At 33.5% G+C, this 57,671-nt stretch carries 45 protein-coding genes (1 of these 45 running past the window's edge); 26 read left to right on the top strand and 19 right to left on the bottom strand.

Translation table 11 applies throughout. The annotated features are described in order from the left end of the window. A protein-coding gene (topA, locus tag F0000_RS08780; RefSeq protein WP_149624344.1) for a type I DNA topoisomerase crosses the window boundary here: on the bottom strand, window positions 1-712 show its 5' end (the start). It extends 1,793 nt beyond the left edge of the window; only the first 712 of its 2,505 coding nucleotides appear in the window; its start codon is at window positions 710-712; its stop codon lies off the left edge, out of view. Between the two features lie 107 nt (window positions 713-819). Beyond that, window positions 820-1,584 (bottom strand): hypothetical protein, encoded by a 765-nt coding sequence (locus F0000_RS08775; RefSeq protein WP_255452680.1) that lies wholly within the window; start codon window positions 1,582-1,584, stop codon window positions 820-822. Window positions 1,585-1,735: 151 nt separating this feature from the next. Here F0000_RS08775 and miaB point away from each other — a divergent pair, with 151 nt between their 5' ends. The 8 genes from miaB to groL all read left to right on the top strand — a co-directional run bounded on the left by miaB (window position 1,736) and on the right by groL (window position 9,309). Beyond that, the gene (gene miaB / locus F0000_RS08770; protein ID WP_149624342.1) at window positions 1,736-3,181 is read left to right on the top strand and encodes a tRNA (N6-isopentenyl adenosine(37)-C2)-methylthiotransferase MiaB; all 1,446 of its coding nucleotides are present in this window, start codon (window positions 1,736-1,738) and stop codon (window positions 3,179-3,181) included. 15 nt (window positions 3,182-3,196) lie between these two features. Further along, window positions 3,197-4,021: a hypothetical protein gene (locus F0000_RS08765; protein WP_149624341.1), complete on the top strand. Its 825-nt coding sequence runs from the start codon at window positions 3,197-3,199 to the stop codon at window positions 4,019-4,021. Between the two features lie 5 nt (window positions 4,022-4,026). Then, entirely contained in the window at window positions 4,027-5,295 is a 1,269-nt protein-coding gene (locus tag F0000_RS08760) for a sigma 54-interacting transcriptional regulator (protein ID WP_149624340.1), read from the top strand. Further along, window positions 5,285-5,893, top strand: coding sequence for an LptE family protein (locus F0000_RS08755; protein WP_368668080.1), 609 nt, complete (start codon window positions 5,285-5,287; stop codon window positions 5,891-5,893). The genes F0000_RS08760 and F0000_RS08755 overlap by 11 nt, the downstream gene beginning before the upstream one ends. Window positions 5,894-5,909: 16 nt before the next feature. After that, window positions 5,910-6,869 carry a hypothetical protein gene (locus tag F0000_RS08750; RefSeq protein ID WP_149624339.1) on the top strand — a complete coding sequence of 320 codons (960 nt, stop codon included), beginning with the start codon at window positions 5,910-5,912 and terminating at the stop codon, window positions 6,867-6,869. An 8-nt stretch (window positions 6,870-6,877) separates the two neighbouring features. After that, complete coding sequence (gene secG, locus F0000_RS08745) at window positions 6,878-7,207, top strand: preprotein translocase subunit SecG (protein ID WP_149624338.1); 330 nt, start codon at window positions 6,878-6,880, stop codon at window positions 7,205-7,207. A gap of 150 nt (window positions 7,208-7,357) precedes the next feature. Further along, on the top strand, window positions 7,358-7,633 hold the full coding sequence (groES, locus tag F0000_RS08740; RefSeq protein ID WP_149624337.1) for a co-chaperone GroES: 276 nt from the start codon (window positions 7,358-7,360) through the stop codon (window positions 7,631-7,633). Window positions 7,634-7,668: 35 nt separating this feature from the next. Continuing rightward, entirely contained in the window at window positions 7,669-9,309 is a 1,641-nt protein-coding gene (groL, locus tag F0000_RS08735) for a chaperonin GroEL (RefSeq protein WP_149624336.1), read from the top strand. Window positions 9,310-9,571: 262 nt separating this feature from the next. Here the strand turns inward: groL and F0000_RS08730 are convergent, their stop codons facing one another. The 7 genes from F0000_RS08730 to F0000_RS08700 all read right to left on the bottom strand — a co-directional run bounded on the left by F0000_RS08730 (window position 9,572) and on the right by F0000_RS08700 (window position 21,648). Further along, the gene (locus tag F0000_RS08730) at window positions 9,572-12,109 is read right to left on the bottom strand and encodes a discoidin domain-containing protein (protein WP_149624335.1); all 2,538 of its coding nucleotides are present in this window, start codon (window positions 12,107-12,109) and stop codon (window positions 9,572-9,574) included. Window positions 12,110-13,287: 1,178 nt separating this feature from the next. Then, window positions 13,288-15,825 (bottom strand): discoidin domain-containing protein, encoded by a 2,538-nt coding sequence (locus F0000_RS08725; RefSeq protein WP_149624334.1) that lies wholly within the window; start codon window positions 15,823-15,825, stop codon window positions 13,288-13,290. Window positions 15,826-17,055: 1,230 nt separating this feature from the next. Then, window positions 17,056-17,988 (bottom strand): hypothetical protein, encoded by a 933-nt coding sequence (locus F0000_RS08720; RefSeq protein ID WP_149624333.1) that lies wholly within the window; start codon window positions 17,986-17,988, stop codon window positions 17,056-17,058. Window positions 17,989-18,191: 203 nt separating this feature from the next. Continuing rightward, a complete protein-coding gene (locus F0000_RS08715; RefSeq protein ID WP_149624332.1) occupies window positions 18,192-19,319 on the bottom strand; it encodes an AraC family transcriptional regulator in 1,128 nt (375 codons plus the stop codon). Window positions 19,320-19,442: 123 nt separating this feature from the next. Then, window positions 19,443-20,339 carry an aldo/keto reductase gene (locus F0000_RS08710; protein ID WP_149624331.1) on the bottom strand — a complete coding sequence of 299 codons (897 nt, stop codon included), beginning with the start codon at window positions 20,337-20,339 and terminating at the stop codon, window positions 19,443-19,445. A gap of 51 nt (window positions 20,340-20,390) precedes the next feature. After that, on the bottom strand, window positions 20,391-20,750 hold the full coding sequence (locus F0000_RS08705) for a YraN family protein (RefSeq protein WP_149624330.1): 360 nt from the start codon (window positions 20,748-20,750) through the stop codon (window positions 20,391-20,393). Window position 20,751: 1 nt separating this feature from the next. Beyond that, window positions 20,752-21,648: an LD-carboxypeptidase gene (locus F0000_RS08700; protein WP_149624367.1), complete on the bottom strand. Its 897-nt coding sequence runs from the start codon at window positions 21,646-21,648 to the stop codon at window positions 20,752-20,754. Between the two features lie 281 nt (window positions 21,649-21,929). Between F0000_RS08700 and F0000_RS08695 the strand changes: the two genes are divergently transcribed. From F0000_RS08695 to F0000_RS08650, 10 genes are all read left to right on the top strand, one after another. Beyond that, window positions 21,930-23,462, top strand: a complete 1,533-nt coding sequence (locus F0000_RS08695) for a DUF1800 family protein (RefSeq protein ID WP_149624329.1) — start codon at window positions 21,930-21,932, stop codon at window positions 23,460-23,462. A gap of 12 nt (window positions 23,463-23,474) precedes the next feature. Then, window positions 23,475-25,103: a DUF1501 domain-containing protein gene (locus tag F0000_RS08690; protein WP_149624328.1), complete on the top strand. Its 1,629-nt coding sequence runs from the start codon at window positions 23,475-23,477 to the stop codon at window positions 25,101-25,103. A 626-nt stretch (window positions 25,104-25,729) separates the two neighbouring features. Then, window positions 25,730-25,915, top strand: a complete 186-nt coding sequence (locus F0000_RS08685; RefSeq protein ID WP_149624327.1) for a hypothetical protein — start codon at window positions 25,730-25,732, stop codon at window positions 25,913-25,915. 658 nt (window positions 25,916-26,573) lie between these two features. After that, window positions 26,574-28,034, top strand: a complete 1,461-nt coding sequence (locus tag F0000_RS08680) for a DUF1800 family protein (RefSeq protein ID WP_149624326.1) — start codon at window positions 26,574-26,576, stop codon at window positions 28,032-28,034. A gap of 7 nt (window positions 28,035-28,041) precedes the next feature. Beyond that, window positions 28,042-29,655, top strand: a complete 1,614-nt coding sequence (locus tag F0000_RS08675; RefSeq protein WP_149624325.1) for a DUF1501 domain-containing protein — start codon at window positions 28,042-28,044, stop codon at window positions 29,653-29,655. 189 nt (window positions 29,656-29,844) lie between these two features. Next, on the top strand, window positions 29,845-31,908 hold the full coding sequence (gene metG / locus F0000_RS08670) for a methionine--tRNA ligase (protein WP_255452681.1): 2,064 nt from the start codon (window positions 29,845-29,847) through the stop codon (window positions 31,906-31,908). Window positions 31,909-32,000: 92 nt separating this feature from the next. Further along, the gene (locus F0000_RS08665; protein WP_149624323.1) at window positions 32,001-33,452 is read left to right on the top strand and encodes a hypothetical protein; all 1,452 of its coding nucleotides are present in this window, start codon (window positions 32,001-32,003) and stop codon (window positions 33,450-33,452) included. A gap of 5 nt (window positions 33,453-33,457) precedes the next feature. After that, a complete protein-coding gene (locus tag F0000_RS08660; protein ID WP_149624322.1) occupies window positions 33,458-34,360 on the top strand; it encodes a histone deacetylase in 903 nt (300 codons plus the stop codon). Window positions 34,361-34,592: 232 nt separating this feature from the next. Further along, window positions 34,593-36,089: a glycoside hydrolase family 5 protein gene (locus F0000_RS08655; protein WP_149624321.1), complete on the top strand. Its 1,497-nt coding sequence runs from the start codon at window positions 34,593-34,595 to the stop codon at window positions 36,087-36,089. Between the two features lie 108 nt (window positions 36,090-36,197). After that, complete coding sequence (locus F0000_RS08650) at window positions 36,198-36,548, top strand: DUF2116 family Zn-ribbon domain-containing protein (RefSeq protein WP_149624320.1); 351 nt, start codon at window positions 36,198-36,200, stop codon at window positions 36,546-36,548. A 570-nt stretch (window positions 36,549-37,118) separates the two neighbouring features. Here the strand turns inward: F0000_RS08650 and F0000_RS08645 are convergent. Further along, window positions 37,119-37,589, bottom strand: a complete 471-nt coding sequence (locus F0000_RS08645) for a CBS domain-containing protein (protein ID WP_149624319.1) — start codon at window positions 37,587-37,589, stop codon at window positions 37,119-37,121. Window positions 37,590-37,885: 296 nt separating this feature from the next. Here F0000_RS08645 and F0000_RS08640 point away from each other — a divergent pair, with 296 nt between their 5' ends. Then, entirely contained in the window at window positions 37,886-40,258 is a 2,373-nt protein-coding gene (locus F0000_RS08640) for a M28 family peptidase (protein WP_149624318.1), read from the top strand. 255 nt (window positions 40,259-40,513) lie between these two features. Here F0000_RS08640 and F0000_RS28250 read toward each other — a convergent pair whose 3' ends face one another. The 5 genes from F0000_RS28250 to F0000_RS08620 form a co-directional block, all read right to left on the bottom strand. After that, a complete protein-coding gene (locus tag F0000_RS28250; protein WP_255452679.1) occupies window positions 40,514-40,852 on the bottom strand; it encodes a M28 family peptidase in 339 nt (112 codons plus the stop codon). A gap of 35 nt (window positions 40,853-40,887) precedes the next feature. Beyond that, complete coding sequence (locus tag F0000_RS28245) at window positions 40,888-41,391, bottom strand: M28 family peptidase (RefSeq protein ID WP_255452678.1); 504 nt, start codon at window positions 41,389-41,391, stop codon at window positions 40,888-40,890. Between the two features lie 138 nt (window positions 41,392-41,529). Beyond that, entirely contained in the window at window positions 41,530-42,276 is a 747-nt protein-coding gene (locus tag F0000_RS08630; protein WP_149624317.1) for a succinate dehydrogenase/fumarate reductase iron-sulfur subunit, read from the bottom strand. A gap of 79 nt (window positions 42,277-42,355) precedes the next feature. Then, window positions 42,356-44,371 carry a fumarate reductase/succinate dehydrogenase flavoprotein subunit gene (locus tag F0000_RS08625; protein ID WP_149624316.1) on the bottom strand — a complete coding sequence of 672 codons (2,016 nt, stop codon included), beginning with the start codon at window positions 44,369-44,371 and terminating at the stop codon, window positions 42,356-42,358. A gap of 11 nt (window positions 44,372-44,382) precedes the next feature. Then, entirely contained in the window at window positions 44,383-45,048 is a 666-nt protein-coding gene (locus F0000_RS08620; RefSeq protein ID WP_149624315.1) for a succinate dehydrogenase cytochrome b subunit, read from the bottom strand. Between the two features lie 206 nt (window positions 45,049-45,254). On the opposite strand from F0000_RS08620, the gene F0000_RS08615 reads away from it, so the two are divergent. After that, a complete protein-coding gene (locus F0000_RS08615; RefSeq protein ID WP_149624314.1) occupies window positions 45,255-46,400 on the top strand; it encodes a methionine aminotransferase in 1,146 nt (381 codons plus the stop codon). 235 nt (window positions 46,401-46,635) lie between these two features. On the opposite strand, the gene F0000_RS27665 is transcribed toward F0000_RS08615, so the two are convergent. Continuing rightward, on the bottom strand, window positions 46,636-46,776 hold the full coding sequence (locus F0000_RS27665; RefSeq protein ID WP_188112060.1) for a hypothetical protein: 141 nt from the start codon (window positions 46,774-46,776) through the stop codon (window positions 46,636-46,638). 216 nt (window positions 46,777-46,992) lie between these two features. Beyond that, window positions 46,993-48,099: a DNA polymerase IV gene (gene dinB / locus F0000_RS08610; protein WP_149624313.1), complete on the bottom strand. Its 1,107-nt coding sequence runs from the start codon at window positions 48,097-48,099 to the stop codon at window positions 46,993-46,995. Window positions 48,100-48,191: 92 nt separating this feature from the next. Between dinB and F0000_RS08605 the strand changes: the two genes are divergently transcribed. The 4 genes from F0000_RS08605 (at window position 48,192) to F0000_RS08590 (ending at window position 50,923) form a co-directional block, all read left to right on the top strand. Beyond that, window positions 48,192-48,857, top strand: a complete 666-nt coding sequence (locus tag F0000_RS08605; RefSeq protein ID WP_149624312.1) for an NAD-dependent epimerase/dehydratase family protein — start codon at window positions 48,192-48,194, stop codon at window positions 48,855-48,857. A gap of 4 nt (window positions 48,858-48,861) precedes the next feature. Then, a complete protein-coding gene (locus F0000_RS08600) occupies window positions 48,862-49,386 on the top strand; it encodes a hypothetical protein (RefSeq protein ID WP_149624311.1) in 525 nt (174 codons plus the stop codon). A gap of 48 nt (window positions 49,387-49,434) precedes the next feature. Beyond that, entirely contained in the window at window positions 49,435-49,890 is a 456-nt protein-coding gene (locus F0000_RS08595; protein ID WP_149624310.1) for a CYTH domain-containing protein, read from the top strand. 127 nt (window positions 49,891-50,017) lie between these two features. Beyond that, window positions 50,018-50,923, top strand: coding sequence for a transporter (locus F0000_RS08590; RefSeq protein ID WP_188112059.1), 906 nt, complete (start codon window positions 50,018-50,020; stop codon window positions 50,921-50,923). 114 nt (window positions 50,924-51,037) lie between these two features. Here F0000_RS08590 and pbpC read toward each other — a convergent pair whose 3' ends face one another. Further along, window positions 51,038-53,332, bottom strand: coding sequence for a penicillin-binding protein 1C (gene pbpC / locus F0000_RS08585; RefSeq protein ID WP_149624308.1), 2,295 nt, complete (start codon window positions 53,330-53,332; stop codon window positions 51,038-51,040). 420 nt (window positions 53,333-53,752) lie between these two features. Between pbpC and F0000_RS08580 the strand changes: the two genes are divergently transcribed. Then, the gene (locus F0000_RS08580; RefSeq protein ID WP_149624307.1) at window positions 53,753-55,630 is read left to right on the top strand and encodes a zinc-dependent metalloprotease; all 1,878 of its coding nucleotides are present in this window, start codon (window positions 53,753-53,755) and stop codon (window positions 55,628-55,630) included. Window positions 55,631-55,858: 228 nt separating this feature from the next. Here F0000_RS08580 and F0000_RS08575 read toward each other — a convergent pair whose 3' ends face one another. After that, a complete protein-coding gene (locus F0000_RS08575) occupies window positions 55,859-56,809 on the bottom strand; it encodes a ribosome-inactivating family protein (RefSeq protein ID WP_149624306.1) in 951 nt (316 codons plus the stop codon). 585 nt (window positions 56,810-57,394) lie between these two features. Between F0000_RS08575 and F0000_RS08570 the strand changes: the two genes are divergently transcribed. Beyond that, a partial coding sequence (locus F0000_RS08570; RefSeq protein WP_149624305.1) for a FecR domain-containing protein occupies window positions 57,395-57,671 on the top strand: 277 nt, incomplete at its 3' end.

The raw sequence follows: 57,671 nt of genomic DNA, 5'->3' as shown, positions 1-57,671 counted from the left end.
TAGTAAGGTCGGCAACCCGAAATGCTGCGCCAATATTATTCTTTAAAAAATCTTCTGCAGCAGCTTTAGTAGGGAAATTCTTAGGAAGTTTTGCTTTGAAAGATTTTCCTTTTTCATTTGCAAACTCTGCATCAATTCTATAAGACGCAACAGGCTTAAATCCTACTATTTTACGCTCTCTTTCTACAATCAAACGTACTGACACAGACTGTACTCTACCCGCAGACAGACCTCCTTTTACCTTTCTCCATAAAACAGGAGACAATTCGTATCCCACCAATCTATCCAGAACACGCCTGGCTTGCTGTGCATTAACCAGATTGTAATCAATTGCCCTTGGATTCTCAATTGCTTTAAGAATCGCTTTTTTTGTAATCTCATGAAAAACAATTCTTCTGGTTCTCTTTTCATCTAATTTTAATGCTTCTGCCAAGTGCCAGGCAATCGCTTCTCCTTCTCGATCCTCATCACTAGCCAGCCAAACCATTTCTGCTTTTTTAGAAAGATCCTTCAACTTCTTTACAACATCTTTCTTATCTTTTGAGACTATATATTTAGGTTTAAAACCTTCTTCAACATCAACTCCAAGCTCTTTTGCAGGTAAATCTGCAATATGTCCAAAACTAGAGGCAACGATGTATTCTTTTCCAAGAAACTTTTCTATTGTCTTTGCCTTAGCTGGTGACTCTACAATCACTAAATTCTTAGCCATAATCCTTAATTTTCAGAGAACAAAAGTATATGAATTTTTTGACACCAAAATTTTTTCGTGAAAATTTATAGTAAAAATATTATATCCTAATAAAGTTGCCTTCTTTATTACATACTTACATTATCCCGAGTATCCATCTCATTAGTATTTTGGAAACCAATCGTGTCCTTATACATAAAATACACTGGTAAATAGACAAAAGAAACTGTAAAAAATATACCTACTCCACACATAATCAGCCCCACAAATTCGGCTAAAACAGAAGATATAATAATCAACAAAAATGCTATTAACCAAATTTTATTTCCTAATTTAAAACTTGATTTAATTAAATCTGAAGTATTTATATCAGGATTAAAAGCAAATAAAACACCTAACAACTGTAAAGGAACAATTACATAAAACAGAGGAATAAAACACAATAAGGTAGCCAATAATGATATCCCAAAGGTAGCTATCGCTAACCCAAGAATCTTTCCCAAATATTTTCCTTTGAAAAACATGAAGTATCCGGAGCTTTCGTTTTCACCCAAATCCACTTGTTTACAAACGCGATAAAAATGAGCGGTAATTCCGAATTGAAATGCTGAAGCAATCATAGAAACTACAATTACTAACACTATAAATAAAATAGCCAACCCTATAGACAATTCTTCAAATTGACTGGGATACTCTCCATAAGACTCTTCAAAACCAGTTAATCCAACTAGTGCAATTACAGGAATATACATTACAAAAATTAAGGGTAGCACAATGACCATAGAAAGGAGCAAATGAACAAACCCTTGTAGCCATACTTTTTTAAATAATTCAATGCTTTTATTGAAAATGTTACCAAAATCTATTGGGTTGCTATTTTCAATTTTCTCCATGAGTTGATTAGAATTCATACGCGATTTAATTAATTAATTTTATTAAAGATATATATTTAAGGAAATATAACCCTGTCACTTTGTCATATATTGTTTTAAAGAGTATCTTTGCACACTATTTGAATTAAATCTGCAAGGATATCAGTATACAATGGAGAAGATTATTGATGAAAATGTTCAGGGGCAAGCGCTGTCCTTAGAAAAAAAAGAAGGAAATAGCCGCAAACTTTTTATCGAAAGTTATGGTTGCCAGATGAATTTTAGTGATAGTGAAATTGTAGCTTCGATTTTAGCTAAAGAGGGTTTTAACACCACTCAAAATCTAGAAGATGCAGATCTGGTTCTGGTTAACACTTGCTCTATCCGTGAAAAAGCAGAATTAACGGTTAGGAAACGTCTGGAAAAATACAATGCTGTAAAAAGAACAAACCCAAAGATGAAAGTAGGTGTTTTGGGATGTATGGCAGAACGCTTGAAAAGTAAATTTCTGGAAGAAGAAAAAATTGTAGATCTGGTTGTAGGTCCTGATGCTTATAAAGATTTACCAAATTTGATTGAAGAAGTAGATGCAGGTAGAAATGCAGTAAATGTTGTACTGTCAAAAGAAGAAACTTATGGAGATATTTCTCCAGTAAGATTACAAAGCAATGGTGTATCCGCTTTTGTATCTATTACCAGAGGCTGTGATAATATGTGTACCTTTTGCGTAGTACCCTTTACCAGAGGTAGAGAACGAAGTCGGGATCCCCAAAGTATCTTAAAAGAAATAGATGATCTGGTACTTTCAAATTTTAAAGAGATTACGTTACTCGGGCAGAATGTGGATAGTTATTTATGGTATGGCGGTGGTCTGAAAAAAGATTTTGATAAAGCTAGTGACTTTCAGAAAGCTACCTCAACAAACTTTGCAAAGTTATTAGATATGGTTGCTGAGAAATATCCAAAACTACGTATACGCTTCTCGACTTCTAATCCTCAAGATATGACATTAGCTGTTATCAAGGTAATGGCAAAACATAAAAACATTTGCAAACATATTCATCTCCCTATACAAAGCGGTAGTGACCGAATCTTGAAAGAAATGAATCGTTTACACACCAGACAAGAATACATTGATCTAGTTGACAATATCAAAAAAATAATTCCTGATTGCTCAATCACACAAGATATGATCATCGGTTTCCCAACAGAAACCGAAGAAGATCATCAGGATACATTATTGCTATTAGAACAAATAAAATATGAGCACGGATATATGTATGCTTATTCTGAAAGACCTGGCACACTTGCAGAACGAAAATTAGAGGATGATGTGCCCGAAGAAGTTAAGAAAAGAAGACTTGCAGAAGTAATCGCCCTACAACGTAAACATTGTGCCTATAGACACGAATCATATATAGGACAAACTTTTGAAGTATTAATAGAAAAAGAGTCCAAAAAATCAGCGCTGCATTGGAGCGGAAGAACTACAAAAAATATAGTTGCAATTTTTCCTAAAGAAACATATAACATTGGTGATTTTGTAATGGTACGGATTGATCAGTGCACCAGTGCAACTTTACTCGGAGAAGCAGTTGGGTATTCTAAAAACAACTAATAATTATCCTTAAGAATGAAGATACACATAAAGACATTAATAACTTTTTTCATTATTACTTTACTATTGTCTTGTGATAGTAATGATGGATCATTTAATGATGACCCGTTGATACTTAAAAAAATTGAATCCGAAACATCCCATTCTAAATATAATGAGAAAGGACAATTTGTAAATAATCAATCTATTAATAACGAAGATAGTTTAGTGACTTTCGATATAACTTATAATGAAAAAAATAGAAGATCCACCTATTTTTCTTTATTAGGGCAAACCGAAAGAATTAGAGAATATGTTTATGACGAATCAGGTAAAATAATAAAAATTAAACCGTCTTCTAATAACCAATATGAAGAACCCGTGTTAATTTATTCATATGATTCAAATATAATAACTACCGAAAACCAAGAACATAAATTCGTTTTCACATTTGAAGATGATACTTATGAAGTTTTAAAAAGATTTCAAACTATAAATTTAAGCTCTGAGGAAATTGTTTTTGAAGAAAGCTATATATATATTAATGGAAATCTGCACAAAAATATCATATCTATTGGAGAAGATTTTCTTAATAAATCAGGCACTTATAAATATGATAACAGAAGAAACCCTAGAGCAGAAGGTGACAAAATTAATTTTATTAATAAAATCTTAGAACGCACTTACTCTGGTTCTTTAACAACTATGTTATCTGACTTAGGGTCTAATAACCGAATAAATGTCCCTCAATCAAACAATAAAATTGTCCTAGAATACAATAACAGAAATTATCCAATCAAAGAGACTGTTTTTAATCAAAATGGGGATCAATTAAGTCAACTAATTTTTAAATATTATTAAAACAAATGGAATCAGTTCAAGCTACAAAACAAAGATTTGGGATTATAGGTAATGACCCTAAACTAAACCGTTCTGTAGAAAAAGCAATTCAGGTTGCTCCTACAGATATTTCGGTTCTGGTAACAGGAGAAAGTGGTGTAGGTAAAGAAAGTATTCCTAAAATTATACACTCACTATCCCATCGCAAACACGGCAAATACATTGCTGTCAATTGTGGAGCTATCCCGGAAGGAACGATTGACAGTGAACTATTTGGTCACGAAAAAGGAGCTTTTACAGGAGCAACATCAACCAGAAATGGGTACTTTGAGGTAGCTGATGGTGGAACAATATTTCTCGATGAAGTAGGAGAACTACCATTAACCACTCAGGTACGGCTATTAAGAGTACTGGAAAATGGTGAATTTATTAAAGTAGGTTCTTCTAAGGTGCAAAAAACTGATGTCAGAATTGTAGCAGCTACTAATGTTAATATGTTTGAAGCTATTAAGAAAGAGAGATTTCGTGAAGACTTATACTATCGTTTAAGTACCATAGAGATTCTATTACCTCCCCTGCGAGATCGAGAAGAAGATATCCATCTGTTATTTAGGAAATTTGCTTCTGATTTTGCAACAAAATATAAAATGCCTACTATTCGTTTAGAAGAAGAAGCCATATTATTATTAGAGAAATATCATTGGAGTGGTAATATCAGACAATTGCGCAACATTGCAGAGCAAGTTTCAGTCCTTGAACAAAACAGAACTATTACTGCTAATACCTTGAGAGGATACCTCCCTAATATAGGAAGCAATTTACCAGCAGTAATCTCTTCTGATAAAAAGGATAGTGATTTCAGCAACGAGAGAGAGATATTATACAAAGTACTTTTTGATATGAAAAACGATCTTAATGATCTCAAAAAGTTAACTATGGAATTAATGCAAAGCGATAATTCTAAAGAAGTTCAAAAAGAAAATGAAGGGTTAATTAGAAAAATTTACAGAGATGAAGATGAAGATGACCAGCCGATACGTTTTGATAAGCAACCTGTCAAACCTACAACAGAAGTATTACAAATAACTTCTCCTGTTATTCCTCAAAAAGAAGATGACAAATATCATTTTGCAGAAGAAATCGAAGAAGAAGAAACATTATCATTGCATGATAAAGAATTAGAATTGATCAGAAAATCACTGGAGCGTCATCGTGGTAAACGCAAAGCAGCTGCAGAAGAATTGGGTATCAGTGAGCGAACTTTATATAGGAAAATTAAACAATATGATTTATAAAGTTTCAGTAAATAATTTTGGCTATTCAAAAAACAATAAAAAAAACACATCATTTTTTCCATACAGAATTAAAATAATTAAGAAATTACAAACACCAATGATTAGATTAAAACATGCGATTGTATTACTAATAAGTATTTCTTTACTACAAGGATGTGGCGCATACTCATTTAGTGGTATCAATACAACTGCAACCTCATTTCAGGTTGGCTTTTTTCAGAATCAGGCACCTATTATTATTCCGGGAATTGATCAGACGTTTACCAATCAATTACAGGACTTAATTCTTAATCAAACAAATCTAAATCTGGTTACCTCTAATGGAGACCTTTTATATGAAGGAGAGATTGTACAATACTATATAGCTCCTACAAATGCTACATCAGAAAACACTGCTGCTCAGAACCGACTTACCATTGCAATAAATGTGCGCTTTTATGACTCAAAAGACCCTAAAGAAGACTTAGAACAACGTTTTTCTTTCTTTTTTGATTATCCAGCAGCTCAATCAGAAACAGCAGTACGAGAAGAAGCTATACAAATAATATATGACAGAATCACACAAGATATCCTAAACGCTACCTTAGCAAAATGGTAATTAGATAAATTATTTTTTGAACACTAAAGAACTTACATATCTGTTACAAAACCCTACGTTACTTACCGTAGAGCATACGCATAGTTTAGAAAAACTCAGTAAAGAGTTTCCCTATTTTCAATCCATACGATCATTAGTACTAAAAGGGTTAAAAGATCAAGAAAGTTTTAGATACAATCAAGAATTAAAAACCACAGCTGCATATACAACAGACAGAAGTGTTTTGTTTGATTTTATCACTTCTTCTCTTTTTGATAGTAAAACACCATCTCTTCTTTCAGAAAAAAAGAACAATATCGATATTGATGTAATAGATCCCGAAGAAGTAAAGATGTTACAACGGATTTCTATTGATGATGCCGTTACTATGAAAATAGAAGAGGCAGAAGAAGTATTAGACCCCTCTTTGTTTTCATCTAAAGAGGAAAATACCAGTATCGATCATCATACTACTGTTGCAGAAGCATTAATAAATCAGTTTGAAAAAAACAAGTCCCTCTCAGCTCCTGAACCTGAAGAAAGCCCTGAGCAAACATTAGAGATTGACAAACCATTGGAGTTTGACAAAAAAGAAACACATTCTTTTTCTGAATGGCTAAAAATAAGCTCTTTACAACCTATAATAAGAAATGCTGATGAAAAAAGTATAGACAAGAATGAAGAGCCGGAAATTGTAGAAGGAGATGGAAAGCTATCTGAACAAAAGCATAAATTCAACTTAATCGATGAATTTATAACCAACAATCCCAAAATCAAACCTGCAGATAAAAGTGCTCCCACCCGCAATCTTGCAAAAGAACATTCTCCTCCAGCAGATGAGATGATGACAGAAACTTTGGCAAAAGTATATCTGGCTCAAAAAAAATACAAAAATGCAATTCAGGCATATCAAATATTAATTTTGAAAAATCCCGAAAAAAGTGGTTTCTTTGCAGACCAAATTCGAGCAATAAAAAAAATACAAGAAAATAAATAAAAAATATAATGACAACGTTTTCAATCTTTTTAATACTAATAGTAATTGTATCATTTTTACTCATTGTAGTAATTATGGTTCAAAACCCTAAAGGTGGTGGACTATCATCTTCTTTTGGTGGTGGAGGTACTCAACAGCTAGGTGGCGTAAAAAAAACTACTGATTTTTTAGATAAAAGTACCTGGGCACTTGCTACTTTATTACTAGTGCTTATTTTATTATCTAATATTGACCTTATGAGTGGAAATGCAAATCAGGATTCTAGCATTGATACTAATGATGTAGAAGTAATTGACACACCTGCTCCAGCAGCAGCAGATGACACTCCAGAAGAATAATTCTCACAAAAACCCAATACAAAATGCCGACTTGTCATATAGTCGGCATTTTTTGTTTCAATTTGTCAGTATAACTTCACTGGCACAATTTCTGAAATAGAAGCTTTATTAAATATTTTTTTTAATCTTTAAAACATAAAACTAATCATAATGGGAGTAAATATTAAACCTCTTTCAGATCGCGTGGTTGTAGAGCCTCTTCCTGCGGAAACGCAAACGGCATCAGGATTATATATCCCTGATTCAGCACAAGAAAAACAGCAAAAAGGTAAGGTTGCCGCTGTAGGTAATGGCAAAAAAGACCATGAAATGACCGTTAAAGTAGGAGACACCGTACTATACGGGAAGTACTCTGGTACCGAGCTAAAATTAGATGGTAACGATTATCTAATTATGCGTGAGGACGACATCCTGGCAATTGTTTAAAAACTGAATCAAAAAAAAACAAATTAAAAAATATTATGGCTAAAGACATAAAATTTGACATAGAAGCACGTGACGGAATCAAACGTGGTGTAGATGCATTGGCAAATGCAGTAAAAGTAACGTTAGGACCTAAAGGTCGTAATGTAATTATTAGTAAATCTTTTGGAGCTCCACAGGTGACTAAAGATGGAGTTTCTGTAGCAAAAGAAGTAGAATTAGAAGATGCTCTGGAGAATATGGGAGCGCAAATGGTAAAAGAAGTTGCTTCTAAAACAAATGATCTTGCAGGAGACGGTACTACAACTGCAACTGTATTAGCTCAAGCTATTGTTAAAGAAGGTCTTAAAAACGTTGCCGCAGGTGCTAACCCAATGGATCTTAAACGAGGCATTGATAAAGCAGTAGAAGCGATCACAGCGGATCTGGAAAAACAAACCAAAGAAGTAGGAAGCTCTACTGATAAAATAAAGCAGGTAGCTGCAATCTCTGCTAATAATGACGGAACTATAGGAGATCTTATTGCTCAGGCTTTTGAAAAAGTGGGTAAAGAAGGTGTGATTACCGTAGAAGAGGCAAAAGGAACAGATACTACTGTAGATATCGTAGAAGGAATGCAGTTTGACAGAGGGTATCTCTCTCCGTATTTCGTTACTGATAGCGAAAAAATGACATCAGATCTTGAGAATCCATATATCTTATTATATGATAAGAAAATTTCTGCAATGAAAGATTTATTGCCTGTTCTAGAGCCTGTAGCTCAGACTGGGAAACCTCTTTTAATCATTGCAGAAGATGTAGATGGAGAAGCATTGGCAACTCTAGTGGTAAATAAACTACGGGGTGCGCTAAAAATTGCTGCTGTAAAAGCTCCAGGATTTGGAGATAGACGTAAAGCAATGTTAGAAGACCTTGCTATCCTCACAGGAGGTACTGTCATCTCTGAAGAAAGAGGATTCACCTTAGAAAATACAACTATAGAACACCTTGGAACTGCAGAAAAAGTAGCGATTGACAAAGACAATACTACTGTTGTAAATGGAGCTGGTGAAGAAGAATTAATCAAAAACAGAGTAAATCAGATCAAGGCTCAAATCGAAACTACTACCTCTGATTATGATAAAGAAAAGTTACAAGAACGTTTAGCTAAACTAGCTGGAGGTGTAGCTGTATTATACGTAGGTGCTGCTTCTGAAGTAGAAATGAAAGAAAAGAAAGATCGTGTAGATGATGCACTTCATGCTACCAGAGCAGCTGTAGAAGAAGGCATTGTTGCCGGTGGTGGTGTCGCCTTAGTAAGAGCAAAAGCAGTATTAGATAAAGTTAAAACTGAAAATGCTGATGAGGCAACTGGTGTACAAATTGTAAACCGTGCTATTGAATCTCCGCTAAGAACTATTGTAGAAAATGCTGGTGGAGAAGGTTCTGTAGTAATTGCTAAAGTAATTGAAGGTAAAAAAGATTTTGGGTACGATGCTAAAACTGATCAATATGTAGATATGTTAAAGGCTGGAATCATCGATCCTAAAAAAGTAACGCGTATCGCCTTAGAAAATGCAGCTTCTGTATCAGGAATGATCCTTACAACAGAATGTGCATTAACTGACATTAAAGAAGATGCCCCTGCTGGTGGAGGCGGAATGCCGCCAATGGGTGGAGGTATGCCTGGAATGATGTAAACGTCAGGCAAGCCAGTACAGGTTATTTATATAGCTTGTTTTGGATTCATAAAATTATAAACCCCATCTCAATTTTTAGAGATGGGGTTTATTTATAACTCACTTTTTAAATACTTGATTTACAAATACATTTAACAGATCAGATCTACGTATATCTGTTTGTATATAACTTCATCCTCTTGAATATATACTATATCTTGTTTTTAATCAGTGTGGCTAAATGGCTAATTCAATATATTGATTAAAATTCATCTACGTTTAACTAGTTTACCATTAATCTTGTAATATTTTTGTCTACCACGACAAAATAAACACCACTAGATAAATCAGAAGTATCAATTGTAGTCTGCCCTTTTTGAGTTATTTTTTTAACTAATGTTCTTCCTGCAAAATCAACTAAAGAAATCGCTTTTCCTTCTTTGGTATTTTGAACGGCTACTAAATCTCCTTTTAAAATAGGGTTAGGATATATAGATATAATTTTTTCCTGTGTATCTATTCCTGCGTATCTACGAGAGTCCAGAGGTGTCCCCATCACTTCTATTTCTGATGGATGTAAAAAATTGGTTCCAATCAATTGAATTCTTACATAACGCGCTATTCTACCTGCATCCATACCAGCACTTGTAGGTCTTGCCGCAGTAGCCTCCTGAAAGAAAACTCCTACCCCTGGTTGATTCGCAGTAGTAACAATATCCTTAGAATCAAATGGCACATCCGAAGTAAATATCTGATATTTACTCAACCGGTCTGCACAGCAATCTGGTCTATTCCATACTTTAATCTCTTTAATATTAAATTGCGCACCTAAATCAATCTCTATCCAGGCATTTGCATCATTATCAGTATGAGCAAAACTATCTCTGTCACCATCCACAGCAAAAGAAGCTGTTAATCCATAAAGTCCACTGGACTGCGTTGCTCGTTTATTAAGTGCTAAATTGGTGATTCCTGGGTTTGGGTTAGGATCAGGATCAGGATTACCACTAACAGGTCTGATTTCCCATTTTTCGGAATCTGTCCGAGGTAATTTTATTCTTCTAAAATATCTATCAAACTCGTAAGTAAACACAAAACGCGTACTAGAATCATCATTTGCAGAATATGCTGCCTGACGCTCATTCCCTCCAGGGAAAATCTCAAAATAATCACTTCCTTCCAAGCTTACGATACTCCAAAAAGGCAATGTATCGCCACTAGGAACATTATTTAAAAAAGGCTGTAGTGCTTGAGGTTGATCAGTAAATACATCAAACTCAGTATATCCTACGTGAGTCTCCAGATATTTATCATTTCCTACGTTCTGGATATAATAAGAATACGGTGGATTGAAAGTTATTTTCCATTGAGAGTTCGTATTTGCTCTATTAGTGGTCATTAAGGTCGAACCATTATTTGAAACAGATAACCTTTGCCCATTAGCTTTATTCACAATTTCATATATTCCATCTTCAACTGCAGGTGCAGGTGAATTCATTTTAATAATACTTTGCTGAACATCTGTATATCCTTCTACAGACATATTACTATTATTCTTTGGGATTTGTACTTTAAAATTTTTATTCTGAGAATACCCTAATCCCGGATTCCTCTTAATGACAATATTATCAGATAATATTTCTGCTGGGATTGGCTCTCTCTCACGAGATTCATAATAGGTGAAATCGATAGAATTTTCGTTTCTTGCGTTTCCTGATCTAAAATCATTTCCTATAACCTTAATATCTTTGGATGCATATCCGGAGATAAAAAAGTTATACGCACCAACAATTTTATTATTTCTAAACTGAATATTATAAGAAGGTTGTAACTCTCTATCCAATTGACAGATTCTGGTACGTTTCAGAGGATCATCTACAGAACAATTAAAAATATTATTCTGGACTCTTATATCATTCGAAAATTCCTCGATATGTATCAAATCTACGGCTCCAGTACTATCATTAAATGTAGAGTTCTTAATAGTGAAATTTCTACATCTGGATACAGCGACACCTGTTTCGTTTATCTTGCAATCATCAATTATGGTATTATTTGTATCCCAAACTACCGGATACTCAGAATTTCCAGCATCAAAGGATATGGCTCTATCATCAAAACCGATAATATCCATTTTGGGCGCTATAATACAGGATTTAAACACTCCCTTAGGAGTTCTATCAGATCTACCAAATCTATTAGCCCAATATCCTATTCTACGCCAATTAATCAGCGAAGTATTAATCATCTTCATACCAATACCATTACCAGAATGCACCCCATATGCTCCTCCATTTAAAACTACATTTTCGAACCTTATTCCTTTGTAATGCTTCTGCTTAATAGTTTCAGGACTTGGCTCTAAATAGGTAGTATGACGTGCATCAATAAGAATGTCATAAACATCTTCTCCATCATCCTTGCGAACAATAGAAATATTTTTGAAAATAATATTATCAGAGCGAAAAGCAAATGTTACGGTGTTTCCCAACGTAGTTCGTATACCAGAGGCTCCTAAAAAAGAAGAATTAAAACCTGCTGGTTCAGCACCCCGTATGGTAAGAGGTTTGTCTATGGTAATAACTTCTAAACCTCCTCCCAAATTATAATGAAGACTTTTAAAAATGAGTACATCACCGCTGGAAGCATTATCAATGGCTCTCTGTATTTTTTTAATCAGATCACCACTATGACCATATTCTCTGTTAAAATCTATATCCTTGGCCTGAAGAAATAGACAGTTAAATGTTAATAGAAATACAAAAATAGAAAATTGAGACGAAATATTCGTCTGCATAAAATTGATAGCTAATTTAAGCATAATATTAAAGTTTTTAAGAGGTTATGTTTTGGTTTTAAGCTGGTCATGTATAATTAAAACAAGGCGAATAGCTCTTACCCTACCTTAATGAAATGTTAATTTTATGTATTAAATGTTAAAGTTTTTTTTGCTTTTTGGATTATTTTTAAAACACTCACCTACAGATAAAATCTAGTTTTTGTATAAAAATTCCTACACTTTTTTAGCATTAAATGCTCCACTTTTAGGTGTTTTTTTGATATTTTCTCTTGAAAAAATAAAGTGCTTTGTACTACAATTCCTAAAATGATATTTTATCGCAATAATTCTTACAAAAAAGAGCGGGATATTAGCATTAAAAAATTAATATTTTTCCCCATATTTTCTGTTGACAAAGGTTCTAAACATTTTTTTTTGAAGGTATTTTTTCTCTCGATTACTTAGTGCGGGACTATTTCTAACTTACTTCTGTAGACATCATAAAAGGAATGTAGTTTGACAAAGGGCATTTTTCTCCTTATTTCGTTACAAATAACGAAAAAATGACATCAGATCTTGAGAAATTATATATCTTATTATTGAACTCATCTCGAGTAATGCTTTGACCAACAAAATTGGAGTACAAAAACCAAAACTTTAGATGGAGAAGCGTTGGCAACTCTGAATGCTGATGAGGCAACTGGTTTACAAATTGTAAACCGTGCTATTGAATCTCCGCTAAGAACTATTGTATAAAATACTGGAAGAGAAGATTCTGTAGTAACTGCTAAAATAATTGAAGACAAACTACCTCGAGACAAGCCCAAAAGGCATTTATTGAAAAAAGATTTTGATTTCAAGGCAAGCCTTGGAGTATTTAAATCTCGATTATCGAGTAAAAAAGATCCTCCTAATGGCGGATCAATGGTTACAGGAAGTATATCTGAAATGATATAAACATCATGCAAGCCAGTACAGTTTATTTATATAGCTTGTTTTGGGTTCATAAAATTATAAACCCCATCTCAATATTTAGAGATGGGGTTTATTTATAACTCATTTTTTAGATACTTGATTTACAAATACATTTGAACAGATCAGATCTACGTAAACCTGTTTGTATATAACTTCATATTCTTGAATATATACTATATCTTGTTTTTAATCAGTGTGGCTAAATGGCTAATTCAATATATTGATTAAAATTCATCTACGTTTAACTAGTTTACCATTAATCTTGTAATATTTTTGTCTACTACGACAAAATAAACACCACTAGATAAATCAGAAGTATCAATCGTAGTCTGTCCTTTTTGAGTTATTTTTTTAACCAATGTTCTTCCTGCAAAATCAACTAAAGAAATTGCTTTTCCTTCTTTGGTATTCTGAACAGTTACCAGGTCTCCTTTTAGAATAGGGTTAGGATATATGGATACAGCATTTTCCTGTGTATCTATTCCAGAATCTCTACCAGAGTCCAGAGGTGTACCCATCACTTCTATTTCTGATGGATGTAAAAAATTGGTTCCAATCAATTGAATTCTTACATAACGCGCTATTCTACCTGCATCCATACCAACACTTGTAGGTCTTGCTGCAGTAGCTTCCTGAAAGAAAATTCCAACACCCGATTGATTCGCAGTAGCAACAATATCCTCTGAATCAAATGGCACATCCGAAGTAAATACCTGATACTCACCCAAACGATCTGTACAACAATCCGGTCTATTCCAGACTTTAATCTCATTAATATTAAATTGGTCACCTAAATCAATCTCAATCCAGGCATTTGCATCGTTATCTGTATGAGAAAAACTATCTCTGTCACCATCCACAGCAAAAGAAGCTGTTAATCCATAAAGTTCACTGGATTGTGTTGCTGGTTTATTAAGTGCTAAATTGGTGATACCTGGATTTGGATCAGGATTCGGATCAGGACTAGCAATGACAGGTCTGATTTCCCATTTTTCGGCATCTGTAAGTGGTAATTTTATTCTTCTAAAATACATATCAAACTCAAAGGTGAATACAAAGTTTGTACTAGAATCATCATTTGCAGAATACGCAGCCTGTCGCTCATTCCCTCCTGGGAAAATCTCAAAATATTCACTTCCTTCCAGACCTGCGATACTCCAAAAAGGTAATGCATCTCCACTAGGAACATCATTTAAAAAAGGCTGTAGTGTCTGAGGTTGATCAGTAAATACATCAAATTCAGTATATCCTACGTGAGTCTCCAGATATTTATCATTCCCAACATTCTGGATATGATAAGAATATGGTGGATTGAAAGTTATTCTCCATTGAGAGTTTTCATCTGCCGTATCTGTCGTCATTAATGTTGAACCATCACTGGCTGCAGATAACCTTTGCCCAGTCGCCTTATTTACAATTTCATACATCCCGTCTTCGACAACAGGAGGTGCTGGATCAAGCTCAATAATATTTTGCTGAACATCTGTATATCCTTCAACATATATATTGTTGTTTTCATTAGGTATTTGTACTTTAAAATTTTTATTCTGAGAATATCCTAATCCTGGATTACCCATAATAATAATATTATCAGACAATATTTCTACTGGAATTGGCTCTCTCTCTCTAGATTCGTAATATGTGAAATCAATAGAATTTTCGTTCCCTGCATCTCCAGATCTAAAATCATTTCCTATCACTGTAATATCTCTAGATGCATACGCTGAGATAAAAAAGTCATACGTACCAATGATCCTATTATTTGTAAACTGAATATTATAAGAAGGTTGTAACTCTCTATCCAATTGACAGATTCTTGTAAGTTTTGTGAAATCTTCTACAGAACAATTAAAGATATTGTTCTGAACTCTTATATCATTCGAAAATTCCTCGATATGTACCAAATCTACTGCGCCGGTACTATCATTAAAAGTAGTGTTTTTAATAGTAAAGTTTTTACATCTGGATACTGCTATACCAGTCTCATTAATCTGACAGTTATCAAATGTGGTATCATTGGTATCCCAAACCTCTGGATACTCAGAATTCCCTGCATCATAGGATACAGCTCTATCATCAAAACCAATAACATCTTTTTTAGGTGTTATAACACATGATGTAAATACTCCTCTTGGCGTACTTTTTGATCGACCAAATCTATTAGCCCAATATCCAATTCTACGCCAGTTGACTAATGATGTATTTGTCATCTCTACACCAATACCATTACCAGAATGCACTCCAAATGCGCCTCCATTTAAAACTACATTTTCGAATTTTATTCCTGTGTAGTGCTCCTGCTCAATAGTTTCAGGATTTGGCTCTAAATAAGTAGTGTGACGCGCATCAATAAGAATATCAAAAACAGCTTCTCCATCATCCTTGCGGACAATAGAAATATTCTTGAAAACAATATCATCCGAACGGAAAGCAAATGTTACCGTATCCCCCAAAGTGGTTTGTATCCCTGAGGCTCCAAAAAAAGAAGGATCAAAACCTTCTGGTTCAGCTCCCTGTATCGTAAGTGGTTTATCAATTGTAATAACTTCTAGACCTCCACCCAAATTATAATGAAGACTTTTAAAAATAATAACATCACCACTGGAAGCATTATCAATGGCTCTCTGTATTTTTTCAATCAGATTACCACTATGACCATATTCTGCATTAAAATCTATATCCTTGGCCTGAAGAAATAGACAATTACATGTTAAAAGAAATATAAAAATAGATAATCGAGACGAAATATTCGTCCTTATAAAATTAATAGCTAGTTTAAACATAATATTAAAGTTTTTTAAGAGGTTACTTTTGCTTTATTGTAAATGATTATATACAATATAAACAAGATGGACAGCTCTCACCCTACCCTAACGACGTGTTAATTATTCACATATAAGTGTTAAAGTATTTTCTGGTTTTTGGATTATTTCCAAATACTCACTTACACCTAAAATCTAGTTTAAAGACAACAACTCCTACAACTTTGAAAGTACTTTTTTTGACACCAAACATACCATAGCAGGTTTTTTTTTAACTTTTCCTTTTGAAAAAAAAGAGCTTTGTACTACAATTATAAAAATGATATTTTATTGCAATAATTCTTACAAAAAATAGAAGAATATGAGCATTAAAAACCTAATAATTTTCCTCTATTTTTTCTGTTGACAAGGATTCCTGCCTTTTGTTGTTTTTTGAAAGTATTTTTATCGATTACTTAGTCTGGGGCTATTTTTAGCGTACTACTGAAGCTTACATAGACTTGGCATTCTTTTCCTTGCAGAATCTTCATTATAAAAGCCTTAGATAAAATCATCGAAAACTGAATCATACCATTTTTTAATTGAGACGAGAACGAAAATTCACAGATAGCAGCCTATCCATGCTTTTTATTTTGTAGTGTAAAACAGAAAGAAATGATTTTAGTAAGCAATTTCATTTGAGGACGGGTATCATACGCAATATTAAAGTCTCATGTAAGATCGACTTTAATAAACCCTTTCTAATTCCTGGATGTATTATTTCTACATCTTCTGATAAGCTTGATATACAAAAACTAAGCCTATTCATTATTTTTCAGATGACTTTTTATACCATTTACTGTAATAAAGGATTTCAAATACTCAAATAGAAAACGGCAATTTCTTGTTTAGACAAAAAAGAAAAATAAGCATAGCTGTACTATCTTTTATTTTGAAATATAACTGAAGAAGAGTGAGTTTTAATGGGTAATTTTAAATTAGAAATAGTCTGATACGATTTACGGGTGAGAATTTCGTAAAAATAATGGCAAGGATTTTTCGCTAGATTGATGAATCAAATTAAAGAATAGCCATAGCTATTGTTTCATTTTATGAAGAAAATATAGTAGAAAAAGAATATCATTAGATGCGAAATTTTTATTCGTAAATCGTATGATATTAAGATTGGGATGTGATCACCTCCCAATCTTAATATCCCAACATAAACTTTACAATTTTTTGATCATGGCATCTCCCTAATCCACTGTGGTTTTACCTTAAACTGATTTTACGTACTGCACCTGTTCCTCCAAATTCTGAAACATAAATTATTCTTCCATAAACATCTGCTCGTATTCCGTTAGGACCATTAAAAGATGCTTCTAATACTGATCCATCTATAGTGCTTGCTTCTCCCGTTCCTGCAAATTCTTCTATTTTTCCATCTCTAAGAGATACTCTAAATATTTTATTTATTGCAATCCCTGTAGCAAATACTGAATTACCCGCAACGGTTATGTATCCCAGTCCTCCTCCCACTGCGATATCCGGAATTGTAGTTACCAAAGACACACTCCCTTCTGGATCAACAGATAAAATATCTGCTGTCAAAAAATTTCCAATAATAAGATTTCCTTTTCGATCAAATTCAATACCCACTCCACCTGCTAATCTTGGATCTGATGCAAAGACAGTAATTTCTCCATCTGTCGTAATTTTATGTACAGTGGGTGTGCCAAAATTAGATATATATATATTTCGATCTTTGTCTAATGCTAATCCCGCAGGAAACCCTTCTATAGAAGCCAGAACTATTCTGACTCCATCCGGCGTTATTTTTAAAATATCTCCTACTCCATCTCCGCTACCGTTCACCACATAAAAATTTCCTTGCGAATCAATTGCATTTCCTAAAGGTCCCACTAAATCCGAGATAAACTCTGTAATTTCTCCATTCTTTGATATTTTGAATACACTGGTTCCATTTCCTGAAGAACCCACAAACTGACCAAATTCAGATACATACACATTCCCAAATCTATCTACACTAACTGCATCATTTCCCAAAAAATCACTAACAACTGTTTCTACTTCCGGATCAATCACTACAGGATCTCCATAACAAGAAGTAAGTATAAAAGAGGCCATTACCAGCATAAAAATCATTACAATTTTTGTTTCATTTTTTTTAATAAGAGTTTTCATTTTTTTAAATTTTAAGTTTCTTCAAAAATATCTCCTGTAGTTCTTAAAATCGACCGTCTGGATACAATAGGACGAATTTCTGACCTTATATCCAATCAGTATCCTAATAGCAAACTATCTCGGAGTAGGCCAGATATGTCGTTAAAAAAAAGAGGCTTTGATTTCTTCCGGATAATTGGATAAATGCAACCTTCGGTTAGTGATTAAACAGCAGTGGTTAGCTTTTTAATATAGTTTGTGGGTGTATCATTCATTTCTGATTTGAATGCCTTATTAAAAGTAGACTTAGAATTAAATCCAGAATCCAAAGAAAGGGCTAGTAACGTATGATTGTGATGCTCTCCATTCTGAATTTTCTGTATGAAAGCTTTCACACGATAGTGATTGATATAATCATAAAAACTGCATTGATGGATATTATTTAATAACCAGGAAATGTTATTAGAAGAAGTACTCAGCTTTTCAGAAAGATCTCTTAATGTAAGATTGTTATTTAAATATATATTTTCTGTCACCATTAGATATTCTAAGTCTTTTTTTAATCTATCTAAAATTTCTCCTTCTAACCTTTCTTTCTGGACGGTATCTTTCTTTTTCTTATCTGTTATTCTAAAAATTTCGGGTTGCCGCAAGCTATAAAAACCAACTACATAAATATAAACTGGAATACACATCCAAATGAGGTTATAACTAATAAAATATAATGAAGGAATTCTTAGATAATATGAGTTCATATAACTAATAAGCCATACTACCGAAAACAAAAATATAACAAGCAAAAAGACATATAAATAAGACATCACACTTTGTACATAGGACAAGTTATCTTTTTCTTTTTGTTGATAGGTTTTAATCAATATATAGGACAAAAAACAATAGTAAAAAACAGATACTACACCAGAACCTTCGATGATTGCATATATTTCAAAAAAGCTTCCATTCATAAGTAAAGTTCCAAACTCTTCAAGAGAATATAACAACGTCAACAAAAAGAAAATCACATGAAGAAACGCTGGTATAAAATGATAAAAAGACAATCTAAATTCCGGAAATTCCTGAAAAGTTAATCTTCTTACATAAATATAAACCAGAGGACCAAATAAAAAAATCACTGTATCTGCAAAACTAGCAATCCGAAATAACATAAGATTGGGAGACTGGACAGAAATGATTCTACCTGCAAGCATAAGAGCCGCAATAAGTAAAGTAAGCGACAAAACTTTGTTTGCAGACCTATTTCTATTACTAACTAACTGAAGTGTAATAGCCAGAAAAATCCCTTGACTAATTCCTAAAAACAATATTAAATCAACACTTGTAAAAAAATCCATGCACAGCTAAAGGTTAGTTCTCAAAATTAAGGAAATTATTAATTTCATCAATCTAATAGGGGTACCCACACTATAAAAAAGATATGTTATGAACAGAGTTATTGCAACCATTGTTTTTACGAATCACCTATGCTTAAGATACTTATAAACTTTATTACTCTCCTTAAGCAATTTTAACTCTGTATCAGATAGTGGCGGCACTGTGGAGATTCCTAAACATTCTATTAATTGTTTTTTTCTACTTGCCCCAACTACTACCGAGGTGGTTGCCCTATTTTTAAGCACAAAACTCACAGCAGTTTGGGATAGTGACCTTTGCTTTCCAGAAACTTTCTTCAGTATTTTTATAGTTTCTGATACTTCAGTTATAGTATAATCTAAATAATCTGCTGCTGGCTTACCTGCCAATAAACCTTTTGCTAGTGTACCCCTGGTCAATACTCCAATGTTATTATCGTACAATAGATCCAGACAAGATTCCTCAGCTCTGCGATCCAATAGACTATATTGTATCATTACACTTATGATGTTAGAGCGTTTTATATACTCTCTAATCACATTTGGTCTTATAGAAGAAATTCCATAATATCGTATCTTCCCTTGTTTTTGTAAACTTTCAAAGGCATCAATAGTTTCGTCAATAGTATCATCAATAGTCCCTCCGTGTAATTGATAGAGATCAATATAATCTGTTTGCAACCGTTTTAAGCTTTTCTCAATAGCACTAATAATATACGATTTCTTTGGATTCCAATCCCAACCAGTACCATCTTTTCGGTATTCATTCCCAACTTTTGTAGCAATTACAATGTCTTTCCTAAAATCTCTAATTAGCTTTCCGAGCATTTCTTCATTCTCCCCATTTTGATATATATCAGCAGTATCAAAATAGTTTATACCATTATCTATGGCAGTATAAATAATATCTTTTGAAATTAACAAATCCTTTTCTAAAGACATACATCCAAAAGAAAGTTCGCTAATTCTCAAATCTGATACCCCAAGTTGTCTGTAGTTCATGTATCTGGATTAATTTTGTTCAATATTAAAAATATCACAATTCATCTTGAATTAAAAATGATAAAAAGCATCCTCTAGGTGCTCAATTCTGGTTCCTAATTTGTTTTTTATGATAGCCACAATATCAAAACGAATTTCGACATCCAAGTTATTTGAAATAACATAATAATCAATCGCTTTTACTAATAATTGTATCTGTTTAGGTTTTACAAAATCTTGTGGGTTACCAAACTCTGGTGTACTTCTGGTTTTTACCTCCACAACGACAATAGTATTATCTTTTCTGGCAATGATATCAATTTCTGACTTTAGATATCGATAATTTTTCTCCAAAATATCATATCCATTTTTCATCAAAAAACCTATAGCTAGTTTTTCTCCTTCTTTTCCTAATTCCAGATGCTTTGCCATATTAAATATATCTTAGTTTACAGGTAGTCCCACCTACTTCTAATGAGGTTTTTGCTCCAAGCATCAAAGCTCGATTATCTTCAATATGCCCCATTGGAAAATTAAATAGTACCGGAAAATCATACTCTTTTACAATATCCAGAATAATATCCTCTGCATCCATACCAAATGGAATATTATTATCGTGCATTTTGGTCATTCCTCCTATAATCAAACCTGCCAATTGATCAAAATATTTATTCCTTTTTAGATTCTGAAGCATTCTGTCTATATGATATAAATATTCATCCAAATCCTCAATACATAAAATTTTCCCCCTTGCATCTATCGATGATGCTGATCCACAAAGAGAATATAAAATCGACAAGTTACCACCGACAAGTTCTCCTTCACAATAACCTATTTTATTTTTTGGAGAAAATGGAATTTTGTAATCTACCTGATTACCAAATAAAATATCTTTTAATGATTGCTTTGCTTCTTCCTTACATTTATAGACATCAATAGGCATTACTCCGTGGATAGTTGAGATATCAAAATTATGAATATGCGCATGCAAAACAGTGATATCAGAATATCCAACAACCCATTTTGGATGTTTTTGGAAATTAGAAAAATCAATCAAATCAATAATTCTTACCGTTCCATATCCTCCACGTGCGCACCAAATTGCTTTGATTTCGGGATCATCCAGCATTCGTTGAAAATCGGCTCTTCTATCTTCATCTGATCCAGCGAACTGATTGTTCTCTATACCAATTGTAGCACCTATTACAGGTTTCAGATTCCAACTTTCTAACGTATAAATTGCTTCGTTAATTTCTTTTTTATTAATTTTTCTAGCAGTAGAAACGATTGCTATTTTATCTCCTTTTCTTACAAAATCAGGTGTTACCATGTAATCTGTATCTTTTATTTTTCGCAACATAGTATTTATCCCGTTATTCTTTGAATTTATCGGAATAAAATGTTCTTACTCTCTCTACAGTAAATTCAAACAGCAAATGATATCAGAAATAATTTCCCCAAAAAACTCTTTTCTTTTTAACTAAAATAATAGTTTTTTTTGGTAATCATATGTAAAATTTTGATATTTAAGACACTAATTAACAAATGTTTTCGTTCTAATATACTATATTACACCCGAATTTGTCCCTTAACTTATTAATAAATTAACCTATGATCTCTGATACATCATGTAACTTAGCATCTCTAGACCCGTATATTCCTACACCAGAAAATCCCTGGAATGTAAGTAAAATCCATCATTTATATAGAAGATTGGCTTTTGGAGCAACTAAAAGTGAGGTTCTAGCCGCATTGAATCAAAATAACCCTTCTGCATTAGTAGATTCTCTTATTGATGAGGCAATTGCTCTGGTTCCTTCACCAGAACCATTATGGGGGTTTTGGAACCGTGATCAATTTGAAGCTGCAGAAATGGCTAATGAAGATAATGATCTGAATTTTTATCGTAACGAAGGAAAAAGACGAATGATCTCAGACTTCTTACAAAATGGCGTAAGAGATCGCCTGACCTTATTCTGGAGTAATCATTTTGTAACTGAGGACGACACCTATAGAAGTCCTGCATATCAATATCAATATTACAACCTTTTACAATTTCATGCCTTGGGTAATTTTAGACAATTTGTTTATGATATTGGTATTTCATCACCTATGCTTGTTTATTTAAACGGTGATGAAAACACCAGAGACAGGCCTAATGAAAACTACGCGAGAGAATTGTATGAATTATTTACGTTGGGCGTAGATAATGGATATAATGAGGATGATATTGTTGAAACTGCCAAAGCAATTACTGGCTGGGTAGAAACCAATGATATTCCCTGGGGGCCTATCACATTTGATCCCGGAGCGTTTAGTAATGATACAAAAACAATTTTTGGTGTAAGTGGTAATTTTGGATATGATGACGTAATTAATACTGTTTTATTTCCGCAAAGGTCACAACAGATAGCCACTTTTATCTGTACCAAGCTATATGCTTATTTTGTAAGCCCTACCTGCAACGAAGCTATTGTAGCTCAGATGGCTCAGACATTTATTGACAATAATTTCGAAATTGCACCTGTATTAAGGCAATTATTCAAAAGCGAGCATTTTTTTAATCAAGAAGCGATTGGTGCTATTATAAAAAGTCCGATTGATATCTTAATCAGTTTTTTTAAAGAAACACAATTTAGCCTGCCTGCCTCTAATGATATTATCAATTTTTTCAGAGAATCTGTTAGAATTCTAGGTCAGGATGTATTAAACCCAACAGATGTTGAAGGCTGGCAGGGAGATGAAGATTGGATTAGTCCTGATCTGTTGTTGGGTAGATGGGAGAGTATTAGATATATAGTAAATATGGCATGGAACGAAAATGAAGCTCAATTCAGAGATTTCATAGTAGGGTTGCCGATAGGAACACTTGCAGATGGTGTTATTGATACTAGTTTACAAGCAGAGGAAGTAGAGATTGTAGTAAAAGCGATTCTTGATTATTTTTTACCAAGAGGTCTTCAGGATGAAACACTGTTTAATGAAGCTTTGGGTATTTTCAAAGGAGATATCTACCCGGATAATTATTATGAGCCTGATGCTGTAGCCCCAAACATTTGGACATTGAATCTGGCGGGAGTACCTAATCAATTTTTTGCGCTGCTATTTCATATAGCAGAAGTACCTGAGTTTCATCTTAAATAAAAACCCCATACCATGAACAATAATCATTCTAAAAATATAAAAATAAATAAAAAATCTTCTAAAGAAGGTGTTTGTAATCCAGACGAGCATAAAAAATGGAACAGACGGTCATTTTTACAAGCACTTGGCTTGGTAGGTGGCGGATCCATGATGCTTGGCAATACAAATCTCACTGTTTCACGTCCTTCACCTTTATCTGTAGCATTGACGCAGGCAGAAAACGACAATATTCTCATTATTTGCAGGCTTGGTGGGGGTAACGATGGTTTTAATACGATCATTCCTGTATATGATTATGATACCTATGCCAATGCTAGACCATTAATAAGGATTCCTCCCAGCGAATTTATTAATCTGGAGCAGAATGAATTTGCCATGCCCAAACCAATGAATAAGCTTGAAAATCTATGGGGAGATGGGCAAATGAAAGTTGCCCACGGAGTAGGATATGAAGATCAGACTTTATCTCATTTTAAAGGAACTGATATTTGGGCGAATACTAATTTGCTAGAGGAAGATCGAAGTGGGTGGATGGGTAGATACTTTCAGGATCTATATCCTGATTATATTTTTAATCCTCCTGCCAGTCCACCATCTATCCAGATAGGTAGCTTGGGAAATTTAATTTTTAAAGGACCAGAAAATGATTTTTCTTTTGCAATATCCGATCCTGCCAGGTTGGAACAAATCATAGAAAATCAGACTTTTTATGACTTGGATATGTTACCCGATTGTACTTATGGTGATAGACTACGATTCTTAAGGGAATCTACTAATGTTACCTACAATTATGCTGAGGCAATATCCGAAGCATTCAACAGGTCTACTGATTTTGGAGGATATCTGGAAGATGATAATTTTGCAAGACAACTACGTATCGTAGCTCGATTAATAAAAGGAAACTTAGGCACTAAGGTTTATATGGTCACTTTGGGTGGTTTTGATACGCATAACAATCAAATACAAAGGCATCAAAATTTATTAAACTCCTTATCAGAAGGTATCAGTAGTTTTTATGCTGATCTCCAGGCATCAGGATGGGATGATAAAGTATTAACTATGACTATTTCAGAGTTCGGAAGAAGATTTGCAGAAAATGGATCTTTGGGAACCGATCATGGTACTGCCGCTCCTATGTTATTTTTTGGTACAGCACTTAATGGTAATGGTTTTATTGGAGAACATCCAGATCTTTCGGATCTTACCCGTGGTGGAAATGTATCTAATACTAATGATTTTAGACAACTTTATTCTACCGTCATGAAAGAATGGCTGTGTATTGATGCTGAAACCGTTAACAGAGCCTTATTAGGTGAAGAATTTGAATCCCTGGATCTTGGATTTAATTGTGATGGTTCTACCAATCCTACAGTAGATTCGGATTCGCTTACTCACATAGTTACCTATAATGAAAATCAGACATTTATTAATATCACAAACCCAGAAACTACCCACGTAGATATTTCTCTGTATAATATTATTGGACAAAGGGTTGCTACCTTAAGAAATGAGATGCTTATGGAAGGGCAGCATGTAATAAATGTAAATGAAGCCGCTAATGTGAGACTAAGTACAGGGCAATATGTTTATAGAATAGAAACAGCAACAGAAGAATTTAGCAAAGCACTTCTGATTTCTTAAATTTTAATTCTGTATCAAAATCAAGTTGCCTCCTTTTGATGTTAATTTTTTTGAGTTGCTAATACTAAGTCTGTCAAAGAGTAAGACAACAAAGTACTAATTTTATAAGGAATTAGCATACAGTAGTAATAACTTTTCAAAAAGTGAGGTTGGTCTATTATTATAATTTAACTTTCCATACAGGGTTTTTCAGCGGTTTTGAGAAGCTTTTTTTATTGAGCTAGTCTATTTGTATCTGTATTTTTTTTATTTTTAATTAGTCTAAATATTCCAGGAACACTATAAAATAAGAATTCAACATTCATCTAATACGATTTGTGATTAAAAAATTCGTATAAATTCATTGAATTATTTTTTCTTTATGCAAGGCAAAAAAATCAAGCATAGCTATAGCTACGGTTTATTTTTTAAACGAAGTAGAAAGGAAAAAGAAACGATGAATATGCGAAATTTTTAGTTATAAATCGTATAAGAAAGACCTAAGTAATGTTATAAATAGACCTTTCTATTATAATCTAGGAATAAAAAGTATGAAATTTTTATTTATAATTAATATAAATAATATTTAATAGGAAATATTTTCTGTATTATAATATATATTTGTAAAAATTCATAATAGTCAAATAATGAGTGATAAAGAAGAAATAGTACAGGCAATTTCGGATTTAAGATCTGATATCAACTTAGGTTTTACTGATATCAACTTAGGTTTTAAAAGTATCAATAAAAGATTAGATGGAATTGAAAATGAATTAAGAAAGATAGATACTGTTTTAGGATACTCCAATCAATATGATAATATTCCCTCTTAGTTCTTTTTTAATCTTCTTCTTTTAACCACTTAATTCATTAAAAGATTTATTGAATAATATAAAGATATTGTATTGTCAGTATCAGCCACACTCACCTTAGAGTATGTTTAAAAAGAATACAAATTGAAAATCAATAGTTTAAGGTTCTGAGGACACTTGAAATGATGAGAATATTGAGATATTTTAATTATTTGAAGTAAGCTCACGGTTCTTAAAATATTTGTTTTCAGGAAGTAAGGTTTTTAAACAAGTTCTTACCATTGATTTCCCAAAAAAATTATTATCACCAATTTTTATCAAAAATAGATCAGAATTACTCTTTTGATCACTAATCATCTCACAACTGCTTGTTTTTGGCACATTAAAAGTACTCTATTTCTTCTTACCATAAAACTTTAGTTATCAAACGATAATCAAAACGGATTCTAGTCTATGATTAACGAATTCTATAACAGATCTTAGTCTTTAAATTTTTAAATATATAATTAATATCTTGATAAGTTTTGTTTATATCATCATCATCTTGGGTAGAAGTAAACAAAATTAAAAGTTTTCATAAAACACATTAAACCTTTCCTAATAAGAAACTAGTTTTCAAATATTTACGTTTTAAAATAATAAAAATTTACAAACTCGACTAACGTAAAATTAAACACCTATGACAACAATCGACACTTCGTGTAATGTTGCTTCATTAGCGGTCTATTCTCCTTCTAATCAAAATCCCTGGAATAGACAAAAAGTCAATCATTTGTACAGAAGACTTGGATTTGGAGCATCTCCAGAAATGGTAACCAATGCACTTAATCAAAATCCTTCTGATCTCATTGATTCACTGATAGATGAAGCTGTAAACCTAAACCCTACCCCCGCACCTGTATGGGGATATTGGATACGAGAAGATTTTGAGGCAACCCCAGAAAACCCATTTGAATACAGAAGGGATTGGAAAAACCAAATGATTGAAGATCTTACCAAGAATAATCTTAGAGACAGGTTAACACTGTTTTGGAGCAACCATTTTGTCACAGAAAGTCAAGCATATGGGAGTCCGGCTTATATGTTCCAATACTATAATCTATTGCAGCTTCATGCGATAGGAAACTTCAAAGATTTTACCACAGACGTAGGGCTCACCGGAGCGATGCTGATCTATCTCAATGGGTATGAAAACACGAAAAATAAACCTAATGAAAACTACGGGAGAGAACTCTACGAACTTTTTACATTAGGTGTTGATAATGGATATACGCAAAACGATATAGTAGAAACATCCAGAGCGCTTACAGGATGGAATAAGCGAGAAAGATTTTGGTCTCCAATAACCTTTAATCCGAATAAATTTGATAATGAAAACAAAACCATTTTTGGAAAAACCGGCAATTGGGGTTATAATGATGTTATAAACATCCTTTTTGATGAAAGACCTGATCAAATAGCTGAATTTATATGTGGCAAATTATATCGATATTTTGTAAGCCCGAGTCCTAACGAAGATATCATCAATCAGATAGCTCAGACGTTCAAGGACAATGATTTTGAAATTTCCCCAGTGCTCCGACAATTGTTTAAAAGCGAACATTTTTTTGATAAAAAGAGTCAAGGTGTTCTTATTAAAAGCCCTAGCGATGTACAGATAGCTTTCTTCAAGGATTTAAACCTTGAACTACCTGCAGATTTTGAATTCACTAATAAAATTAGAGGTGGATGCCAGGAACTAGGTCAAGAATTATTAAGTCCGATTGATGTAGCTGGCTGGCAAGGAGATAAAGATTGGATTGATTCTAGTACGCTTACGACAAGGTGGGATAGACTCAGCTGGTACTTATGGAGATCCTGGAGACATAATGAAGAACAATTCAGAGCAGTTGCTACGAATATAATGGGTGGTAACTCAAATAATGTAGAATTGGTTTCACGATCTATCATGAACAACTTTCTTGCAAAGGAATTGACTAACGCCACAGAATATAGCCAGGCTTTAGAAATTTTTAAAGATCAGGTTCCAGATAATTATTTTGAAGACGGCACCTGGGATCTAAACTGGAGTTTAGTTCCGAAACAGGTATATAGATTACTTCAATTTATTATTACCATTCCAGAATTCCAACTTAAATAAAAACATCATGTGTGATACTCATCATAAAAAAATAATTAACAAGCCTGGTAGTTGCAATCACCAGGAACATAAAAAATGGAACAGACGTTCATTTTTACAAGCACTAGGGATTGCAGGAGGAGGAACTGTAGCTTTTGCTAATACTGCTTTATCAGTCTCTAAACCCTCACCACTATCAGTTGCTATTAACGAAGCAGAAACAGATCGCGTTCTTGTTATTATAAGATTAAAAGGAGGAAATGATGGATTAAACACCATTATACCTGTTAATCAATATGATACTTATGCAAATGCCCGTCCTACCATCAGAATAAAAGAAAATGATATATATAATTTGAATAGTGATTATGGGATACCCAAGTACGCGAATAAATTCCAAGAATTATGGGGTGATGGGCAGATGAAAGTAGTGCACGGAGTAGGGTATGAAGATAGTGCGCTGTCTCATTTTTCTGGTTCTGATATATGGGCTACAACCGATGTTACTGATCAAGAAACTACGGGATGGATGGGGAGATATTTTGAAACACTATATCCCGATTATTTATTTAACCCGCCAGAAAAACCTGCCGCCATACAGATAGGAAGTAGCGGTAATCTCATATTCAATGGAGACGATGCTAACTTTGCATTTTCTGTGGCAGATCCCAAAAAATTATTCGAGATTGCGCAAAATGGATCTTTATATGATCTAAGCAATCTGCCTGATTGTACCCATGGTGAAAAAGTAGGGTATTTAAAAGGTGTTGCGAATACTACATTCGCTTATGCAGGCGTAATCAATGAAGCCTATGAAAGTACTTCAGACTTCGGGAATTATCCTGATAATAAATTATCCCAGCAATTAAGTGTCGTATCGAGATTAATTAAAGGGAATCTGGGAACCAAAGTGTATTTGGTCACTCTTGGTAGTTTTGACACGCATAATAATCAACTCAATAGACAAGAGGAACTGATCACTCAATTATCAGAAACAGTTGCACACTTTTATGATGACCTCAAAGCAGCTGGATGGGATGATAAAGTAGTATCCATGACCATATCAGAATTTGGACGTAGAGTAAAAGAAAATGGGTCAAACGGAACAGATCACGGAACAGCAGCACCTATGATGCTTTTTGGAACTGGTCTAGAAGGAAATGGGTTTATTGGTGAACATCCGGATCTGTCCAACCTCAATAATACTGGAAATCTTTATAATACTACCGATTTTAGACAGATATATGCCACCTTAATGAAAGAATGGTTATGTATTGATAAAAATCTTGTCGATGAGGTTTTATTGGGTAAAGAGTATGATACTCTCGATATAGGGTTTAGCTGTAATACGCTTGGCATTGATGAAGAAACTTTGAATACTCAGGGATTTGAACATGTCGTGACATATTCAGAAAATCAATCATTTCTACATATCACCAATACGCAATCCGGTCATACCAATATCGATCTTTATAATATGGCCGGGCAAAAAGTAGCTACACTTAAGAATGAAGTACTTCTGGAAGGCACCCATGTCATTAATGTAAAAGAAGCTTCAAAAACTCAATTATCAGAAGGCTTTTATGCCTATAAAATCACAAAAGGCAATCAAAGTTACAGCAAGTCTATAATGATTCTCTAATCATATATCCTTTTGCATATTACCTCAGCGTATATACATCTATATATGCTGGAGTATTTAATTTCAAAGGAAATGGGTTTTCTAGAAATCGGATAAGTATAAATAAACTATAATTTGCCTATTTTTAATTAAATAAAGCCTGCTCTTTTTATCGTGCTGTTTATTACCTTTGCCCTTATTTTTAAAAGCATTATGAGCACACCAAAGAGATACACAATCACATCAGCTTTACCTTATACTAATGGACCAATTCATATAGGACATCTTGCAGGAGTCTATGTTCCTGCAGATATTTATTCCAGATACCTTAGAATTACCGGAAATGATGTTGCCTTTATTTGTGGTAGTGATGAGCATGGTGCTGCAATCCCGATGCGTGCAAAAAAAGAAGGCGTTTCTCCACAGGTAATTATAGATAAATATCATTCTATCATAAAAAGGTCTTTTAAAGATTTTGGTATTTCATTTGATAATTATTCCAGAACCTCTGCCCCTATTCATCATGAAACAGCTTCAGAATTCTTTAAAAAATTATATGAAGACGGAAAATTTATAGAAGAAACATCCGAACAATTATATGATCCGGAAGCGGATCAGTTTCTTGCAGATCGATTTGTGATTGGTACTTGCCCAAAATGTGGTAATGAAGAAGCTTATGGAGATCAATGTGAAAACTGTGGTAGCTCCCTAAATGCTACAGATTTAATCAGTCCAAAATCCACAATTTCTGGAGCAAAACCAACCTTAAAACAGACGAAACACTGGTTTTTACCATTAGATCAATATGAAGATTTCTTAAAAGAATGGGTTCTGGTAGGTCATAAGAAGGATTGGAAAACCAATGTTTATGGGCAAATCAAATCATGGATTGATGATGGTTTACGACCAAGAGCCGTTACCCGTGATCTGGATTGGGGAATCCCCGTGCCTGTTGACGGAGCAGAAGGAAAAGTATTATATGTTTGGTTTGATGCCCCAATAGGATATATTTCTTCTACAAAAGAATGGGCAGTCAGAGAAGGAAAAGATTGGGAACCTTATTGGAAGGATAAAGACACTAAATTAGTCCATTTTATTGGCAAAGATAATATCGTTTTTCATTGTATTATATTCCCTAGCATGTTAAAGGCTGAAGGTAATTACATTTTACCAGAAAACGTACCTGCCAATGAATTCTTAAACCTGGAAGGTAATAAGTTGTCTACTTCTAAAAACTGGGCAGTTTGGTTACACGAATATCTAGAGGATTTTCCTGACAAACAAGATGTATTGCGGTATGTATTAACCGCTAATGCTCCAGAGACAAAGGATAATGATTTTACCTGGAAAGATTTTCAGGATAGAAATAATAATGAACTGGTCGGTAATTTTGGGAATTTCATAAATAGAATCATTGTGTTAACCAATAAGTATTATGATGGTATAATTTCCGCTCCCAATGAGTTTACTGAAACAGACAAACAAACACTAACAGAATTAAGAGCATACCCGAATGTAATCAGTAGCTCCATAGAAAGATATCGATTTAGAGAAGCGAGTCAGGAATTGTTAAATGTTTCCCGATTAGGTAACAAATATCTGGCAGATGAAGAACCCTGGAAACTAATGAAGACAGATCCAGAGCGCGTAAAAACAATCATGTATGTTGGTCTGCAAATAGCAGCTGCATTAGCAACGTTATCAGAACCCTTTTTACCATTCACTGCTCAGAAATTAAAGAATATGCTATCTCTGGACACCATAGCAACTACCTGGAATGAAATTGCTACCAAAGAAGTACTGCTCCCTGCCGGGCACACAATTAAAAAAGCAACATTATTATTCTCTAAGATAGAAGATACAGATATCCAGCGACAATTGGATAAGCTAGCGGCTACAAAAAAGGCCAATGAAATCGAAAATAAAACAGTAACACCACAAAAAGATACTGCTACTTTTGAGGATTTTACAAAATTGGATATGAGAATTGGTACGATTGTCGAAGCGGAAAAAATGCCAAAGACGAAGAAATTATTGGTGCTAAAAGTAGATACTGGTATAAACACGAGAACAATCGTTTCTGGTATTGCAGAACATTTCAAACCAGAAGATCTTATCGGTAAAAAAGTAACTGTTTTAGTAAATCTTGCTCCAAGAAAACTAAGAGGTGTAGAGAGCGAAGGGATGATCTTGATGACAGAAAACCCCGCAGGAAAAATAGTATTTCTTAATCCTGATGAAGATGGCGTGCATCCCGGAGCGGTAATTAGTTAATTATAGCTCAACATAAAAGTTCATTAACAAAAACTAAGAATAAGGGTAACATTTTTCATAGTTGTAACACTAACTAATAAATGCTAAAAGCAATGACAAAAAAGATTGCCCTACTGATTAGTATACTTTGTACGTATTTTTCTGTCCAAGCACAGGAAAAAGTTTTAGAATTACCTGATAGTTTTTCCAGTACTCCTAGCTTATCAAAGGAATCATACGCCTTACCCAACCAGCTACTTGATGGATTGATGCTTTTATTAGAAGAGAGAAAAAAGTTTAAAAGCTATCTCTTTGATGCAAACTATGCGCTAAAAGCAAAAATAACTACCGAAGTACTACCCCATAAATATAAAAACCTATTGGGGTATAACATACATGAAAACAACTATTCTTTATTTTTTACAAATAATAGAAATACTAAATTTGGAGTTCAAATATTTGATTTTAAAAATGAAGTATCCTCTATAAAGTTATTAGACTTTAAACTAAAAAAAGAAATGTTTATAGATGCAGTTAATTATAAAAACAAAATTCATATTTTGACTGTAAGTAAAGGTACTTCTGATCTAAACATCTATACTTTTGATAAAAACTTAACAGCTCATAAAAATGTAGTTTCCTTAAAGCATTTAGAATATAAGAACCCCATTAATGGTTTTACTTTTTTTGCGCACAATATATTTTCACATAATGATATTGCAAAAATCGAATCTAACAGTCCAAATGTAATTGAAACCACCTCTAAGGAAATCAAAATTTATCAGCAAAACCAGCAACTTATTCTTAGTTTTGATCATCGTATTAAAAATACTCATTTATACTATATAGACCTAAACACATATCAAACAACGCATAAAACCATTGAAAAACCTTCTTACAAGGAGGAAGGTTTCGTAAAAAGTAACTCTTATATTTTTGACAACAAAATATTTCAAATAGCCAGTTCTAATAAAAAAATGAAGTTTACCATTAAGGATTTGAGTACAAAGGAAAAAATACGAGAATACGCTATACATAAAAAAGACACTATTACCTTCAAAAATTCTCCAATCATTCAGGAAGGTGGAGGCGCTTTTCCTGGGATATCAGAAAACCAAGTTCGAGAAATGGAAAAAACGGCTAAGTACTTACGGAAAATATCTTCTGCGAACTTAGGGATTTCTGTATATAAGGTAGATGGAAAATACAATATAATACTAGGCGGTACTAAGAAAATAAATAGTGGTGGAACTTTTGCTTCAGGTTTTGGAACAGTAGGAACCATTGGTTCAACAGGGGCATTCTCCGTTGGCTTTAATCCTACATTTTATGGATATGGTGGTTACTCTTCAACTAAATCAACTTATATCAATTGTTTGTTTGATGTTAATTTTAATCACGTGAAAGGTGATATTCCGCTAAACTCTTTTGACCGTATAAATGATTTTGAAGACACACTGGATGACCCTTTTGCAGTTAACTTATTCAGACATCATCAACAGTTGCATTTTGGATATTTCGACAGGAAGGATAAAACATATAAACTATACAAATTCGAAAAATAAAGGCTATGCTCAAAATAGCATACCATCCTATCTACAAACACCCATTACCAGAAGGACATCGGTTTCCGATGATCAAGTATGAATTGCTACCTCAACAACTACTTTATGAAGGGACCTGTATTAAAGATAATTTTTTTGAACCTCAAATTCCAGATTCAGCACCAATTTTAGCCGTACATACACAACAATACTACCAGCAACTTACAGCACTTAGTTTGGATAGAAAAGCGATTCGTAAAACAGGGTTTCCACTCTCTCAAGAATTAGTAAATCGAGAAGTAATCATAGCAGATGGTACTATAAAAGCTTCAGAGTATGCCCTCAAATATGGAATCGCTATGAATATTGCTGGAGGCACACACCACGCATATACTGATCACGGAGAAGCATTTTGTTTGTTAAATGATCAAGCTATCGGAGCACGTTATTTAATCAAAAAAAGATTAGCAAGGAAAATACTCATAGTAGATCTAGATGTGCATCAGGGAAATGGAACCGCAGAAATATTTAGAAAAGACATCAATGTTTTTACGTTTTCCATGCATGGGGCAACAAATTATCCTTTCAGGAAAGAGCAATCAGATCTGGATATCCCTCTTACTGATAATACAACAGACGTTGCGTATCTAGCCATATTGAAAGAAACACTTCCCAAATTAATTACTTCAGAAACCCCTGATTTCATCTATTATCTCTGTGGAGTAGATATCCTTGGATCAGATAAATTGGGTAAACTAAATTGTTCTATAGAAGGCTGTAAAGAAAGAGACCGATTTGTTTTGCAAACCTGTAAAGATCATTCAATTCCGGTAATGTGTTCTATGGGAGGCGGATATTCTCCTGACATTAAAACTATTATACAAGCACACACTAATACTTTCAGGCTTGCTCAAACGATTTTCTTTTAGAAAAAAATTATATACAAATTCTTAACTATTGTTTTTTATAACTAAAATTTGCTTACAAATTTCTTAACTTAATCTATAATATTTTTTTCGTAAAAAATGCAAACAATTGATTTTTAATTATTTAATAAACGAATCACTAAAAATGATATAAACATCAATATTGATTCTTATAATACCAGAACTACACTTTTACCGTTATGTTTTATAGTAAACACAAATTTATAATTTTAAGATGAAACATTTTTACACAGTGCTTATTGCAGTACTTCTGCTATCCTCAAGCATGCACTCACAGCAAAGCTGTCCTGGTAATTGGTTGACGGTTGACGGCAACAGACTTTTAGACTCAAACGGAACCGAAGTTATTCTGGCAGGAGTTAACTGGTTTGGTTTTGAAACACAAATCAGTATTCCACATGGATTATATGCCAGAGACATAGAAGGGATGCTGGAACAAACAAAAGATTTAGGTTTTAATTGTTTGAGAATTCCATGGCATAATGGAATGCTTAGGGATGGTGCTACTTTTCAAGCCCCGAATTACTGGGTAAAAGATCCGTTTTCTTATGATGGAACTCCAGAGGTTGGACCATTTTCTAACCTTGGATTACAAGGAATGACAAAACCTATTGAGATTATGGATTATCTTGTACAATGGTGCCAGGATAATGATATGAAAGTTATTTTAGACTGCCATTCTCGTAATGCTGATGGATATCTGCAAGAAAAACTTTGGTACACGGATAATGTATCAGAACAACAATGGATAGATGATTGGGTATTTATAACAGAGCGTTACAAAAATTTTGATGCTGTAATCGGTATGGATATCAATAACGAACCTAATGGAAAAATTGACAATCCTAACGGCGCCAGATGGGGTAATGATGATCCAGCAACAGACTGGAGATTAGCAGCAGAAAAATGTGGAAATGCAATTTTGAAAGCTAATCCTAATGTCCTTATTATGGTAGAAGGGATTGAAGCTTACAATAAACCTGATGGTACGCCTACTTCTTACTGGTGGGGAGGTAATCTACAGGGAGCTCGTGATTTCCCGGTTAGACTTGATATCCCAAGTAAATTAATGTACTCTCCTCACGAATATGGCCCAACAGTATTTGATCAGGTTTGGTTTTCTGCTCCTGATTTTCCTGATAACATGCCTGCCATCTGGGAAGAACAATTTAATTTCTTAAACACTGAAGGTACTTCACCATTACTTATTGGCGAATTAGGGATCAAAGGACAAGGAGGAAAAGATGAAATATGGTTTCAGAAGTTTATAGACTTTATTAAAGAAAAGAAACTTCATTTTACATTTTGGGCTTTAAATCCTAATTCTGGTGATACAGGTGGGATATTGGCAAATGACTGGAGTACAGTTGTACAATGGAAAATGGATTATCTACAACCTATACTTTCTAATCCAATTCCTAATTGTTCTGGAAGTGTTCTTTCTGTTACAGATTTTGATAGCCTAAATAATGATATTGTTATTTCACCTAATCCTACATCTGACATCCTTCAATTCAATTCTGAAAATAATAGTATTACTTCTATACGTATTTTTGATATAAACGGAAGAAAAATAGATTATATAGATACTTCATCATCATTGACAAATTCTTATGCGTATAATGCATCAAAATTAGCCTCTGGTTTATATATGACACAGATTACGACTGCCACTAAGAAAACAATAACTAAAAAGTTTTCTAAAAAATAAAATACTCATAATTTAATACTAAGACCGAATACAGATTGTACACCATATCTGTATTCGGTTTTTTATTGTACATTCATCACTTAAACAATTACAAATCAATTCATAGTGATGCAAAAAAACTGCCCTGAATGTGGCGAAAAAATTATAGGTCGAGCTGACAAAAAATTTTGTAGTGATTATTGTAGAAATGCCTTCAACAATAAACTAAATAAAGACAGCAAAAATCTCCTTAGAAATATCAACAACCGTCTCAGAAAAAATTATAGAATTCTTGAAGAACTAAACCCTAATGACAAAACAAAAACTACAAAATCTAAATTGATTGCAAAAGGTTTTGATTTCCAGTTTTTCACCAGTATCTATACCACCAAAATAGGTACTATCTACTATTTTGTATATGACCAAGGATATCTCCCGCTCGAAAATGAATACTATGCTTTGGTAAAAAGAAATAACTAAGAGTATGTTTAAAAAGAATACAAATTGAAAATCAATAGTTTGAGGTTCTGAGGGCACTTCAAATGATGAGAATATCGAGATATTTTAATTATTTGAAGTAAGCTCACGGTTCTTAAAATATTTGTTTTCAAGAAGTAAGGTTTTTAAACAAGCTCTAATACAGAAAGCATTGTATCGTATTGTTTTTGTTATCTCAGGCACAAAAAAATATAATCCTTTTTATATTAAAAGAATTCAACTTTACAAGAAAAATTAATAGTTAACAATTCTTCTTATTAGTAAAGAGAATATTTTATTCTAAAATAAATACGAAAGAAAAGAAGGTACTAGATTTTGAATTGAACAAAAAAAATAAACGTTAAGTCAATAAAACAGTTCACTTATACCCATAAGAACTTTAAAAAGAATCTAATCAGTATTTTGATCAGATACTCATACAAAAGCGTATATACCTAATGACAGCTTAAAAATAAGCTACTTATTCGAAAATACCGCCAACACAAGGGAATTTAACAATTAAGTAAAACAATGATTGTCTTTTTGTACTTATTAAAAAACAGGGATAAACGTTTATACAATTCTCCAACGTTGACTATTCATCATAAGTGCCGCTTTCATGACATCTTTTTGACTAATTTGCCCTACTAATTTACCATCTTCAATGATTGGAAAACGTCTTCTTTTTGTTTCTAGAAATTTATTTGCTGCATCAAAAATACTCGCATTACCATCTATAGTATCTACATCTTTAACCATAAACCTTTCTACATTAGCATCATCAATTGGCATATTATAGTAACGACTCTCATTAAGCTGTTTGATACAATCTCCTTCAGAAATAATTCCTAATAATTCATTATTCTTATTAACTACTGGTCCTCCAGAAATTTTATGCCTCACCAATGTCTCCATAACTTCCATAACGGACTGTTCTGGAGTAAATGTGATTAAATCTCTCGTCATGTAATCTGAAACTTTAATTAGCGTGTCATCCTGCTTCTTTACCTTGGTTCTCGCACCCTGAAAACTTATTATTCCCATAATATTATAGTGATTTAGTGATTCTTAAATATAAGTAATTTTAACTACTTAATCAATAGTACTTTAACATTTAGACGAATAAACTTCTATTTCATTACCTTTATTTGAACCAATAAAACATATAAATTTTAGTTATTATCGACAATAATCATAACAATCAAAGCTAAAAAACATGACCCAACATAGGAGCATAATAAAAAAGAAGACCACAAAGTATAACTGTCAAGAATTGGTTTTATCATGCCAAACCTTTCAATAAAAACTTAATTACAAACATTTTAAACAAACCACAACTGATGAAAAAAATTCTTTCAGTTTCTACACTTTTAATACTACTTGTTGCTATTTGGTATGCATTTTATAGTAGCATGCCCCAACAGATTTCTGGTCTTGATACTCCAGATCAGGAATTTTCTACGATGAGAGCCTTAGCACACGTAAAAAACATCGCTAAACAGCCGCACTATCTCGGTAGTTCTGCTCATTCAGAGACAAAAACTTATATTCTGAACGAACTTAAAAAATTAGGATTATCACCAGAAATACAAGAAGGTTTTTCTATTAGTGATAAAGGAAGTATTAGTAAACCACAAAATATTATCGCTAAGATAAAAGGCGGATCAAATGGCAAATCACTTCTTCTGGTTTCTCACTATGACAGTAGCCCTCACTCATCCTATGGAGCAAGTGATGCAGGCAGTGGAGTTGCTACTATTCTAGAAGGAATAAGAGCTTATCTTTCTAAAAAAAAACTTCCTAAGAATGACATCATTATATGTATAACCGATGGTGAAGAATTAGGTCTTAATGGAGCTGATCTATTTGTGTCAGAGCATCCCTGGGCAAAAAATGTAGGTTTAGTTTTGAATTTTGAAGCCAGAGGTAGTGGTGGTAACTCATATATGCTTATGGAAACCAATGGTAAGAATGGCAAAATGATAGAAGAATTTATAAAAGCTGATCCAGAATTTCCTGTAGCCAATTCTCTAGCGTATAGTATTTATAAGTTATTGCCTAACGATACGGATTTAACAGTTTTCAGAAGACATGGGAATAACGAAGGCTATAATTTTGCTTTCATAGACGATCATTTTGATTACCATACTGCTAATGATATCTGGCAAAATCTTGATCTAAATACACTACAACATCAGGGCAGTTATTTAATGCCATTGTTATCTTATTTCTCTGATTCTGATATTTCAAACCTCACATCAAAAGATGACTATATTTATTTTAACATCCCTATTTTTAAAATGATAAAATATCCTTTTTCGTGGATTTATCCATTATTTGGGTTAACAATTTTATTATTTATTGGATTAATTATTTATGGAAAAGCTAGATTTCGTATTAATTTTAGAGAAATCAGAAATGGCTTTTTAGCCTTTATCATTTCTACTACTTCAGCAGGAATTCTAGGCTTTGTACTCTGGAAATTAGTATTAATAATATATCCACAGTTCCATGATATCCTGCATGGGTTTCCGTATAACGGATATTATTACATAGCGGTTACTGTACTTATAGCTATTACGGTATTCTTTATGGTATACAGCCTTTTTGACAACATAAAAGAACTCCCTAGCTTACTTATTACCCCTTTGTTTTTTTGGATTATACTTTGTGGAGCAGCTGCTATATATCTAAAAGGTGCTTCCTATTTTATTATCCCATTGATATTTTGCCTGATATGTTTTTTCGTATTAATTAATCAAAAGAAACCATCTCCATTATTAATGTTGATACTTTGTTTGCCATCCGTTTTTATGATTTCACCTTTTATAGTTTCTTTTCCGGTAGCTTTGGGGTTAAAAATAATATTCGCTTCTTCTATATTAACTGTCCTATTATGCTCATTATTATTACCTGTAGTTGGTTTTTATACTAAAAAAAAGACACTAGGTACTATCACGCTTATTTTGGCTGTCGTATGCCTCATACTATCTCATACACATGCTGATTTTAACAAAGAAAATCCAAAACCTAATAGCCTTGTCTATTTAGTACACAAAGATGATGATAAAGCGTATTGGACATCTTATGACCACACCTTGGACTCATGGACTAAAAACTACCTAAACCCTCTTAAAAATCTTGCTGAGAACTGGAATCAAAACACATTAGAAAGTAAATACAATAAACCGTTTAATTACATTAACGAGGCTCCTATAAAACAAATTAAATCATCAAAGATCGAAACGTCTTTTGATAGCATACAAGGGAATATTAGGATATTAGATATTTGTATAAGGCCTCAACGAACTATTAATCGCATGGATTTTTTTATGGATAAATCTTTTAATTTCAATAGTTTGACAGCAAATGGAATCACTCCTAAAGATATAAAGGATAAAGATGGCAACCTCTCTAATTTTTTTACAAAAAGAAAAGAAAGCCGATTATTGACTTACATCATGAGAGATAACGAACCTTTAGAATTACGTATGCAATTTCATAAAGATTCTATTCCTGAAATTATAATTTATGAATCTTCCTATGATTTATTAGAAAATGATTTATTCTCAATTCCAAAAAGAGATGAAACGATGATTCCCAAACCATTTCTTATTAATGATGCCATTGTGACCAAAAAAACTGTAAAATTGGAATATGTGGAAAAAATCAGTGATTCTATAGTTACAAAACAACCGGAAATAGCAGAATAATACGATTTGTGATTAAAAAATTCGTATAAATTCATTGAATTATTTTTTCTTTATGCAAGGCAAAAAAATCAAGCATAGCTATAGCTACGGTTTATTTTTTAAACGAAGTAGAAAGGAAAAAGAAACGATGAATATGCGAAATTTTTAGTTATAAATTGTATAAGTGTCAAAAAAAAGAAGCTGCCTGCTTTTCAGTATATTCCTGATATACCCATAATCATTTAATCTTTTTCACAACTCCCACATTAAATGATATTATTTTTTATTCCAACTGTCATCAATATCTTTAAAAACTCGAATGATTAGTTCTACAGAATTTTTATAAAATTCTGGAAGTATGTTCTGGAAATCGTCTGTTTCTTTATGATAATCTGGATGATCTTCTTCGCCAAAATAAATAAAAGGAAGTTTTTGTATATGAAACGGTGCATGATCCGAAGCTAAGGTCCAATTTTGTTTACCATCCGATCCGTCGTGCCCTTGTAATAATCTAACTGTAGTTTTGTTCTTAAAGTTATCTAATATTCTTTTTATTTTTTCTGTATACCTTCCTCCCACTGCATACAATTCATTATTTATATTCCTTCCAATCATATCCATGTTGATATTTAATTCAATATTCTCTATACCTACAATGGATGTTTTACAAAATACTTAGACCCTTGTAATCCTGTTTCCTCAGCATCAAATGCTGCTAAAATAACAGAATGCTTGGGCGGTTTTTTAAAAAAATATTCTGCAAACGCAAAAAGAGCACAAACTCCAGAAGCATTGTCATCTGCTCCATTATATATTTTTCCATCCTTAGTCCCCAAATGATCAAAGTGTGCACTGATTACAATATATTTCTCAGGAAAATCAGTTCCTCTAACACCTCCTATCACATTTGTCCCTTGATATTCTTTGCCAATACTCCAAAAACTAAATCCCTGATCATATGTTTTTTGCAACGGAAACACATTAAGTTTTTTAAACTCTTCACTGATATACGTTCTTGCAAGTGTATTCCCTCTTTCTCCTATACCTCTTCCTTCATAAGTGTCTGACGACAATTCTTCTAACCGATTTAGAAGCTCAGTTTTATTGTATAAAGTTTCAGATATTGATTGACTATATATACAGAATGTTTTCAAAAAAATAAAAATTAACATTAATGATATTACCGATTTAAAATTCCTCATTCAAATTAACTTTTTTTTTCATTTTTGAATAATCAAAAAAACTCCAAACCTTAGAAGATCTGGAGCCTTAACACTTATAATATTTTTAGCTTATCCTTTCAGACTTGCTTTTAAATACTCGCGGTTCATACGTGCTATATTCTCCAAAGAAATTCCTTTAGGGCATTCAATTTCACACGCTCCTGTATTTGTACAGTTTCCAAAACCTTCTTCGTCCATCTGATTTACCATTGCCAATACACGATCTGTTGCTTCGATCTGACCTTGCGGCAATAATGCATATTGAGATACTTTTGCTGATGTAAATAACATAGCCGAAGCATTTTTACATGCAGCCACGCAAGCTCCGCAACCTATACAAGTTGCTGCCGCAAACGCATCATCTGCATCATCCTTATTGATAGGAATAGCATTCGCATCGATTGTATTACCAGAGGTATTTACAGAAACATATCCTCCTGCGTGCTGAATTCTATCAAATGAGGTTCTATCGACCATTAAATCCTTAACAACAGGAAATGCTTTTGCCCTAAACGGTTCAATATAGATAGTGTCTCCGTCATTAAATTTACGCATATGTAATTGACAGGTAGTTATTAGCCTATCGGGACCGTGTGGTTCTCCATTAATTTGCAAAGAGCAAGCTCCGCAGATACCTTCTCTGCAATCGTGGTCAAAAACTACAGGTTCCTCTCCTTTTGTAATCAATTCTTCATTTAACACGTCTAACATTTCTAAAAAAGACATGTCTCCCTCAACTCCGGATATTGGATAATCTACTATCTTTCCCTGTGATTTAGCATCTTTCTGACGCCATATTTTTAGTGTAAGATTCATATATTTTAGTTTTTGGTTGTCAGTTGTCGGTTGTTAGTTTCAAAATAAATTCTATAAGCTAACAACTATCAACCATCAACTATTTGTAACTACGCGTTTTTAATTCAATATTTTCGAAAATCAAATCTTCTTTATGAAGCACAGCGTCTTTGGGCTCTCCTTTATATTCCCATGCAGAAACATATTTAAAGTTTTTATCATCCCGCAATGCTTCTCCTTTTTGTTCTCCTGATTGTTCTACAGATTCTTCTCTAAAATGACCTCCGCAAGATTCGTTACGATCCAAAGCATCCTTGGCAAATAGCTCTCCTAATTCCAGAAAATCTGCTACTCTACCGGCTTTTTCTAACTCGGGGTTCATACTATCGGTAGTTCCCGGGACTTTTACATTTTTCCAGAAATCCTTTCTTAAAGCAGCAATCTCTTCAATCGCCTCTTTTAAATCCTTCTCATTTCGGGACATTCCACACTTATTCCACATGATCTTACCTAATTTCTTATGATAATAATCTACAGAATGTTCTCCCGATCCACTCATTAATTTCCCGATACGATCCTTAACATCTTTTTCTGCCTGATCAAACTCTGGAGTATCTGTCGGTATTTTCCCTGTACGTATATCGTGAGATAAATAATCTCCTATCGTATATGGTAACACAAAATACCCATCCGCTAATCCTTGCATTAGTGCAGAAGCTCCTAATCTATTTGCTCCGTGATCAGAGAAATTAGCCTCTCCGGCAGCATAACATCCTGGCACTGTTGTTTGCAAATTATAATCAACCCATAAACCACCCATCGTATAATGAACAGCTGGATAAATCATCATAGGGGTTTTATAAGGATTCTCATCTACAATCTTCTCATACATCTGAAAAAGGTTTCCATATTTGTCTTCAATAACTTTCTCTCCTAATTCTAATATTTGCTTCGGAGTAGGATTATGAATCCCACTGGTCAAGGCCTTTTCTTTTCCATATCTTTGTATTGCAGCAGCAAAATCAAGATACACTGCTTCTCCCGTTTTATTCACTCCAAAACCAGCATCACAACGTTCCTTTGCAGCTCTTGATGCTACATCACGAGGAACCAGGTTACCAAATGCAGGATAACGGCGTTCCAAATAATAATCTCTTTCTTCCTCGGTTAACTTTGTAGGTTTTAACTTCCCTGTTCTAATTGCTTCAGCATCTTCCTTCTTTTTTGGCACCCAAATACGTCCATCATTACGCAATGATTCTGACATCAATGTCAATTTAGACTGATGATCCCCGGAAACAGGAATACAGGTTGGATGAATTTGTGTATAACAAGGGTTTGCAAAAAAAGCACCTCTTCTATGTGCTCTCCAGGCAGAAGTTACATTACTTCCCATGGCATTAGTACTTAAAAAGAAAACATTTCCATATCCTCCAGTTGCCAATACCACTGCATGTGCAGAATGACGTTCAATTTCTCCAGTAACCAGATCTCTGGCAATAATCCCTCTTGCTTTACCCTCTACTTTTACCAGATCCAGCATCTCGTGACGATTAAAAGCCTTTATCTTTCCTCTATTAATCTGACGATTCATTGCGGAGTACGCTCCAAGTAATAATTGCTGTCCGGTTTGCCCTTTAGCATAAAAAGTTCGGGATACCAAAACTCCACCAAACGAGCGATTATCTAATAACCCCCCGTACTCACGAGCAAAAGGAACTCCTTGTGCTACACACTGATCTATAATATTTCCTGAAACTTCTGCTAATCTATAAACGTTTGCTTCACGAGAGCGATAATCTCCTCCTTTTACAGTATCATAAAAAAGACGATAATTAGAATCGCCATCTCCCTGGTAGTTTTTTGCAGCATTAATTCCTCCCTGCGCTGCAATAGAATGTGCACGACGCGGAGAATCCTGATAACAAAATGTCTTTACATTATATCCAAGCTCTGCCAAGGTTGCGGCAGCACTTCCTCCTGCTAATCCAGTACCAACTACAATAATATCAATATTTCGTTTGTTAGCCGGATTCACCAGGTTAATAGTATTTTTATGTTTCGTCCACTTATCTGCCAGTGGCCCTTCTGGTATTTTAGAATCTAAAATTGACATAATTAGTGGTTTTAGTGATTATGATTAAGATGTAAAACGATTGCAACAATAATAAATCCTAAAGGAATTACAATTGAAAACGCTTTTGCAAACTTCGTAGCACCGACAGAAAACTTATTATTAAATCCTACTGACTGGAATGAAGATGCAAATCCATGCCATAAATGTAATGCTAAAAAAGCAAATGAAACTACATACAATCCTGTACGTACAGGACTTACAAACTTATGTAATAATTCTGGGTAATAACGAGTTGGGTCTTCTGGAGCGAACTCTATATACTTATGTACCACTTCCGGAATCCAAAAGTCATAAAAATGTAATCCTAAAAAGGCCAAAATCACAATTCCAGAGAGAATCATATTTCTAGATACCCAAGAAGCATTTGCGCCTCCATTAAATTTAGCATACTTTACTGTTCTCGCATTCCTGTTTTTTAGTTCTAAAATAAAACCCATTATAAAATGAAATACTACTCCAAAAATTAATACGGGTTGCAAGGCAAACTGCACAACCGGATTAGTCCCCATAAAATGAGATAATTCGTTAAATATATCAGGACTAAAAAGAGAAGTGAAATTAATGGTAAAATGTTGTAATAAGAAGAATACTAAGAAAAGTCCAGAAAGTGCCATCGCAACTTTTCTAGCTATTGAAGATTTTATCAATCCGCCCATTATTTAAAATGTTTAAAATTTTGAAAAACAAAAATAAGCTTCAAACTTGTTTTTAACAAGGTTTTGACTTCTTTATACAGTATTTATAATGAATTAAAATAGATATCTCAATTTGTTGATCATTCCTGATTAAATTGCTTGAAATACGACCTCAAGTTTAAACAAAAAGCAATGTCTCCTTTTTATAATTATATTAATTTTACACAATGCACTATATAAAGTCTAAACTTCCAGAGGTATCTACGACCATATTTACTGTAATGAGTAAACTAGCCACAAAACAACAGGCTATTAATTTATCACAGGGTTTTCCTGATTTTGAAACCGATAACAGATTAGTTGATTTGGTTTCTTCAGCTATGCAAAAAGGGTATAATCAATATGCTCCAATGCCTGGATCGTTCTCTTTACGAGAAATTATTTCAGAAAAAACAAATTCATTATATGCCCATGACTATCATCCAGAAACAGAAGTTACTATTACCTCTGGTGCTACTCAGGCAATTTTTACAATTATTGCTACTTTTATATCTACTGGAGATGAGGTCATTGTGTTTAAACCGGCTTATGATTCTTACGAGCCTTCTGTAAAACTATTTGGAGGAACAGTCGTTCCGATTCAATTGTTATCACCTGATTTTGCAATCGACTGGCGGGAAGTTGCCAGTAAAATAACTTCCAGAACCAAAATGCTAATCATCAATACTCCGCATAATCCCAGCGGCTCTGTCCTATCAAAAAATGATCTATTGCAATTGGAAAAATTACTATACAATACAAACATTCTTCTGTTAAGTGATGAGGTGTATGAACATATTATTTTTGACAGACAAGAACATCAGAGCATTGCCAGGTTTCCCGGACTGGCAGAAAGAGCTTTTATCACTGCTTCATTCGGAAAAAATTTTCATACAACCGGTTGGAAAATGGGGTATTGCCTTGCTCCAAAAAAATTAATGTCAGAATTCAGAAAAGTACATCAGTTTAATGTTTTCTGCAGTAATCACCCAATACAATTTGCACTTGCTACTTACTTAAAAACGCCTGAACATTATCTTGCTTTGCCAAATTTTTATCAGAAAAAGAGAGATTTATTTTTAACGTTCATCAAAGATTCCAGGTTTACATATAAACCCGCTGCAGGAACCTACTTTCAATTATTAGACTACACTAGAATTACTGATGAAGATGATGTGTCTTTTGCCAAAAGACTGACTAAAGAATATAAAATAGCGTCAATACCTATTTCTGTTTTTAATCTGAATAATCGAGATGATAAGGTACTACGATTTTGTTTCGCAAAAACAGAAGATACATTAAAACGAGCTGGAGAGATATTGTGTGATATATAAATCGCAATGATTGAAATTCGCATAGCACATGAAACCACATGTTTTTAGCATTGAATTTTTATCTATTACCCAGTGATTATCGTATTCGCTAAAAATAAATAATCTCAGATATATCAGCTGCTGCTGCTTCATTGATATCACTTCCTACCTGTGTCCAAACTCCCGCTTCATTCCTAATATACTTGTACGTAACCAGAGCTCAATCTATTATCACTATTGCTAGGTGCTCCAATAGCTACGATAGCACCATCGGCAGAGAACTTACGCAACTTCCTGCAGCATTTCTTATCAGACCATTTTCTCCATCAATATCATCTCCTATTTGAACCTGAGCAGCTATAATAACGGAGTATAAAATAAGTAGTAGTATTTTCATGTTTAATGAGTTTTATTGTTTCTGGTTAGTGTCTCAATCTGGTTAAATGTTACCTGATAATTTACTCGATAATCGAGGTTTAAATGCTCCGAGGCTTGCCTCGAAATCAAAATGTTTTTTCAATAAATGCCTCGTGGCTTGCCCCGAGGTAGTTTACTTTTTTAATAAGTATCACCACAAAGCAAAGAAATTTCAGTGGACATCCAATTTACAGGTCTAAAAATCAAACCTCAATTGGATAATCTCTACTTCTTCATTTACTTTCTTTTTTTGATCCTTCTTGCTCGTATTCAGATTAGAGAGTGATATACCGAGTAAACGAACCGAGTTTTTCATTTTCTCCTGGTATAATAATTCTTTTGCCGTTTCCACAAGTATGGCGGCATCACTTATATAATACGGTAACGTCTTGCTCCGGGTCTTGAGGGTAAAATCACTATATTTAATCTTTAGCGTAATGGTTCTTCCTGATACCTTACTTCTTTTTAAGCGTTTTTGTAGCTCTTCTGCAATATTTTCTAATCGTTCCAACATATATATTTCTGAAGAAATATTCTCACTAAAGGTTCTTTCTGCCGCCAGTGATTTTCGTTCCCGGTTTGGTTTTACTTCACTCACATGGATTCCTCTAACAATTCGATAATAATGATTTCCAGATTTACCAAAATGCTGTGTTAGAAACTCCTCAGATTTTTCTTTTAGGTCTTTTCCGGTATAAATCCCCATCTGATACATTTTCGCCTGGGTTACTTTACCTACTCCATAAAACTTTTTGACATCCAACTTTTCTAAAAACTCAATTACCTCCTCCGGGTTTACAGTTTTCTGTCCGTTAGGTTTATTATAATCACTTGCAATTTTTGCTACAAACTTATTGATTGATATTCCCGCAGAAGCTGTAATCCCAACCTCGTCCATAATGCGTTGTCTGATTTCTTTTGCGATTAGGGAAGCACTGGGATTTCCTTTTTTATTTTTTGTTACATCAAGATATGCTTCATCCAGTGATAAGGGTTCGACCAAATCTGTGTAGTCAAAGAATATCGCGCGTATCTGCGATGAAATCTCCTGATATCGATCAAATCTGGGGCGTACAAAAGTTAAATCAGGACATAATCGTCTTGCTGTAAAACCTGGCATTGCTGAACGAACACCAAATTTACGAGCCTCATAACTAGCCGCACTCACCACACCACGTTTTCCTCCACCACCAACAGCTAGTGGTATTCCTCTTAATTCTGGATAATCCATCTGTTCTACAGAAGCATAAAATGCATCCATATCAACATGAATAATCTTTCTATGTGGTATTTGCTCTTCCAAAAAAATAATCTATATCAATTACAAATTTATAGCTTCTTTGATTAAAGTAATCATGCTCTTTAGCTACCTTTACAAAAATAACGAAATGTAAGGTGCCTAAAACAGCTATCGTACTTGGCGGAACAGGATTAACAGGAAGTATACTTATCAAAAGACTTCATCTGGATAATCGCTATGATAGAATCAAGCTGTTCTCCAGAAAAAGTATTGCATATTCTAGTCCAAAAATAGAAGAATATTTGGTTGATATGCTTCAATTAGAAAATATTGCTTTAGATTTTACTGGTGATGAAGTATATTGCTGTATAGGGACGACCAATGCAAAAACCCCTGACAAAGAATTATATCATACAATAGATTATGGGATACCTGTTGCCACTGCTAAACTCTGCAACCAACAAGGTATTAAGACGTTTATTGTAATCTCTGCTTTGGGAGCTGATTCTAAAAGCAAGCTATTTTATAATCGTACCAAAGGTAAAATGGAAGAAGCTGTTTTAGCTATAGAAATTCCCAAAACTCATATTCTGCAACCCTCATTAATCAGCGGAAAAAGAGGTGAAAAAAGAATAGGGGAATACATATTCAAACAACTGATGAAAGTTGTTAACCCACTATTGATAGGATCATTTAAAAAATATCGTTCCATCCATCCTGAGGCAATTGCTTATACCATGATATGGTTAGCTAATAATACGTTTGCTAAAAAAAGAATTCTTTCTGATGAAATCAAAGAAATTTCGGAGAAACACAAATAAGTTTATGAGAAACCTTCTACTTCTGTTTATTTTGTTTTTTGGTTCTTGTTCTTCTGATAAAAAACTAAAAAAACCAACGACAGAAAAACTAAAAGAAAAGACAGTCGAAATTTCTGAATCAACAATTAATAACCAGAAAGATCCAGAAAAGGAGCTGGATAAATTATATGAAAGAGTCTTTATTGCAAAATCAGAAGGTGGTACTGATGATTTTTTTCAGAAATTATCCTTCCTTAAAACTTCAAAAAACGAAATTGATTATCATTTAATATATAGCAACCAATTATGTGATGGAGAATGTACAGGAAAAGCAATCTTAAAAAATGATAAGGCACTATCAGAAATTCATAAATATCCAGAAGGAGACTATACATTTTCATATTTTCAATTCGAAGATCAAAAAAATACTTTTACTATAATTATCAAACTACAAGCTTCAGATCAAAACGAAGCACAGGTCGAATTTTCATTTAACCAAAATAATGAGGATTGCGATCCTTATAACACTACTATGCTAGCCATTAAGTAAAAACAATCAAAAGAATAGTATACTAACTAAAATACAGAAAAAGTATTCATGATAGAAATAGAACGTAAATTTCTGGTGACCTCGACTAATTTTAAGCAAGATGCTCAAAAAAAAACTCATATTATCCAGGGGTATTTAAATGCTGACCCTGAGCGCACTGTAAGAATTCGTATTAAAGACGACAAAGGATTTATTACAATCAAAGGAAAAAGTAATGCTTCGGGAACTTCTCGATACGAATGGGAAAAAGAGATTGACCTTACTGAAAGCAAGGAACTTATAAAACTCTGTGAAAAAGGAATTATTGAAAAAATAAGGTATAACATCCCTCTCGGAAATCACGTATATGAAGTAGATGAATTTCTTGGAGAAAACCAAGGATTAATTGTTGCAGAGATTGAACTTTCTGAAGAAAACGAAACTTTTTTAAAACCTTCCTGGTTAGGAAAGGAAGTTACAGGAGATAAACGGTATTACAATTCTCATTTATCAGGAAATTTTTAAAAAAATTGGTAAAAAAAATAGCTTATTTATAACGATATTTTATTTAACAGATTTATAACATTCTTATTAAGAAATGAAAGGGAGTATCCTGCGTCTAAGCAGACTTATTAACTTTATTAAAAATAAAATGTTACACAAATCGAAAAAAAGCCTCATAGGGGCAGTACTGCTATTATTGATATCCCCATCCGTAATGGCGCAGACAGAAGTAAGTGGATTTTATCCACAGAAAAATGAGCTTACCATTGCACCTAGCTATTCCTATAAGAGTTATGATAAATTCTATATAGGAACAGAACTTAATGATGGAAATCCGGCTGGATTAGGTTCTATAAGTTCCTCTATCATAAATTTGTTTGGAGAATATGGTATTACGAACTGGCTTTCTGCATCCATTAATTTACCATATATTTATATAGAAAGCGAAACGGGAGCACCGGATCCTGTATTAGGTGAATCTTCTACAAGCGGATTACAGGATCTCAGCCTATTTGTCAAAGGAAAAATAGCAGGAACAAAAGTCAGCAACCTTGGAAACCTAGAAGTGGGTGCCGCTTTAGGAGCAAGTATTCCAATTGGTGATTATGAAGGAGAAGGAGTCCTTTCTTTAGGCAATAATGCGAATGCTTATAACCTTAATCTATTAGCACAATTTACATCATCTATCAATGTATTCACAGAATTACAAGCTGGCTACAGTCTTAAAGAAAGTAGTGAACATGCTGTTCCAAATGCCATGGTATATGGAGCCAAAGTAGGGTATTTTAATCGTTATTTTTATGTTCATGCACAGTTAGCCATACAGGATTCTATGGATGGTTTGGATATAGGAACTCCAGAATTTGCAGCTGCAGGTGGACCCGCGGCCTTACCTCAAACCGAAGTAGATTTTACTAATATAAACTTTAATTTGTATGTTCCTGTGTACAAAAACAGTATCGGCGTATCTACGGCATACAATCAAAATCTAGATGGACGTAATTTTAGTAAAGAATCTTCATTTTCTTTAGGATTAGTATATAAGCCTCTATAGATTAGCTTATATTCCAAAAATGAAATCCCATTAAAACTAATAGGTAAGTTTTAATGGGATTTTTACATATCAGCTATGTGATTTATTGGGCAAAAATCATATCCAGATAAAAGTTTACTCTTTAATTTCTATCCTTCTCTTCAATTCATTCCCTTTTTCATCTATAACAGTAATCGTATATTTTCCCGGCCTTGGCAGTATTGGCATTTCGTGAAACTGCTTTGTCACTCCTATAAATTGATCATCAATATACCAAAAAACACGTGTCTCAGGTTTAGTATGCGCAATTTTTAATACTAGCTCATTAGGAGTACCATCAAATCCTTTTGGCAGATATACACTGGTATTTCCTTTCGGAAATATAAAATCCATATGCTCTAGAGATTCGGGTGTACAATCCGATCTATAGGAGGGTAAAGATCTATAATCTGCATTCTGAGTTTTAAAATAGTATTCCTGCAATGGAGGTAACACAAACCACGATTCATGAATCATAGTATCCGAAGGCTCACAAGAAGAATTAACTCGGTATTGTCTGGTAGCATCTAAATGGGCTATTTGATGATATGGGCAAGGTTTAGTTGTAGCTCCCTTAATAGGAATATACATCTCTTTTTCGGGACATTCTTTATTCGCCAAAAAACCACTTTTTGAGCATACGGTAACTTTTAATAAATCATCATATGGCATAGAAAACCAGTTAGAATCCGGCAACAGGTTAAACACATCAAATAATACCGGTGCCGCGGCATGTAACCCAGTAAGTTCTGGTCTTCCCTCGCCATCGGCATTTCCTATCCAGACACCTACTACATAATCTTTGCTTGTCCCAATAGCCCAGGCATCTCTGTTTCCAAAACTGGTTCCGGTCTTCCAGGCAACTTCTTTGGACGAATCGTAGAATTCCCACGCTTCATTTCCTTCCGGCCGATTTACTTTTTTTAAGGCCTCAAAAGTCATCCATATACTACCTGCTCCAAAGCTTGGTTTTTGTTTTACTTTTTTTCCAAAACCAACCTTCTTTTTAGTCAAAACTATAGGTTCTACAAATTCATTATCAAAATATTCACTAGAGGTATCTTGATAGTGATTTAATATTCCGGCAAGCCCAGCATATGTTTTACATAAGTCCCAAAGACTACCTTCTGCACCACCAACAATCAAGGACAAGCCATAATGATCAGCACTATAAGTCAGATCTTTTATGGTAAACACATTAAGTTCATCTCTGAACCTTTGTAGCCCATATTGTTGTAATAATCGTACTGCAGGAATATTTAGTGAACGTGACAAGGCGCGACTTGCCGGAACAGCTCCACTATAGGTCTCATCATAATTAGTAGGAATATATCCGGCAATTACAGTAGGAATATCAGCAACGAGTTGTTCTGGTAACAACTCTCCTTTATCCATCATTGCTGCATATAACAATGGTTTTAAGGTACTACCAGTGCTTCTTGCAGCCTGAACGATATCTACATCTTTTTGATGCGCCTTATCCGTTGGCGTATTCCCAACATAACTCAGAACCTCTCTAGTGTGAACATCCAATACCAAAACAGACATATTATAGACTTCGTTTTGTTGTAATACTTCGTAATGATTTTTTACTAACTGATTGACTTGTTTTTGTAGCGATGTATTAATTGTAGTCTGCAATCTTTTTCCAGTATGCTTTTTTGCCAGTAAATCCAATACATGGGGTGCTATCCTGGGAAGTTGATATGGTTTTTGAGGTAATGGCTCGCTAATTGATAATTCATATGCCAATGAATCCAGGACGCCTTCATTCAATAATAATCTAAGTAGTCTATTCCTTTTTTTTAATAATTTTTTTTGATTTTTCCCTGGATAAATTATAGACGGAGCATTAGGCAAAACAGCCAAGGTAGCGCTCTCTGACCAAGATAGTTGGTGGGCTGACACCCCAAAATATCGCCATGCGGCCATATCGATACCTACAACATTTCCTCCAAATGGCGCATAGGATGCATATAATTTTAGAATATCTTCTTTTGAATACCCAAATTCTAATCGAGTCGCTAGAATTAATTCAACTAATTTTTCAAAATATGTCCTCTTTTTCCCTTTTCTTGCCAATCTAATTACTTGTTGTGTTATCGTGCTTCCTCCACGAATCACCTTTCCCGCTTTGATATTATCACTTATAGCTTGAATCATAGCAATTGGATTAAAGCCAAAATGTCTGTAAAATTGCTGATCTTCAAATTTTAGAATACAATGCTTAAACTTTGCTGGAATACTATCCGTTTCCGGAAATCTCCATTGACCATCTTTCGCAATTTTTGCTCCTAATAATACTCCATTTTTAGAGGTTATTATAGTAGCTGTGGGATCATTGAATAATTGTTTTGGTACTGAGAAATAGTACCAAAGTAACAGCAACATCAAAATGACGAAATGTATTGGTCTCCTTTTTATATAATTTTTGAATCTGGACAATGAAGTGATGTAAGCTTTTTTCAATTCGCTATAAAAATATTCTTTCTTATTATAATTGTAAAAAAATAGAAGACTCTAAATTTACTAATAAAAGACAACACTTTTTTAGTATTCACTATTTAGTTAAAATTAGATAAAAAAAAACTAAAATTATTATCATTTCTGAGGTCTTTGATTCTAAAATATCGCAAACTGATATTTTTATTCAGTATAAAAAAAACAACTACCAAACTAGGCGATATTTCCCCATTTTTTATGTTCATTTGCACAAAATAAACACTAAACTCATTGAAGAATTTTTTTTTCTTTACATATGACTGACCATCAGTAATTAAAGGATTTTCTTCAATTTTAAACCCAAAAACTATGAAACGTATTACTACGATTCTCATCGTCTTCTTAATGACGATTTATGCCACACAAGCTCAAGCAATTCAGCCCGCACAAGAAGTCCAATCAGCAAAATCTTCTGGTATTGCTTTTAAAGAAATAAATCTTTTTGAAGCTGTAAATCTGAAAAGCTCTGAAAATCAAATCCCAAAAGAATTTAAGGAATATACTATATTTTCTATTCAACAAGAAAAAATGGCTTCTTTAAAATCTGATGCTCCAAAAACTATGAGTCTGCAGATACCTGGAAAAAAATCTTTGATATCTTTAGAATTAGTAAAAGTAGATATTACTACAGATGATTTTACGATTGTCGAAATGCCTGCAGGAAAAACTATTGTTCCGTCTAAAACTATATCTCATTATAGAGGTATTATAAAAGGAAATCCAAAATCAATAGCTGCTATTAGTATTTTTGATAACGAAGTATCTGGTCTTATTAGTATAGAAGATGACCCTAACAATCTAGTACTTGCCAAATTAGAGAACAGCAAAAATCACATCCTATATGAAGATAAGGATATTACTCATCTTGATGATTTTGTTTGCCAAACACCAGACACCGGTATTGAGCACAAACAAGAACTATCTGATACTAGCATCCCTGCAAAAAATCAAGTAAAATGTCCTGAAATACTTTTTGATATTGGTAATGATATTGTACGTGATAAAGGAGGTGCACAACAGGCATCTAACTATATTCAATCATTATTCAATCAGGTAGCTATTTTATATGCTAATGAAAATGTAAAAATTAAACTATCTGGTTTAAATGCATGGACCTCTGCTACTCCTTTTAGGGGGCTTGAAGATTATCGAAATTATCGAAATAGAAATGCTTTTAATGGTGACTTAGGACATTTTGTAACATATAACTTTTCTGGTGGTGTTGCCTGGGTTAATGCATTATGTGGATCTTACAAATATGCTGTATCTGGTATTGCCAGAAGCTTTAGTAATGTCCCAAGATATTCCTGGTCTGTATCTGTAGTTGCTCACGAATTAGGACATAATTTTGGTTCGCAACACACTCATTCTTGTTCATGGAACGGAAATAGCACTGCGATAGACGGTTGTTATAGAACAGAAGGAGGTTGTGGGAGACCTGGACTACCTTCTGGCGGTGGTACTATTATGAGTTATTGTCATCTTACTAATGTTGGTATCGATTTTAATAAAGGATTTGGAACTCAACCAGGAAATATTATACGTCGTACCATAAATGGAGCAAGATGTGTATCTACCTGTGATGACGGCAATACTGGCGGCGGTGGAGGACCCGGTACTGATGAAGTAAATTGTAACGGAATACCTTTCTATTCTAATAATCTTACCTACCCTGTTGGATATCTGGTTGTTTTTGAAGGTCACTTGTTTAGACGTACAAGCAATGACTGGGAACAATTGGGCGTTTGTAACTCCGGACCTTGCGTAGGTGTAGCCCAATGGGTAGAAGGTTTAAACTATAATATAGGAGCACGTGTAGTTAATGATGGAAGTCTTTTTGAGCGTATAAGTACTGGATGGAGAGAAATTAGTTCTTGTGAAACATCAACTTCAGGACAACTTGCAGCAAGTATTGCTCCACCAATTAACTCTACTGGTTTTATTTACTACCCTAATCCTGTTAACGACATACTAACCGTAGAAACTAACAATATAACGGATGGATCAGCTACCTTATATATCAAGGATATTAAAGGAAACATGCTGCAAAGTGTAAAACTGGATGACACAACTCCCAATAAAAATAGTACGACAACTCTCGATATGAGTATGCTTTCTAGAGGAATGTATTTTATCCAGATGGTGAGTGCCAAAAAAATAATAACTCAAAAGATTTTCAAACAATAAATAAAATATTTTAGTTAACACTCCTGGTCAAAGTGTAATTCTAAAACTCATAATACAGGGGTTCTTTTTAATAAAAAAAGCCCCTGTATTTATTTAGTAGATTAACTGGTAACACAAAGGATTTCCTAAGAATAAAAAAGCATTTTAGAGTAAAATTTTTATAGAAGAATACATCTTTTTTTACAAGTATTCTCTTGGTAATCAATTTCCTTACACATATAACACAAATTAATGATGCCTAGGTCGACAACAAGTAGGTCTTAAAGCAATTCCCAGAACCCGACCAAATATTTGAAGGCTGTTAAAAGTAAATTGACCTACTCGAATCGTTGCGGTATTTGGATTTCTTAATCTATCTCTCAAATTTCGAGAGATTCTACCCCAATTATTTGTAAGGGTCTCCAAATTACCCCCTAATTGTTCACCTCCTTCACTTCTCCGAACGTTACGTATCACATAATCACTAATAGCATGAAATCTAGCTCCTTCTGAAAAAGCTATGGCTGCATTCATAATGATATAAGCTCGCTCACTAGGAGACTGACTATTAGCAAAAAAAGAGCCTGCTCTTATTCCATCGTCTGAACCTGCTAAACTTCTCATATTCCTAATATTAATATTAGATCTAGCTCTGGTATTTCTTGCTGCAGCTTGAAGAGCTCCATACTCTCCAGAAAATGGTAAGTTAAATATCCGATTCCCAGCCTCACCAGGACTATAAGAACCTTCGAATACAGTCTGATCACCACTAGTTCTTAGTCTGCTATAAGAATACTGATTAGTACGCCCTATATAGCCTACGCCTATCAGGTACATATTCGCTGTAGAAAAATAATAATCTGTATATACATTGTTGCCATTGCCTACTCGAATTCTATAGACATCATTTGATGGGGCTCTCATTTCACGAACTCTATTAATAATCACACGATTATTATCCATTAAATTTCTTATTTGAAAAATTAGTTTTCTATAATTTCTAGCTACAACATTACTATTTGCGCTTACATTTAAAAAAAAACGTGCAATTATCCGAGGTGGTGCTTTCAATTGTACCTCCTCCAAGTCCATTGCACCAGTAGTTTCTTTATCTGTATTTATGTTTGTACGCTCTTCTTTTTCGCAAGATGATAACCATACTATAAATAGTAGTAAATAAATGGTTTTTAAAAATTTCATTTTAGTAAATTTTGATCATTTATATGAATAAACTGAGTATTATTAATTCATAGCAAAAATATATTGGTAAGAATGCTACACCAAGACAAAGTGTTCACAAAGTGGAGCAAAAAATAATTCTAATACTAAAAAAAAACTGAATTTCAGCATATTAATTTCTTTTTTAGATATTCTAAAAGTGGATAGTAGTTAGGTCTATTATTCACATTTCTTGTAATACTCTAACATAGATGCACTCACTTTGTTTCTGTATTAATATTTAAAGCTATTATTTCAAAAAAAGTAATGAAACAGACTTTACTCAAAAATTAATCCCATTATTTTTTAGGGTTTTACCTTCTTAAACTGTTTAATGAGTAGTGAATTGTGTGAAAATTATATTCTTGAAACCAACTTTACAGAGCAAAAAAACTATAATTTTTAAAAGAAATATTTAATACCATAAGATTATTGATCAAATTACGGATGACAATTATTTGATATAACTGAAACTTTATAGGTATGTTCTGTATTGAATTCTCACATATTTGGAGTCAAGACAAAGATTAACTGTACAAATGTCTGTTTTCAAAATAGGTACGTTCTATGAGGATTAATAAAGTTATCGGTATCTTGTTTATAATCATTTTTTGGAATTCTAAAATATGCGCGCAAGAAAAATCTATCGCAGCGTATCAGGATACATCTTTGGATAAGGTTTTGAATTCTCTCGAAGACATTTATAACGTTAAATTTTCGTTTAATACCAAAATAATAAAAGGTAAAAGTATAAAAATTGCAGGGGCATTAGCTCTACAAGAAATCTTGCAGAAAATACAAGCTCAGACGACACTATTTTTTGAAAAAATAAACAACAGATATT

Source organism: Aquimarina sp. RZ0 (genome assembly GCF_008370685.1).
Lineage (GTDB): Bacteria > Bacteroidota > Bacteroidia > Flavobacteriales > Flavobacteriaceae > Aquimarina.
Note: the sequence above shows the minus strand (reverse complement) of the source record. Positions and strands in the feature narration are given on the sequence as shown.

What these genes read in the sequence shown, in the direction of transcription:
- F0000_RS08775 (WP_255452680.1), bottom strand. Translation starts at nt 1,584, where the DNA reads ATGGAGAAAATTGAAAATAGCAACCCAATAGATTTTGGTAACATTTTC.
- miaB (WP_149624342.1), top strand. Translation starts at nt 1,736, where the DNA reads ATGGAGAAGATTATTGATGAAAATGTTCAGGGGCAAGCGCTGTCCTTA.
- F0000_RS08765 (WP_149624341.1), top strand. Translation starts at nt 3,197, where the DNA reads ATGAAGATACACATAAAGACATTAATAACTTTTTTCATTATTACTTTA.
- F0000_RS08760 (WP_149624340.1), top strand. Translation starts at nt 4,027, where the DNA reads ATGGAATCAGTTCAAGCTACAAAACAAAGATTTGGGATTATAGGTAAT.
- F0000_RS08755 (WP_368668080.1), top strand. Translation starts at nt 5,285, where the DNA reads ATGATTTATAAAGTTTCAGTAAATAATTTTGGCTATTCAAAAAACAAT.
- secG (WP_149624338.1), top strand. Translation starts at nt 6,878, where the DNA reads ATGACAACGTTTTCAATCTTTTTAATACTAATAGTAATTGTATCATTT.
- groES (WP_149624337.1), top strand. Translation starts at nt 7,358, where the DNA reads ATGGGAGTAAATATTAAACCTCTTTCAGATCGCGTGGTTGTAGAGCCT.
- groL (WP_149624336.1), top strand. Translation starts at nt 7,669, where the DNA reads ATGGCTAAAGACATAAAATTTGACATAGAAGCACGTGACGGAATCAAA.
- F0000_RS08730 (WP_149624335.1), bottom strand. Translation starts at nt 12,109, where the DNA reads ATGCTTAAATTAGCTATCAATTTTATGCAGACGAATATTTCGTCTCAA.
- F0000_RS08725 (WP_149624334.1), bottom strand. Translation starts at nt 15,825, where the DNA reads ATGTTTAAACTAGCTATTAATTTTATAAGGACGAATATTTCGTCTCGA.
- F0000_RS08720 (WP_149624333.1), bottom strand. Translation starts at nt 17,988, where the DNA reads ATGAAAACTCTTATTAAAAAAAATGAAACAAAAATTGTAATGATTTTT.
- F0000_RS08715 (WP_149624332.1), bottom strand. Translation starts at nt 19,319, where the DNA reads ATGGATTTTTTTACAAGTGTTGATTTAATATTGTTTTTAGGAATTAGT.
- F0000_RS08710 (WP_149624331.1), bottom strand. Translation starts at nt 20,339, where the DNA reads ATGAACTACAGACAACTTGGGGTATCAGATTTGAGAATTAGCGAACTT.
- F0000_RS08705 (WP_149624330.1), bottom strand. Translation starts at nt 20,750, where the DNA reads ATGGCAAAGCATCTGGAATTAGGAAAAGAAGGAGAAAAACTAGCTATA.
- F0000_RS08700 (WP_149624367.1), bottom strand. Translation starts at nt 21,648, where the DNA reads ATGGTAACACCTGATTTTGTAAGAAAAGGAGATAAAATAGCAATCGTT.
- F0000_RS08695 (WP_149624329.1), top strand. Translation starts at nt 21,930, where the DNA reads ATGATCTCTGATACATCATGTAACTTAGCATCTCTAGACCCGTATATT.
- F0000_RS08690 (WP_149624328.1), top strand. Translation starts at nt 23,475, where the DNA reads ATGAACAATAATCATTCTAAAAATATAAAAATAAATAAAAAATCTTCT.
- F0000_RS08685 (WP_149624327.1), top strand. Translation starts at nt 25,730, where the DNA reads ATGAGTGATAAAGAAGAAATAGTACAGGCAATTTCGGATTTAAGATCT.
- F0000_RS08680 (WP_149624326.1), top strand. Translation starts at nt 26,574, where the DNA reads ATGACAACAATCGACACTTCGTGTAATGTTGCTTCATTAGCGGTCTAT.
- F0000_RS08675 (WP_149624325.1), top strand. Translation starts at nt 28,042, where the DNA reads ATGTGTGATACTCATCATAAAAAAATAATTAACAAGCCTGGTAGTTGC.
- F0000_RS08665 (WP_149624323.1), top strand. Translation starts at nt 32,001, where the DNA reads ATGACAAAAAAGATTGCCCTACTGATTAGTATACTTTGTACGTATTTT.
- F0000_RS08660 (WP_149624322.1), top strand. Translation starts at nt 33,458, where the DNA reads ATGCTCAAAATAGCATACCATCCTATCTACAAACACCCATTACCAGAA.
- F0000_RS08655 (WP_149624321.1), top strand. Translation starts at nt 34,593, where the DNA reads ATGAAACATTTTTACACAGTGCTTATTGCAGTACTTCTGCTATCCTCA.
- F0000_RS08650 (WP_149624320.1), top strand. Translation starts at nt 36,198, where the DNA reads ATGCAAAAAAACTGCCCTGAATGTGGCGAAAAAATTATAGGTCGAGCT.
- F0000_RS08645 (WP_149624319.1), bottom strand. Translation starts at nt 37,589, where the DNA reads ATGGGAATAATAAGTTTTCAGGGTGCGAGAACCAAGGTAAAGAAGCAG.
- F0000_RS08640 (WP_149624318.1), top strand. Translation starts at nt 37,886, where the DNA reads ATGAAAAAAATTCTTTCAGTTTCTACACTTTTAATACTACTTGTTGCT.
- F0000_RS28250 (WP_255452679.1), bottom strand. Translation starts at nt 40,852, where the DNA reads ATGATTGGAAGGAATATAAATAATGAATTGTATGCAGTGGGAGGAAGG.
- F0000_RS08630 (WP_149624317.1), bottom strand. Translation starts at nt 42,276, where the DNA reads ATGAATCTTACACTAAAAATATGGCGTCAGAAAGATGCTAAATCACAG.
- F0000_RS08625 (WP_149624316.1), bottom strand. Translation starts at nt 44,371, where the DNA reads ATGTCAATTTTAGATTCTAAAATACCAGAAGGGCCACTGGCAGATAAG.
- F0000_RS08620 (WP_149624315.1), bottom strand. Translation starts at nt 45,048, where the DNA reads ATGGGCGGATTGATAAAATCTTCAATAGCTAGAAAAGTTGCGATGGCA.
- F0000_RS08615 (WP_149624314.1), top strand. Translation starts at nt 45,255, where the DNA reads ATGCACTATATAAAGTCTAAACTTCCAGAGGTATCTACGACCATATTT.
- F0000_RS27665 (WP_188112060.1), bottom strand. Translation starts at nt 46,776, where the DNA reads ATGAAAATACTACTACTTATTTTATACTCCGTTATTATAGCTGCTCAG.
- F0000_RS08600 (WP_149624311.1), top strand. Translation starts at nt 48,862, where the DNA reads ATGAGAAACCTTCTACTTCTGTTTATTTTGTTTTTTGGTTCTTGTTCT.
- F0000_RS08595 (WP_149624310.1), top strand. Translation starts at nt 49,435, where the DNA reads ATGATAGAAATAGAACGTAAATTTCTGGTGACCTCGACTAATTTTAAG.
- F0000_RS08590 (WP_188112059.1), top strand. Translation starts at nt 50,018, where the DNA reads ATGTTACACAAATCGAAAAAAAGCCTCATAGGGGCAGTACTGCTATTA.
- pbpC (WP_149624308.1), bottom strand. Translation starts at nt 53,332, where the DNA reads ATGTTGCTGTTACTTTGGTACTATTTCTCAGTACCAAAACAATTATTC.
- F0000_RS08580 (WP_149624307.1), top strand. Translation starts at nt 53,753, where the DNA reads ATGAAACGTATTACTACGATTCTCATCGTCTTCTTAATGACGATTTAT.
- F0000_RS08575 (WP_149624306.1), bottom strand. Translation starts at nt 56,809, where the DNA reads ATGAAATTTTTAAAAACCATTTATTTACTACTATTTATAGTATGGTTA.